Here is a 57,671-nt window from a genome sequence, read left to right as displayed (position 1 = left end):
CTGCGTGGCCAGGCTGCGCAGGGAACGCGGCGCCACCTGGCTGTCGTCGGCGGCCAGGTGGCCGGCATCCTGGCTGTGCCAGGCCTTCCAGCCCAGCCAGAAGAGGTAGGCTGCGCCCAGCCACTTGAGCACGCTGAAGGCGGTTTCGGAGGCCAGCAGCATGGCGCCCAGGCCCACCGCGGAGATGGTCAGGAAGATGGCGAAGGCCAGCACCCGGCCGATGGTGCCGAACAGCGCGGCGCCCACGCCCTGCCGGATCCCGTTGTTGAGCGCGCAGAAGTTGTTCGGCCCCGGGGTCAGGGCGATCATCACGGCCAGCGGGAAGAAGAGCAGGGCGTCCATGGGACCTCAGGTGGTGGCTTGCTTGTCGGCTTCGGAGGTGAAGCTGTCGGCGTAGAACTCTTCGGCCGGCAGCCCACATTGGGCCACGAAATCGCGCTGGGCGCTTTCGATGACGATGGGCGCGCCGCAGGCGTAGACCTGGTGGCCGGACAGGTCCGGCAGGTCGGCCATCACCGCCTGGTGGACGAAGCCGGTGCGGCCGGTCCAGCCGTCCTCGGGCAGGGCGTCGGAGAGCACCGGCACGAAGCGCAGCCAGGGCAGGCGGGCGGTGGCCTCGGCCAACCAGTCGGCCAGGTACAGGTCGGCCTTGCGGCGGCCGCCCCAGTACAGCACGGTGGGGCGGCTGAGGCCCTGGGCCTCCATGCGCTCGATCAGGGCCTTGATCGGTGCGAAGCCGGTGCCCGAGGCCAGCAGCACGATGGGCTTGTCGCTGTCCTCGCGCAGGTAGAAGCTGCCGAACGGCCCTTCCATGCGCACGATGTCCTTTTCCTTGAGCGTGCTGAACACCTGGTCGGTGAACTTGCCGCCGGGCATGTGGCGGATGTGCAGCTCGATGGCCGGCGGGGTGCCCAGATTGTGCGGGGCGCTGGCCATGGAGTAGGCGCGGCGGGCGCCGTCGCGCAGGAGGAACTCGATGTACTGGCCGGCGTGGAACTGGAAGTTCTGGTTGGCGGGCAGTTGCACCTTCACGCGCATCACGTCCTCGGCCAGACGCTCCAGCGACAGCACGCGGCCGGGCATCTTCAGCACGGGGAACTGGCCCTCGGCGGCCACGCCGCGGGCCTCCAGCACCACATCGCTTTGTGCCGTGGCCCGGCAGGTCAGGATCATGCCGGCAGCCTGCTCGGCCTCGCTCAGTGCCTTCTCCTGATGCTCGCCCATGAGCACCTGGCCTTCGATCAGCTTGCACTTGCAGGAGCCGCAGGCGCCGTCCTTGCAGCCGTAGGGCAGGCCGATGCCTTCCCGGATGGCGGCGGTCAGCAGGGTTTCGTCGTCGCCGACGCTGTACTGGCGGCCCGAAGGCTGGAGGGTGACGTGAAAGCTCATGGGGATCTGGGCAAACCGGAAAGGGAAGGGGGCCGTCGCGGTGCCTGCCAGCACGCTGGCTACACTCGGCGCAACCTGTCATTTTGCCCTGTCCACCATGTCCTTGCCCGCCCGCTTCCGCCGCAGCCGCCTGCTCATCGTGGGCTGCGGTGACGTGGGCAGTCGCCTGCTGCCGCGCGTGTGCCACCACCAGACCGTTCGGGTGCTGACCTCGTCGCCCGCGCGCGGCGAGGCCCTGCGGGCGGCCGGGGCGACGCCGCTGGTGGGCAACCTGGACGCGCCCGCCAGCCTGAAGCGCCTGGCCGCGCTGGCCGGCCGGGTGCTGATGCTGGCCCCGCCGCCGGGCCAAGGGGCGGGTGACCCGCGCACTTGGGCGCTGGTGCAGGCCCTGCGCCGCGGTCGGGCGGTGCGCCGCCTGGTCTATGCCAGCACCACCGGGGTGTATGGCGATGCGGGCGGCGCCTGGGTGGACGAGACGCGGGCCTGCGCGCCGCAGACCGACCGGGCGCGGCGCCGCGTGGCGGCCGAGCAGGCCTGGCGAACGGCCGGTCGCGCGGCGGGCTGGGCGGTGAGCATCCTGCGGGTGCCGGGCATCTACGCGGGCGACCGCGAGGGCGGGCCGGCGGCGCGGGTGCGCCGCGGCGCGCCGGTGCTGCGGCCCGAGGACGACGTCTACACCAACCACATCCATGCCGAGGATCTGGCCCGGGCCTGTGGGCTGGCCCTGTTCCGGGGCCGGCCGCAGCGCGTCTACCAGGTCTGCGACGACAGCCAGCGCCGCATGGGCGAGCATTTCGAGGTGGTGGCCGATGCCTGCGGCCTGCCCCGGCCGCCGCGCATCAGCCGTGCCCAGGCCGTGGCCGAGCTCTCGCCGGTGCAGATGAGCTTTCTGAGCGAATCGCGCCGTCTGACGAATGGCCGAATGAAAAAGGAGCTGCGATTGCAGCTCCTCTATCCGGATGTCCTCGACGCCCTGAAGGCGGGCTGCTGATTCACCAGCGCCGACGGCGCGGGAACGGGGGCTGGCCGCGCCAGTAGCGGATCATCAGCCAGCCGCCCAGCATGCCGCCCAGGTGGGCGAAGTGGGCCACGCCCATCATGCCCGCCACGCCCATGCCCAGTTCGATCAGGCCGAACACCAGCACGAAGGTGCGTGCCTTCATCGGGATGGGCGGGAACAGCGGCATGATGGTCCGGTCGGGGAACAGCATGCCGTAGGCCAGCAGCAGGGCGAACAGGCCGCCCGAGATGCCGATGGTGGGGGCGACGGAGCCGAAGATCGGCGAGATGATCAGCTGGCAGGCCGCGGCCGACAGCACGCCCGCGGTCATGAACTGCAGGAAGCGCTTGCCACCCCACAGCCGCTCCAGCTCGCTGCCGAACATCCACAGGCCCAGCATGTTGAAGAAGATGTGGCCGATGTCCGCATGCAGGAAGGCATAGGTGATCAGCTGCCAGGGCATGAAGTTGCCCGAACCCAGCGGCCACAGGGCCAGCCAGGCGGTCAGGGGCAGGTAGCCCCCCAGCAGCGCCTGAGCGCAGAACACCGCTGTGCAGATCAGCAACAGCGCCTTGGTCATCGGGGGCATGGGGGGCATGAGCGCTCGCTACGGAGAAAAGCTGGAGGAACGCCGCGCAATGCGAGGTCTTGGTGCCCGCGGCCAGACTCGAACTGGCACGCCTTGCGGCGGCGGATTTTGAATCCGCTACGTCTACCGATTTCGTCACGCGGGCATCGGGGACAGACTGTCTGGGCAAGCCAGAGACTGTCGGGCGCGCATTATGGCATGGCGAATTGCCGGGTCTTCTGAGCCGCCCATAATGGCAACCTTCAGCCTGATTGCCGGACCCATGCCCCACTACAAGACCCTCGAGGAAGCCGTCGGCCACACGCCGCTGGTGCGTTTGCAACGCCTGCCCGGAGAGGAGATCGCCAGCCGCGGCAACGTGATCCTGGGCAAGCTCGAAGGCAACAACCCGGCGGGCTCGGTGAAAGACCGGCCTGCCATCAACATGATCCGCCAGGCCGAGCTGCGGGGCGACGTGAAGCCGGGCGATACGCTGATCGAGGCCACCTCGGGCAACACCGGCATCGCGCTGGCCATGGCCGCGGCCATCAAGGGCTACCGCATGGTGCTGATCATGCCGGAGGACCTGTCCATCGAGCGGGCCCAGACCATGAAGGCCTTCGGTGCCGAGCTGATCCTGACGCCCAAGTCCGGTGGCATGGAACTGGCCCGCGACCTGGCCGAGCAGATGCAGCGTGACGGCAAGGGCCGGGTGCTGGACCAGTTCGGCAACCCGGACAACCCGGCGGCCCACTACGACAGCACCGGACCGGAGATCTGGACCGACACCGCGGGCCAGGTGACCCACTTCGTCAGCGCCATGGGCACCACCGGCACCATCACCGGGGTCTCGCGCTACCTGAAGGAGAAGAACCCGGCGGTGCGCATCATCGGCGCTCAGCCTTCGGACGGTTCGCGCATCCCCGGCATCCGCAAGTGGCCCGAGGCCTACCTGCCCAAGATCTACGACCCGGCGCGGGTGGATGAGTTGGTCTCGGTCAGCCAGTCCGACGCCGAGGACATGGCCCGGCGCCTGGCGGCCGAGGAAGGCCTGTTCGCCGGCATCTCGGCGGCCGGTGCCTGCTGGGTGGCGCTGCAGATCGCCCGTACGGTCGAGAATGCGACCATCGTGTTCGTCGTTTGCGACCGGGGCGACCGCTACCTGTCGACCGGGGTGTTCCCCGCCTGAGGCGGGGATCGGCCACCTGCGATGAACGAACTCCCGCAGTACCGCTTCTGCCCGCAGTGTGCCCAGCCCCTGGGCTGGATTTCGGCGCTGGAGGATGGCGGTGAGAAGCTGCGCCTGCGCTGCGCCGCCTGCGGCTTCACCCACTGGAACAACCCCACGCCGGTGCTGGCCGCGGTGGTGGAGTGCACCGACCAGGACGGGCGTCTGCTGCTGGCCCGCAACGCCGCCTGGTCGGGAGACATGTTCGCGTTGATCACCGGCTTCATGGAGGCCGGGGAGAGCCCGCAGGAGGGCATCGCCCGCGAGGTGAAGGAGGAGACCAACCTGGATGTCAGCGCGGTGTCGCTGATCGGGGTCTACGACTTCCAGCGCCTGAACCAGGTGATCATCGCCTTCCATGTGCAGGCCCAGGGGACGGTGCAGTTGTCGCCCGAGCTGGTGGAGTACCGTCTGTTTGCGCCAGGCGAGGTGATCTGCTGGCCCGGGGGCACTGGGTTGGCGCTGGCGCAGTGGCTGCGCGAGCGAGGCTACGAGATCACGCTGCGGGACTGGGCGTCCCGTGACTGAGCGCTGCAGGGCGCCAGTTGTTTTTAGAATGTACCAACGGTGACAGAAGGGACAGAAGGATCCGCATGCAAGCCGACAAGGAACTCGACACCAGCGGACTCAACTGTCCGCTGCCCATTCTGAAGGCCAAGAAGGCCCTGGCCGAACTGAACAGTGGCCAACTGCTCAAGGTGATCGCGACCGATCCCAGCTCTTCGCGGGATTTCCAGGCTTTTGCCCGTCAGACCGGACACGAACTGGTGGCGCAGGAGTCGCAAGGCGACAAGCTGATCCACTGGCTGCGCCGCCGCTGAGCCTCCCGGCTCAAGAGCGGTGCCAGGCTGGCGCGCATGCTGCCAGCCTGTGAATCAGTCCCTGGCGACGCTCAGATGTCGAGCGTCTTCAGGTACTCGCGGAAGCCCGCGCCCAGCTGCGGGTGGGCCAGCGCCAGCTCCACATTCGCTTCCAGGAAGCCTTCCTTGCTGCCGCAGTCGTAGCGGCGGCCCTCGTAGCGGTAGGCGAACACCTTTTCCCGGCGCATCAGGTTGGCGATGCCGTCGGTCAGCTGGATCTCGCCGCCCACGCCCCGCGGCAGGTTGGCGATCTCGTGGAACACGCCCGGCGTCAGGATGTAGCGGCCGGCCACGCCCAGATTGGATGGCGCATCTTCCGGGGCCGGCTTTTCCACCATGTGGGTCAGGTCCATCAGGCGGTCATTGACCGGGGTGCCGGCCACGATGCCGTAGCGTTTGGTGTGCTCGGGCGGCACTTCCTGCACCGCCAGGATGGAGGCGCGCCACTCGTCGAACTGCTCCACCATCTGCTTGAGGATCGGCGGCCTGCCGACCATCAGGTCATCGGCCAGCAGCACCGCGAAGGGCTCGTTCACCACCACGCATTGGGCGCACAGCACTGCATGCCCCAGGCCCAGGGCCTTGGGCTGGCGGATGTAGATGCACTCCATGTCGTCGGGCTTGATGGTGTGCACCAGGTCCAGCAACTCCTGCTTGCCGGCTGCTTCCAGCTCGTGTTCGAGCTCGAACGCGGTGTCGAAGTGGTCCGGAATGGCGCGCTTGTTGCGGCCGTTCACGAAGATCATCTGGCGGATGCCGGCAGCGTAGGCTTCTTCCACCGCGTACTGGATCAGCGGCTTGTCGACCACCGGCAGCATCTCTTTGGGCATGGCCTTGGTGGCAGGCAGAAAGCGCGTGCCCAGGCCGGCGACCGGAAAGATGGCCTTGTTGATCTTCTGCATTCGGTTCCCTCTGTGTTGCGGATAGCCTCAAGGATGCCAAATTTGCCGACCGCTGGTGTGACCAGCGGCCGACAAATGTTTCCTCAAGCGGTGGGAAGCTTGGCCAGTTGCTGGCGCAGGCCCTCCAGGGTGCGGCCGAAGTCGGCCAGACGCTGACGCTCCTGGGCCACCACGGCCTCCGGCGCACGGGCCACAAAGCTCTCGTTGCCCAGCTTGCCCTCGGCCTTGACGACCTCGCCTTCCAGCCGCTTGATTTCTTTGGTCAGCCGTTCGCGTTCGGCCGCCACGTCGATTTCCACCTTCAGCGCCAGGCGGGCTTCGCCCTGCACCAGCACCGGCGCCATCGCGCTGGCTTCGGTGAAGGCGGCCTCGTCGCTCATCACCTTCACCTCGCTGAGTTTGGCCAGGGCTTGCAGCACCGGCGCGGCCTGGGTGATGAAGGCGGTGTCACCGATCGTGAGCAGGGGCACGCGTTCGGCGGGGGACAGACCCATCTCGCCACGCAGCGTGCGGCAGGCGCCGACGAAGTCCTTGAGCTTGGCCATCCAGGCATCGGATGTCGCATCCACCTTTTCGAGCTGGGCGACCGGGTAGGTCGCGGTGGCCAGTGTGCCGCTGTCGCCAGCCGGCTTGCGGCCCGCCACCGGGGCGACGGTGTCCCACAGCTCGGCCGTGATGAAGGGCGCCACCGGGTGCAGCAGGCGCAGCACGGTCTCCAGCACACGGATCAGCGTGCGGCGGGTGGCGCGCTGTTGCTCCGGCGTGCCGGTCTGGATCTGCACCTTGGCGATCTCCAGGTACCAGTCGCAGTACTGGTCCCAGACGAACTGGTAGATCGCGTTGGCCACGTTGTCCAGGCGGTACTCGGCAAAGCCCTTGGCCACCTCGGCCTCCACCCGCTGCAGTTCACTGACGATCCAGCGGTCGGCGTGGCTGAACTCCAGATAGCCACCGGCGGCGCAGCTGCCGGCCGCATGGTCGGCCAGCCCGCAGTCCTGGCCTTCACAGTTCATCAGCACGAAGCGGGTGGCGTTCCACAGCTTGTTGCAGAAGTTGCGGTAGCCCTCGCAGCGCTTGCTGTCGAAGTTGACGCTGCGGCCCAGCGTGGCCATGGCCGCGAAGGTGAAGCGCAGCGCGTCGGCGCCGTAGGCCGGGATGCCGTCCGGGAATTCCTTCTCGGTGGCCTTGCGCACCTTGGGCGCGGTCTCGGGCTTGCGCAGACCGGTGGTGCGCTTGTCCAGCAGCGGCCCCAGGGCGATGCCGTCGATCAGGTCCACCGGGTCCAGCACATTGCCTTCGGACTTGGACATCTTCTTGCCCTGGGCGTCCAGCACCAGGCCGTGGATGTACACGTGCTTGAAGGGCACCTTGCCGGTGAAATGCTTGGTCATCATGATCATCCGGGCGACCCAGAAGAAGATGATGTCGTAGCCGGTGACCAGGACCGAGGAGGGCAGGAAGAGGTCCTGCTCCAGCGTCTGCTCGGGCCAGCCCAGGGTGGAGAAGGGCACCAGGGCCGAGGAATACCAGGTGTCCAGCACGTCCTCGTCGCGGGTCAGCGCGCCGGTGTAGCCGGCAGCGGTGGCCTTGGCGCGGGCTTCGTCCTCGGAGCGGGCGACGAACAACTCACCGTCCGTGCCGTACCAGGCCGGGATCTGGTGGCCCCACCAGAGCTGGCGCGAGATGCACCAGTCCTGGATGTTCTTCATCCACTGGTTGTAGGTGTTGACCCAGTTCTCGGGGACGAACTTCACCTCGCCCGAGTCGACGGCCTCGATGGCCTCGTCGGCGATGCTCTTGCCACCGGCGCCGGCCTTGGTCATGGCCACGAACCACTGGTCGGTCAGCATCGGCTCGATGACCTGGCCGGTACGGGCGCAGCGCGGCACCATCAGCTTGTGCTTCTTGACCTCCACCAGCAGACCCTCGGCCTCCAGCTGGGCGACGATCTGCTTGCGGGCCGCGAAGCGGTCCAGGCCGACATAGGCGGCCGGGATCTCGGCCACCTCGGTGTTGCTGACCTTGGCTTCCAGGTCGAAGATGGTCAGCATCGGCAGGCCATGGCGCAGGCCGACCTGGTAGTCGTTCTGGTCGTGCGCGGGGGTGACCTTCACCACACCGGTGCCGAAGGCCTTTTCCACGTAGTCGTCGGCGATCACCGGCACCCGGCGGCCGGTGATGGGCAGGCGCACCTGCTGGCCGATCAGGTGGGTGTAGCGCTCGTCCTCCGGGTGCACCATCACGGCGGTGTCGCCCAGCATGGTTTCCGGCCGGGTGGTGGCCACCACCAGCGATTCGGTGGAACCTTCGATCGGGTAGCGGATGTGCCAGAGGCTGCCGTCTTCTTCCTCGCTCTCGACCTCCAGGTCGGAGACGGCGGACTTGAGGATCGGGTCCCAGCTCACCAGGCGCTTGCCGCGGTAGATCAGACCTTCTTCATAGAGGCGCACGAAGGTCTCGGTCACCACCTTGGACAGCTTGTCGTCCATGGTGAAGTACTCGTGCGACCAGCTCACCGAGTCGCCCATGCGGCGCATCTGCTGGGTGATGGTGGAGCCGGACTTCTCCTTCCACTCCCAGACCTTGGCGACAAAGTTCTTGCGGCCCAGGTCGTGGCGGCTGACCTTCTGTTCCTGCAGCTGGCGCTCCACCACGATCTGGGTGGCGATGCCGGCGTGGTCGGTGCCCGGCACCCACAGGGTGTTGAAGCCGCGCATGCGGTGGTAGCGCGTCAACGAGTCCATGATGGTCTGGTTGAACGCGTGGCCCATGTGCAGCGTGCCGGTCACGTTGGGCGGGGGCAGCTGAACGCAGAAGGAAGGCTTGGCCGGGTCGAGCGTCGGTTGGTAGACGCCGGACTGCTCCCACAGCGGGGCCCAGCGGGCTTCGATGTCCTTGGGCTCGAAGGATTTGGCGAGTTCGGTCATGATGACCGATTATCCCGCAGGGTCCCGGGGGAGCGTCGGCTCAATCGCAGTTGGGCGCTGAGCTCGGTGAGAAGGTCAGCCCGTTGGCGTACTGCAGCGGCTTGGTACCGGCCTTCTCGGGGGGCGGCAGGTCGGGATTGAACTCCTGCCATTGCTGCAGCAGCGGAACAGCCGCGTTGGGAGCCGGCAGCGCGGGCATTTCCAGTCGCGCATCGCGGTAGTAGGCGCTGGCATCGCGGACGGTGTGCGTGGCCTGCAGCAGGCAGGTGAAGCCCGGCGTCGCACCGGTCGAGCCCTTCCAGACACGGATGTTGTCCTGGAAGTTGCTCGCCAGCAGCAGTTGATCACCGCCCAACCAGGAAATCTGGGAGTAGGTGGGCTGGATGCCGGGGTACTGGTCTGCCGAGATCAGCATCCGGGGTTTGCTGGGCCACTGGCGGGTTGCGGCATCCCGGCGGGTGAAGTACAGGTTGCCGGCATCGGTGAAGGTGACGAAGACGTTGCCCGTTGCATCGGTGACCGCGCTGAAGTGGCTGGACATGGGGTCGTTGTCTTCGGTTCCGCTCAGGAACATCGTCGACGAGTTCCAGCCCATGGTGGCCCCGCCCTTGAGCTGACGCTCGGCCCAGAAGATGTCCTTGCCCACGGTGTACACCATGCCGATGCCCCCAGGAATGCTCACCAGTCGGGCGCTTCGCTTGGCTCGGTAGATCGTCTCGTAGGGGCCGACATCACTGAAGGGTTGCAGATAGCCCGCGGCCACCCAGTTCGTCTTGCCGGCCGCGCGGCGGTACACCACGATGCGGGCCGTCTCGACGCCGACGCGGGTGTCCTCTTCCACGTAGGCGACCCAGGTGTTGCCGTTGGCATCGACCGTGAAGCTGGGGTTCACCGCACGGATGTCGGCGCTGGCCCGGGGCAGCTTGCTGACCGTGAATGAAGTCCAGCTCTGGGTGTCCGGGTCATAGGTGGCGGTCGCGTAGCGGATGAAGCCCTGGTTGTCCTGGAAGGCGGTGGTCAGGGTGTTGCCGATCAGGCCGCTGTCAGACACGGCGTCATAGCCGGTGTAACCCAGGTGGCGCTGTTGAACCCAGTTCACCCCGTCATGGGAGGACAGGAGATACAGGCTGGCCTGCGCGCCGCCCTGGGTGCCCAGATTGGCCAGCAGGTGGTAGCGGCCGTCGGCCGTGACCACCATGTGCCGCTGGTGGCGGTAGGAGAACAGGTAGGGCGTACTGCTGACCAGGCTGGTGGACTGCTCTTCGACCGCCGCGTGGGCCGGGAAGGCGAGACCGACGGCGAGGACGGCCGCGCTGAGGAGGGGGATGGCGTACTTCATCCGATCAATGTTGCCTGCAGATACATGTGGCCACCACTTCCGATTGGGGATGGACCGGAACACAAGGCCCCGGTCCCCCCTAGGGTGCCGGTCGTGGCCTCACATCAGCAGGTGCTCGCCCGCGTTCTCGCCGCCCAGAATCACGTAGTTGACCCGGCGCAGATCGGCCAGTTGCTTGCCGCCGGCATAGCTGATCGAGCTTTGCAGGTCCTCCTGCATCTCGCGCAGCGTGTCGGCCAGCCTGCCCTTGACCGGCTCCAGGATGCGCTTGCCTTCGACGTGCTTGTACTCACCCTTGTTGAAGTCCGAGGCCGAGCCGTAGTACTCCTTGTACAGCTTGCCGTCGACTTCCACCGTCTGGCCGGGCGACTCTTCATGGCCGGCGAACAGCGAGCCCACCATCACCATTGCCGCGCCGAAACGCACGCTCTTGGCGATGTCGCCATGGTGGCGGATGCCCCCGTCGGCGATGATGGGCTTGGTGGCCACGCGGGCGCACCACTTCAGCGCGGAGAGCTGCCAGCCGCCGGTGCCGAAGCCGGTCTTCAGCCGGGTGATGCAGACCTTGCCCGGGCCGATGCCCACCTTGGTGGCGTCGGCGCCCCAGTTCTCCAGATCGATCACCGCCTCGGGCGTGCCCACATTGCCGGCGATCACGAAGGCCTGCGGCAGCTTGCCCTTGATGTACTCGATCATCTGCCGCACGCTTTCGGCATGGCCGTGGGCGATGTCGATGGTGATGTAGTCGGCGCCGACGCCGTCGGCCGCCAGGCGGTCGATGATGGCCCGGTCGGCCGGCTTCACGCCCGAGCTGATCGACACGTAGTGGCCGGCCTCGCGCATCTGGCGGGCGAAGGCCACGTTGTCCAGGTCGAAGCGGTGCATCACGTAGAAGTAGCCGTTGGCGGCCAGCCAGGCGGCAATGCGCTCGTCGAGCACCGTCTTCATGTTGGCCGGCACGGCGGGCAGCTTGAAGCGGCGGCCGCCGAACTCCACACTGGTGTCGCACTCTGCACGGCTTTCCACGCGGCACTTGCGTGGCAACAGCAGCACGTTGTCGTAGTCGAAGATGTCCATCTCGAAGCTCCAGGTTGATGGCCAGCGCGTTGAACGCAGTGCGCTGGCATGGGCTGCGAGCGCTTGACCTGGAACCCCGGTGGTGCCGCGAGGGCCGTTCAGCGGGGAACGGTGCGGACACAAGAAACCGGACGCCAGAGTTTGGGCCCGGTGACCGATTCTACGTCAAGGCGGTGACGCGCACGATCCTGAAAAAGCCTGTCGCTTTGAACGGGTGGGGGGCCATCCGGCCGGGGAGGGCGATCCCTACAATGCCGCGATGCAATTCCCGGATGATCCGGAGGCCGAGCGCGCCCCGTCCCTGGTGGACACGGGTGCGCTGCTGCGTGGCCTCAACCCCGAACAGCTGGCGGCGGTGACCCTGCCAGCCGAACCTGCCCTGATCCTGGCCGGGGCCGGCTCGGGCAAGACCCGCGTGCTGACCACCCGCATCGCCTGGCTGCTGCAGACCGGGCAGATCTCGCCCGGTGGCGTCATGGCCGTGACCTTCACCAACAAGGCGGCCAAGGAGATGATGACCCGCCTGGGGGCGATGCTGCCGGTCCATGTGCGCGGCATGTGGATTGGCACCTTCCACGGCCTGTGCAACCGCTTCCTGCGGGCGCACTGGAAGCAGGCGGGCTTGTCGCAAACCTTCCAGATCCTGGACAGCGGCGACAGCCTGTCGGCCGTCAAGCGCGTCATCAAGGCCATGAACCTGGACGAGGAGCGCTTCGTGCCCAAGCAGGTGGCCTGGTTCATCGCCGCTTCCAAGGAAGATGGCCTGCGCCCCGGCGACGTGCCGGTGCACGATGGCCAGACCCAGAAAATGGCCGAGATCTACCAGGCCTACCAGGACCAGTGCGAGCGCGAGGGCGTGGTCGACTTCGCCGAGCTGCTGCTGCGCACCTACGAGCTGATGCGCGACGACGCGCATCTGCGTGAGCATTACCAGCGCCGTTTCCGCCACATCCTGGTCGACGAGTTCCAGGACACCAACCGCCTGCAGTACCTGTGGCTGAAGATGTTCGCCGGCCCGCACACCGCGGTGCTGGCGGTGGGCGACGACGACCAGAGCATCTACGCCTTCCGCGGCGCCCAGGTCGGCAACATGAGCGACTTCGAGCGCGAGTTCCGCGTCAAGAAGGTCATCAAGCTCGAGCGCAACTACCGCAGTTACGGCAACATCCTGGACGCGGCCAACGCGTTGATCGCCCACAACAGCCGGCGCCTGGGCAAGAACCTGCGCACCGAAGCGGGGCCCGGCGAGCCCGTGCGGGTGCAGGAAAACGCCAGCGACTTCAACGAGGCCCAGTGGGTGCTGGAAGAAGCCCAGCAGTTGCACCGCGGCGGCATGGCGCGCCACGAGATCGCCATCCTCTACCGCAGCAACGCCCAGTCGCGGGTGATCGAATCGGCGCTGTTCAACGCCGGCATTCCCTACCGCGTCTACGGCGGCATGCGCTTCTTCGAGCGGGCCGAAGTCAAGCATGCGCTGGCCTACCTGCGCCTGATCGAGAACTGCCACGACGACACCAGCTACCTGCGGGTGGTCAATTTCCCGACCCGCGGCATCGGCGCCCGCACGCTGGAACAGCTGCAAGACGCCGCCCGGCAGAGCGGCCGCAGCCTGTGGCAGAGCGTGGGCGCGGTGGGTGGCAAGGGGGGCGCCAACCTGGCGGGCTTCAACGCGCTGATCGACGGCATGCGCAACGAGACCCTGGGCCTGACGCTGCGCGAGATCATCGAGCACATGCTGCACCGCTCCGGGTTGGTGGACTTTTACCGCACCGAGAAGGAAGGCGCCGACCGCATTGAGAACCTGGAAGAACTGGTCACTGCGGCCGAGGCCTTTGTCACCCAGGAGGGCTTCGGCAAGGACGCCGTGGCGCTGCCGGTGGACGAACTCGGCCCGGGCAGCATCGCCGCACCGCGCTCGCCCGACGTGCCCGAGGCGCCCGCGCCGGTGGATCTGACGCCTGACGCCGAGACTGGCGAGATCATGAGCCCGCTGGCGGCCTTTCTGACCCATGCGGCCCTGGAGGCCGGTGATAACCAGGCACAGGCCGGCCAGGACGCCATCCAGCTGATGACCGTTCACTCGGCCAAGGGGCTGGAATTTGACGCGGTGTTCATCACCGGGCTGGAGGAAGGGCTGTTCCCGCACGAGAACGCACTGTCCGACGGCGATGGGCTGGAGGAGGAGCGGCGGCTGATGTACGTGGCCATCACCCGGGCCCGCCAGCGCCTGTACCTGAGCTTCAGCCAGACGCGGATGCTGCACGGTCAGACCCGCTACAACGTCAAGAGCCGCTTCCTGGACGAACTGCCCGAGAGCGCCCTGAAATGGCTCACGCCCCGCACCCAGGGCTTTGGCTCGGGTTTTGCAAGGGACTATCAGGCGGCCTGGCAGCGCGGCAGCGGGCTGGGCTCCATGGTGGGGGCCGGGCGGCGCAACGCCGGCTGGCAGCCTGCGGCCGAGCCGCCGGTGCCCGCCACCATGAAGGCGGCGGCCGCCGAGGCCGCCGGGCATGGGCTCAAGGTGGGGCGGTCGGTGTTCCACGCGAAATTTGGCGAAGGAGTGGTGGTGACCTTGGAAGGATCAGGCCCCGATGCGCGGGCCCAGGTGAACTTCGGACGGCATGGCGCCAAATGGCTGGCACTGTCGATCGCCAAGCTCACGCCCATCGACTGAAGGTCCGTTCGCCACCGCCGTGAGCCCCGCCGCCTTTTCGCGCGCGTCCCGCGCGCCCCTGGTCCGATTCCTGAGCCTGCTGTGTCTCATGCTGGGCGGAGGGGCTGCGGCCTGGGCGGTTGAACCGGTGGTGCGCCCGGGCGACGACCTGGCCCTGCTGGAGTACGAGGCGCGGGCCCATCCGGCCGATGCTGTTCGCAAACTCGAAGCGCTGCTGAGCCAGGAGGCGGCGCACTCGCCCCGGCGGTTGGAGATCCTGCGGCTGATGACCGGCCTGCGCATCTCGCTGGCGCAGCCCGAGGCGGCGGAGTCTCTGCTGCAACAGGTGCGTGAGCTCGCCCGCCAGGGGCCGGTGGCCCTGCGGCGCGATGCCGAAGTGGCCAGCAGCTGTCTGCAGGGTGACCTGGCGCGCCTGCAGGGCTCACTGACCCGGGCCGATGAGCCGCTGGAAGAAGCCATGCGTCTGCTGGACGCTGGCACGGCAGTGCCCATCCACATGTCCTGCCTGGTGATCCACTCCTCGGTGGAGGAGAACCTGGGCCACTTCGACGAGGCCGCGCGTCTGACCCAACAGGCCCTGCGTCTGGTGGACCGGGGGCAACCCTGGCGCCGCAGCGAACTGCTCAGCGGCCTGGCTTACATCTACCTGCGGGCCGGACAGCGCGAGCGGGCCCGCCACCTGAACGACGAGGCCAAGGTGCTGGCGCAGGCGAACGAGGACTGGGTCTCGCTGTCGGAGGCCACGACGGTGGAGTCCATCCTGCTGACCGACGAGGGCAAGGAGATGCAGGCCCTGCAGTCGCTGAGCCAGTCGATCCAGTACGCGCGGCAGGCCGGGGATCAGTTGAGCGTGGCGATGGGCCTGGCCAACCTGAGCGACCACTACCTGCGCCAGGGCGACTACCGGCAGGCCTACGCCCAGGCCCAGCAGGCGCTGCCCCTGGCCCGGCAGTTGCGATCCAGCGAGGTCGAGCAGCTGGCCGACTTCAACACCGGGCTGGCGCTGATCGCCATGCGCCGCAAGGACGAGGGCCTGCCGCTGGTGCGTGAGGTCTTGGACCAACAGCGGCGTGCCGACGAGGTGGTGCCGCAGGCCGAGGCCCTGGCCGACCTGGCGCACTACCTGGAGAAGGCAGGCTATCTCTCCGAAGCCCTGCAGGTCTACCGCGAGCACCGTGCCATGTCGGAGCAGGCCTTCCAGCGCAGCCAGCAGAAGGCGCTGGTGGAGCTGCAGGAGAGCTTCGACGCCGAGCGTCGCAAGCACGAGCGCAGCCTGCTGACCGACGACAACCAGCTCAAGGAAGAGGCCCTGCGCCAGACCGAGCTGCGTTTCAAGCTCTGGGCCCTGGTGATGGCGGGGGTGGGCATGGCGGTGCTGCTGCTGGCCCTGCTGCACCGCCGGATGAAGGCCGCGCAAAAGGCGCTGCACAGCGTCAACGAGCGCCTGAAGGTGCAGAGCGAGCAGGACCCGCTGACCGGTCTGGCCAACCGCCGGCATTTCCAGCGCCTGATGGCCCAGGGTGAGGACGCCGGTGGCACGCTCTACCTGCTCGACCTGGACCACTTCAAGCGCATCAACGACAACTTCGGCCATGCCGGCGGAGATGCCGTGCTGATCGAGGTTGCGCGCCGCCTGCAGGCGGTGCTGCGCGAGGAAGATGTCGTCGTCCGCTGGGGGGGCGAGGAGTTCATGATCCTGGTGCCCGGCGAGGGGGGGGAGCCGGCGGAGTTGCTGGCCCAGCGCCTGCTGACCGCACTGGCGTCCTTGCCGGTGGTGGTCGGCCCGGACCGCGTGGCGGTCACGGCCTCGATCGGCTTTGGCAGCTTCCCGTTGCAACCCCAGCAGTTGGACGTGCCCTGGTCCATGGCCATCGATCTGGTGGACGCGGCCATGTACATCGCCAAGACCCAGGGCCGCAACCGCGCGGTGGGCATCCGGCGGATGACCGCCTGCGATCTGGACATGGTGGCCCGCCAGATGCAGGACCTGGAGGCCGTGTGGCGCCGGGACGAGGCGCAGCTGGTCGAGATCCACGGGCCGGATGTGGTGGGGCAGACCGAATGAGTGGCCTGGCTTTCCACCGACGGCTGGGTGGGCGGCTGCTTCTGCAGGCGGTCCTGTGGCTGGTGGGCGTTAGCGCCGCAGGGGCGGTGCCGGTGTTCCAGCTCGGGGAAGGCGGACTGGGCCGCGCCCTGAGCGATGTCTCGGACGAGTGGCTCAACCGCGGCGAAGACCAGCCCGAGGCGGTGCTGGCCGAGCTGGAGCAGGCGCCACCCCCCGCTGGCGGCGTGTCCGTGATCGAATGGCAGCGGATGCGGGCCCGCACCCGTGGTCTGGTGGCCGCACGGTCGGGCATGGAGGACGACGTGCGTCGCGCCCTCGACACGCTCGAGTCCCTGGCGGCCGACGGCTTGGCCGATGCCCGTTTTCGGGCGGAGCTGCGCGGGGACCAGGCCCTGATCCAGGCCGTGCTGCAGGACCTGCTCGGCCATCCGGGCGAGGCCACCCGCCAGGGCCGGCTGGGCGACCAGTCCTACGACCAGGCCTGTGGCTCACGTCAACCAGCGACCGATTGCGACTACCGGGCCTGGTGGCGCACGCTGCACCTGCAGGCCCAGCGTGCCGAGGTCCGTGGCGATCTGGTGGACGCACTGAACCTGGCAGAACGGGCCCACGCCGTGGCCGAGCGCGGGGGCGATCCGGGGCTGGAAGCCTGGAGCCTGGCGATGCAGGCGGTCTTCCAGCAGGCGCTCAGCCATGTGGACCAGGCCCGTGCGCTGATCGCCCTGGCCGACCGGGTGGCCCGGCGTCATGGGGACACCCGCTCGCTCATCTGGGTGCGTTTTGCCGAGGCCCGCCTGGCGCTGGAGGGTGGGGATCCCACCACCGCGCTTCGGCTGATGCAGCAGTGCCTGCGGCTGGCCGAGACCTTGCATTCACCCCGGCTGGAGGCGCGCATTCTGCCCAGCCTGAGCGACCTGCTGCGGCGCGCAGGGCAGCCCCGCGAAGCCCTGCAGGCGGTGGAGCGTGCCTATCCGGTGTTGCGGCGGCACCATGAACTGCGCGGCCAGCCCACCCTGCTGCACAACGGGGGCCTGGCGAAGATGCAGCTCGGCCAGGTGGCCCAGGGGCGTGCCGACATGGAGGCCGCCCTGAAGCTGTGGGAAGCCACCGGTGCCCGCGCCGCCATGCGGGTGGCCCTGCAGGAAGGCTCCGATGCACTGGCCGCGCAAGGGGACGTGCGCGGCGCCCTGGAGCTGCTGCACCGCGAACAGGCCCTGCGCGCCGAGATCAATGCCGACAACCAGGCGGCCATCCTGGCGCAGATGCGGGCCACCTACCGCACCGAGGCCGAGCGCCGCGAGCTGGACCTGCTGGAGCGGGAAAACGCCCTGCGCTCGTCCCACCTGCAGACGCAGACCTTGATCGAGCGGATCTGGGTGGCGGCCATCGTGCTGCTGGGGCTGGCGGCCGGCGTGGTGGGCATGCTGGCGCTGCGCGCGCGCGACGCCACCCGCCGCCTGCGCCACAGCGAGGCCCTGCTGAGGGTGCAGAGCGAGCGGGACCCCCTGACCGGCCTGGCCAACCGCCGGCATTTCCGCGAGGTGCTGGCCACCCGCGGCGGTGCGGCCTTCCGCGGCGCGCTGCTGCTGGTGGATGTGGACCACTTCAAGCGCATCAACGACGAGTTCGGGCACCCCGCGGGCGATGCCGTGCTGATCGAGGTGGCCCGCCGACTGGACGGATCGGTGCGTGCCGGAGACATCGTCTGCCGCTGGGGCGGGGAGGAGTTCCTGATCTTCGCCCCGGACCTGCAGGGCGAGGCCCTGGACGCGCTGGCGCTGCGGGTGCTGCGTGCGCTGGGGGACGAGTCCATCGCCCTGGACGCCGGTCGTTTCCTGCCGGTGTCGGCCTCGCTGGGCTATGCCGCCTTCCCCTTGCCGGTGCACCAGGTGGCGCTGGGCTGGGAGCGTGCGGTCAACCTGGTGGACATGGCGCTCTACACGGCCAAGTCCATGGGGCGCGACCGCGCGGTGGGGATCCAGTCGGTGTCGGTGACCGACCCCCTGGCGTTGCAGTCCCTGGAGGCCGACTTTGAAGCGGCCCGGCTGGCGGGCGAGGTGGAACTGCAGGTGTCGCTGCGCCGCGACTACTGACTACTGAGCGAACCGGCGCGGCATCCGCAGCGCTCGGGCTGGGCTCAGGGGGCCGGCTTGTCGCCGCCGCTGACCGCGTCGATCCCGGCGCCCACCGCCTTGCCGGTGACCGTGATGCCGGTGCTCACCACGCTGGCGCCCACCGAGATGACCGCACCTGTGGCCGCCCCCGCCACTTCGACGACCGCGCAGCCCCCCAGGGCGCACAGGCAGCCTGTCGCCAGGATCGGGACCAAAAGAGCAGAGAAACGTCGGGACATGGCGAGAACCTCGTGGCAGTCGGGGTCACTCCGCCTGGCCGAAGCTGTCGCGGAAGGTGAAGAACAGGGACACATAGTAGGCGGAGGTCAGCGCCAGGGCCAGCGGCATCGACAGCAGGCCCATCAGCGAGGTGCCGCCCAGCAACACCATCAGCAGGCTCAGGACCACGCCGGTGAGCATCATCAGCCCCATCCAGCCCAGGCCGTAGACCAGCAAGGCGCTGCGGCAGCGCCACAGGGCCAGCACGCTGGAGAACATGGCCTGTGCCGGCGATTGGCCCACCCAGCAGACCAGCGCCGGGGCATGCCAGAAAGGCATGCTCAGCAGCAAGGTCACGGTGACCCGGGCCAGCATCCCGGCCATCACGCCGGGGGCGTCGGCCAGGCGCTGCAACTCGTCCGGGTCGGCGTTTCGGCTCACGCCCTGCATGAGCTCGTCCACCCCGCCGCGGTCGAACAGGTTGCAGGCCATCAGCAGCACCAGCGTCAGGAAGGCGTAGCCCAGGGCCAGGGTGAGCAGACCGCGGCGACGCTCCACCGGCAGATGCCGCCAGGGTGCCACGAAGACCGACAGCGAGGGCCGCACGCCGCGCAGGCTGGCGGCAGTGGCCATCATGTAGGCCAGCGTCAGCAGCGGGATGCCGGCCAGCACCAACACCTCGCCAAAGCCCGGCAGCAGCGACACGATGGCGCCCACCAGCATGAAGGCCATGAACAGGGCGGTGTAGCTCAGCGGGTGGCGCACGAACTCCTGCAGGCCTTGCCGCACCCACACCAGCCCCTGCGAGGCTGGCACCGTCTTGAGAATCAGTGCCATGCGGTCAGACGTCGGCGTGCCAGGGGCGCTCGGCGGCGTCGCGCAGCACGCGTTCAAAGTGGGCCGGGTCCTTGGGCTGGAGCAGGCTGGCCTCGCGCGGCAAGTGCCAGTCGGACAGGCGCGAAAGCCAGAAACGCAGCGCCGCGGTGCGACGCAGGGCCGGCAGCAGGCGCAGCTCGGTGCCCGAGAGCGGACGCTCGGCCTGGTAGGCGCGCACCAGCGCCTCGGCGCGCGGCAGGTCCAGCCGGCCACTGTCCAGGTCGACGCACCAGTCGTTGAGCACCACCGCCAGGTCGAAGACGAAAGTGTCGGTGCCAGCGAAGTAGAAGTCGAACACACCGCTCAGGCGCTCGCGGCCGGGCAGGCCGGCGAACATCGCGTTGTCGCGGAACAGATCGGCGTGGACGGCCCCGCTGGGCAGGCCCTGGTAGGCCGCGCTGGCGTGCAGCTCGCGCTGGTGGGCCATCTCCTGGTCCAGCAGGGTTGCATCGGCCGGCGCCAGATGCGGGCGCACCACCGGGGCGGTGGCCTCGCGCCAGGGCAGGCCGCGCAGGTTGGGCTGCTGCAGCGGGAAGTCGGCCACCGCCCGGTGCATGCGGGCCAGCACGCCGCCCAGTTCGCGGCAGTGGTGCAGGTCCGGCGCGTCCAGGCTCTCGCCCTGCAGACGGTTGACCAGTGCGGCGGGCTTGCCCGCCACCGTCTGCACCAGCCCGCCCTGGGCATTGGCCCGGGGCTCGGGCACCGGCAGGCCGCGCTGGGCCAGGTGCTGCATCAGGCGCAGGTAGAAGGGCAGCTGATCGTGCGACAGGCGCTCGAACAGCGTCATCACCCAGTCGCCCTCGGGCGTGGTGACGAAGTAGTTGGTGTTCTCGATGCCGCTGCCGATGGGCTGCATCTCGACCAGCGGGCCCAGACCCAGCTGCGCAAGCAGCGAGCCGGCCTGTTCGGCGCTGACCTCGGTGTAAACCGCCATGAATGCTTGGAATGAAAGGAGTGGGGAACCGGGCGCGCAGCCGCGGCTCAGAAATCCAGCTTCAGCCAGACGCGCTGGCCGGCGGACTTGTCGTCCTGCGGCAGCTTGCCACCCTGGGGCGGCACGATGTCATAGGCCGGCAGGCCGGGGATCTTGGGGTGCACGGTGATGCGCTGGGTCTGGCCGCGCACGCGCAACTCCTCGATGCGGACGTTGTCGTCCTCGGTCACCACATGCAGCACCTGGGGTTCAGGCACCTTGCTGCCCGGTGCCGGGGTGTCCGTCACGGGCAGCGCGGGCAGTTCGGCAGCAGCCGGCGCCGAGGCCGCCGCGGGGGCGGTCTGGGCCAGGCCGGCACTGCCGATGAGCAGGCCCGCGAGCAGGGTGGGCAGGGAGAGGGCGTTCATGGGGTGTTGATTCTACGGAAGCAAGCACAATCCGCTTCCATGAGCGAGAAGATCCTGCTGCTGGTCGATGGTTCCAGCTACCTGTACCGTGCTTTTCATGCCATGCCCGACCTGCGTGGCCCGGATGGTTTTCCGACCGGTGCCATCCATGGCATGGTCAACATGATGAACTGGCTGCGCGAGCAGGTGCCGGCCGAGCATGCCGTGTGCGTGTTCGACGCCAAGGGCCCTACCTTCCGCGACGCGTGGTATCCCGAGTACAAGGCCCAGCGTGCGCCCATGCCCGAGGACCTGCGGGCCCAGATCGAGCCCATCCACGAGGCGGTGCGCCTGCTGGGCTGGCCGGTGCTGGAGGTGCCCGGCATCGAGGCCGACGACGCCATCGGCACGCTGGCCCGGGTGGGCGCTGAGAGCGGCCACACCGTGGTGATCTCCACCGGCGACAAGGACCTGGCCCAGCTGGTGACGCCGCAGGTGACCCTGATCAACACGATGGCCAAGCCGCCCGAGCGCCTGGACGTGGCGGGGGTGACCGAGAAGTTCGGCGTGCCGCCCGACCGGATCATCGACTACCTGACCCTGGTCGGCGACACGGTGGACAACGTGCCCGGCGTGCCCAAGGTCGGCCCCAAGACCGCGGTCAAGTGGATCCAGGAACACGGCTCGCTGGACGGCGTGATCGCCGCGGCCGAGCAGATCAAGGGCGTGGCGGGCGAGAACCTGCGGGCCACCCTGGGCTGGCTGCCGATGGGCCGCCAGCTCATCACCGTCAAGACCGACTGCGAGCTGGGGGCCCAGGTGCCGGCCTGGCCGGCGCTGGGCGCCCTGGCCCTGCGCGCGCCCGACCAGGACGGGCTGGTGGACTTCTACACCCGCTACGGCTTTCGCAGCAGCCTGCGCGCCCTGGGCCAGCCGGTGCCAGCCGCCGCCTCGGCGAGCCCTGTCGCCGCGGGCGAGGCCTCTGCGGGTGAGGTCGCCGCACCCCCGGCGCCCGTGCTGGCACGCGAGTACCAGACCCTTACCAGCTGGGAACAGCTGGACGACTGGATCGCCCGCCTGAAGGCCGCGCCGCTGACCGGGCTGGACACCGAGACCGATTCGCTGGACCCGATGCGTGCGCGCATCGTCGGCATCAGCTTCGCGGTGGAGCCCGGCCGGGCTGCCTATGTGCCGACCGGCCATGACTACCCGGGCGCGCCGGACCAGCTGCCGCTGGCCGAGGTGCTGACGCGCCTGCGCCCCTGGCTGGAAGACGCCAGCGCGGCCAAGCTGGGCCAGAACATCAAGTACGACCTGCATGTGTTCGAGAACCACGGCATCCGGGTGCAGGGCTATGTGCACGACACGCTGCTGGAAAGCTATGTGCTGGAGGCCCACAAGCCGCACAGCCTGGAGAGCCTGGCCGATCGCCACCTGGGTCGCCACGGCCTGAGCTACGAGGACCTGTGCGGCAAGGGCGCCAACCAGATCTCCTTCTCGCAGGTGGACGTGGAGCGCGCCAGCACCTACAGCGGCGAGGACAGCGAGATGTGCGTGCAGGTGCATGACACGCTGTGGCCGCAGCTGCAGGCCGAGCCGGGCCTGCGGCGCGTCTACGCCGAGATCGAGATGCCCACGGTGGCGGTGCTGCAGCGCATCGAACGCCATGGCGTGCTGATCGACCCGGCCCGGCTGGCGGCCCAGAGCCAGCAGTTGGCCGAGCGCATGATCGCGCTGGAGCAGGAGGCCTACGCCATCGCCGGCCAGCCCTTCAACATGGCCAGCCCCAAGCAGATCGGCGAAATCCTGTTCAACCGCCTGGGCCTGCCGGTCAAGAAGAAGACCGCCACCGGCGCCCCGTCGACCGACGAGGAGGTGCTGCAGGAGCTGGCAGCCGACTACCCGCTGCCGGCCAAGCTGCTGGAGCACCGCAGCCTGGCCAAGCTCAAGGGCACCTACACCGACAAGCTGCCCGGCATGATCAACCCGGCCACCGGCCGGGTGCACACCAACTACGCGCAGGCGGTGGCCGTCACCGGGCGGCTGTCGAGCAACGAGCCGAACCTGCAGAACATCCCCATCCGCACGCCCGAGGGCCGGCGGGTGCGCGAGGCCTTCATCGCTCCGCCGGGCCATGTGATCGCCAGCGCCGACTACTCGCAGATCGAGCTGCGCATCATGGCCCACATCAGCGGCGACCCGGGCCTGAACAAGGCCTTTGCCGAGGGCATGGACGTGCACCGGGCCACCGCCAGCGAGGTTTTCGGCATCCCGCCCGAGGCGGTCACGCCCGAGCAGCGGCGCTATGCCAAGACCATCAACTTCGGCCTGATCTACGGCATGGGTGCCTTCGGTCTGGCGCAGAGCCTGGGCATCGACCAGAAGGCGGCCAAGAACTACATCGACCGCTACTTCGAGCGCTTTGCCGGCGTGAAGCGCTACATGGAGGCCACCAAGGAGCGGGCCCGCGAGCGCGGCTATGTCGAGACCGAGTTCGGACGGCGCATCGTGCTGCCGGAGATCAAGGGCGGCAGCGGCCCGCGCCGCGCCGGCGCCGAGCGCCAGGCCATCAACGCGCCGATGCAGGGCACCGCGGCCGACCTGATCAAGCTGGCGATGATCGCGGTGCAGCAGGCGCTGGATGCCGAGGGCCGCGCCACCCGCATGGTGATGCAGGTGCACGACGAACTGGTCTTCGAGGTGCCCGAGGCCGAGGTGGACTGGGTGCGCGAGGCCGTGCCGCGTCTGATGGCCGGCGTGGCGTCCTTCAGCGTGCCCCTGGTGGCCGAGGTGGGCTTCGGGCCGAGCTGGGAAGCGGCGCACTGAGCCCCCCGACCACGCCCGGCCATTGACTGGGCGCGACGTTCGATTCCGCGCCGTCCGGCCGGAAATCGAACGCCCGCGGTGGCGCCCCTCGGCGCTGCCGCAGTGCAGCATCCCTCGGGGTCTTCACCAGGGGCGCTGAACAAAATCAAGCACTTGCCGCGGGGCCGCCGGAAGGCCGTCCGCCGTGGCATGGGCACTGCAATGAGCTTGGCGAGGCCGCAGCCGCGGACCTCCGGCGACCGGAACACCGGCGTCGCATCCGACAGATGGAGACAAGCTCATGCAACTGCAGCAATCCAAGGTGCAGGTGATGGGCATCGATGCCGGGGGCACGATGACCGACACCTTCTTCGTCCGCGAGGACGGCCGCTTCGTGGTGGGCAAGGCCCAGAGCAACCCGGCCGACGAATCGCTGGCCATCTTCAACTCCTCGCGCGACGCGCTGGCCCACTGGCAGCGTGACGTGGACGACGTCTACCCCGAGCTGGTGACCTGCGTCTACTCCGGCACCGCCATGCTCAACCGGGTGGTGCAGCGCAAGGGCCTGGACGTCGGCCTGATGGTCAACAAGGGCTTCGAGCATGTGCACTCGATGGGCCGGGCCATCCAGAGCTACCTGGGCTATGCGCTGGAGGAGCGCATCCACCTGAACACCCACCGCTACGACCAGCCGCTGGTGCCGCTCAAGCGCACCCGTGGCGTGACCGAGCGCACCGATGTGCAGGGTCAGGTGGTGATCCCGCTGCGCGAGCCCGAGGTTCGCCAGGCCACCCGCGAGCTGGTGGCCGCCGGCGCCAAGGCCATCGTGATCTGCCTGCTGCAGTCGCACAAGAACGGCACCAGCGAGCGCCGGGCGCGCGACGTCTGCCGCGAGGAGCTGCAGGCCATGGGGGTGGACCTGCCGGTGTTCGCCTCGGTGGACTACTACCCGCAGCGCAAGGAAAGCCACCGGATGAACACCACCATCCTGGAGGCCTACGCGGCCGAACCTTCGCGCCAGACGCTCAAAAAGGTCAGCGACCGCTTCAAGAAGCACGGCGCCAAGTTCGACCTGCGGGTGATGGCCACGCACGGCGGCACCATCAGCTGGAAGGCCAAGGAGCTGGCGCGCACGATCGTGTCCGGTCCGATCGGCGGGGTGATCGGCTCCAAGCTGCTGGGCGAGGCCCTGGGCGACGAGAACATCGCCTGCTCCGACATCGGGGGCACCAGCTTCGACATGGCGCTGATCACCAAGGGCAGCTTCGCCATCGCCTCCGACCCGGACATGGCCCGCCTGGTGCTCTCGCTGCCCCTGGTGACCATGGACTCGGTGGGCGCGGGCGCCGGCAGCTTCGTGCGGCTGGACCCGTACAGCGGCGCCATCAAGCTGGGGCCGGACAGCGCGGGTTACCGCGTGGGCACCTGCTGGCCCGAAAGCGGGCTGGACACGGTGTCGGTCTCCGACTGCCACGTGGTGCTGGGCTACCTCAACCCCGACAACTTCCTGGGCGGCGCCATCCAGCTGGACGTGAATCGCGCCCGCCAGCACATCAAGGCCCAGATCGCCGATCCGCTGGGCCTGTCGGTGGAGGACGCCGCGGCCGGGGTGATCGAGCTGCTGGACCTGCAGCTGCGGGAGTACCTGCGCTCCAACGTCAGCGCCAAGGGCTACAGCCCGACCGACTTCGTCTGCTTCAGCTACGGCGGCGCCGGCCCGGTGCACACCTACGGCTACACCGAGGGCCTGGGCTTCAAGGACGTGGTGGTGCCGGCCTGGGCCGCGGGCTTCTCGGCCTTCGGCTGCGCCTGCGCGGACTTCGAGTACCGCTACGACAAGAGCGTGGACCTGGCCGTGCCGCAGGACGCCAGCGACGGCGAGAAGGCCCAGGCCTCGGCCACCATCCAGCAGGCCTGGAGCGAGCTGGCCGGCAAGGTCATCGAGGAGTTCCGCATCAACGGCTTCGAGGCCAAGGACGTGATCCTGCGGCCGGGCTACCGCATGCAGTACATGGGCCAGCTCAACGACCTGGAGATCGATTCGCCGGTGTCCTCGGCCGCCACCGCGGAGGACTGGGAGAAGATCGTCACCGCCTTCGAAACCACCTACGGCCGGGTCTATGCCAGCTCGGCGCGCTCGCCGGAGCTGGGCTTCTCGGTCACCAGCGCCATCATGCGCGGCATGGTGGTCACCCAGAAGCCGGTGCTGCCGGAAGACCCCATCGGCGAGGCCACGCCGCCCGCCGCCGCCCGCCTGGGCACCCGCAAGCTCTACCGCCACAAGGAATGGTACGAGGCGGTGATCTGGAAGATGGAAGCGCTCAAGGCCGGCAACGAGATCTTCGGCCCGGCCATCATCGAATCGGATGCCACCACCTTCGTCGTGCCCAAGGGCTTTGCGACGACGCTGGACAAGCACCGCCTGTTCCACCTGCGCGAAGTCGGCCACGACGGCCAGACCCTGTGACGCCCAAGGAGACACACCATGAACATGATGACGCAACGTGAACTGGGCCGTGCCGACCTGCTGGGCACCGGCCAGACCCTCAAGGAATTCCGCGACGGCATCCTGGCCCGCACCGCGGCCACCGGCCACTACAACGGGCTGGAACACCTGGAACTGCGCGAGCGCGACCCCATCGGCTACGAGAAGCTGTTCTCCAAGCTGCGCGGCGGCCTGGTCCATGCGCGCGAGACGGCCAAGAAAATCGCCGCCAGCCCGATCGTCGAGCAGGAGGGCGAGCTCTGCTTCACCCTCTACAACGCCGCGGGCGACTGCATCCTGACCTCCACCGGGATCATCATTCACGTCGGCACGATGGGCGCGGCGATCAAGTACATGATCGAGAACAACTGGGAGGCCAACCCCGGCATCCACCCGGGCGACATGTTCACCAACAACGACTGCGCGATCGGCAACGTCCATCCCTGTGACATCGCCACCATCGTGCCCATCTTCCACGACGGCAAGCTGATCGGCTGGGTCGGCGGCGTGACCCACGTGATCGACACCGGTGCGGTGACGCCTGGCTCCATGTCCACCGGTCAGACCCAGCGCTTCGGCGACGGCTACATGATCACCTGCCGCAAGACCGGGGTGAACGACACGCCGCTGCGCGACTGGCTGCACGAGAGCCAGCGTTCGGTGCGCACACCCAAGTACTGGATCCTCGACGAGAAGACCCGCATCGCCGGTTGCCACATGGTGCGCCAGCTGGTGGAGGACACCATCGCCGAGGAAGGGCTGGAGACCTACGAGAAGTTCGCCTACGAGGTGATCGAGGAGGGCCGCCGCGGCCTGGCCACCCGCATCAAGGCGATGACGCTGCCGGGCATCTACCGCAAGGTGGCCTTCGTCGACGTGCCCTACGCCCACCCGGACGTGCAGACCTCGAACGCCTTCGCCAAGCTCGACTCCATCATGCATGCGCCGGTGGAGATGGAGATCCGCCGCGACGGCAGCTGGCGGCTGGATTTTGAAGGCGCGAGCCGCTGGGGCTGGCACAGCTACAACGCCCACCAGGTGGCCTTCACCAGCGGCATCTGGGTGATGATGACCCAGACCCTGGTGCCCACCCAGCGCATCAACGACGGCGCCTACTACGGCACCGAGTTCCACATGCCCAAGGGCGGCTGGAACAACCCGGACGACCGGCGCACCGGCCACGCCTACGCCTGGCACTTCCTGGTCAGCGCCTGGACGACGATGTGGCGCGGTCTGTCGCAGGCCTACTTCAGCCGCGGCTACCTGGAAGAGGTCAACGCGGGCAATGCCAACACCAGCAACTGGCTGCAGGGCGGCGGCATCAACCAGGACGGTGAGGTGCACGCGGTCAACAGCTTCGAGGCCAGTTCCTGCGGCACCGGCGCAGGCGCCATCAAGGACGGCCTGAACCACGCGGCCGCCATCTGGAACCCCGAAGGCGACATGGGGGACATCGAGATCTGGGAGATGGCCGAGCCGCTGCTCTACATGGGGCGCAACGTCAAGGCCAACTCGGGCGGCTACGGCCAGTACCGTGGCGGCAACGGCTTCGAGACCCTGCGCATGGTCTGGAAGGCCCAGGACTGGACGATGTTCTTCATGGGCAACGGCTACATGAACAGCGACTGGGGCCTGATGGGCGGCTATCCCTCGGCCACTGGCTACCGCTTCGAGGCCCACCACACCGGGCTGATGGAGCGCATCGCCCGTGGCGAAAGCCTGCCGCTGGGCGGCGACGCCAACCCGGACCTGCCCGACTACGAGAACCACCTGGGTCCGCAGGCCACCGTCAAGCGCGACCACCAGTGCATGACCACCGAAGACTGCTATGCCAACGGTGACCTGTACCTGAACTACCTGCGCGGTGGTCCGGGCTTCGGCGACCCGCTGGACCGCGAGGTGGCGGCCATCGTGGACGACCTGGACAACGGCTTCCTGCTGCCCGAATACGCCCGCCGTGTCCACGGCGTGGTCGCCACCCGCCATCCGGATGGCTCCTGGCAGGCCGACGAGAAGGCCACGGCGCTGGAGCGGCTGAACATCCGTCAGCAGCGCAAGGCCCGTTCGGTGCCCACGCAGGAATGGATGAAGCGCGAGCGCGAACACATCCTGGCCAAGGAGGCGTCGCTGCAGGTGCAGCACATGTTCGCCACCAGCTTCGGCCTGTCCAAGAAGTTCGAGCAGCAGTTCCGCGACTTCTGGGACCTGCCGGTCAGCTGGACCCTGAAGGAAGACGAGCTGAGCGTGCCGTCCTATGGCGCCAACTGCCGCATGGACCTCTCGGCCATGCCCGACGTGCGCGTCGTCACCCTGGTGCAGGAGTGAGCCCGGCTCACCCCCCCCCAACGATTCACAGGAGATTCCACCCATGTCCACCTACACCCCGGAACAGGTCCGCAAGCTGGTCGACGGCAAGCTCGACTGGGACACCGTGCTGCGCATGCTGTCCATGCCCAAGGACGGCGAGCGCTTCGCGCTCTACCTGCAGGCCCTGCAGGACAAGCTCGGCTGGAGCGACCGCATCGTGCTGCCGCTGGGCCCGCATCTGCACATCGTGCAGCGGGCGCAGGACCAGCGCTGGCTCATCCAGTGCGACTGCGGCCATGCCTTCTGCGACTGGAACCAGAACTGGAAGCTGCATGCCAACCTCTATGTGCGTGACACCGAGGACGCCATGACCGAGGTCTACCCCAAGCTGATGGCGCCCGACACCGCCTGGCAGGTCTACCGCGAGTACACCTGCCCGCAGTGCGGTACGCTGCACGACGTGGAGGCACCGACGCCGTGGTACCCGGTGGTCCACGACTTCGAGCCCGACATCGACGCGTTCTACCAGGAGTGGGTCAAGCTGCCCCTGCCGGCACGCTCCAACTGAGTGGGGGTGTCCGCCGCGGCCCAGCCAGAACCGGCCGGCCCGCGGCGGTGCCTCACACGGTGCCACCCGATCACAGAGGTCCCCATGTGCCAGGTGTGCGAATCAGGGTTTTGGACGGGCTTCTTCCCACGCAGTGAAGGGGACATGGAGAACACGATGAAAGCATTGGTCTATGGCGGTCCCGGCCAGAAGGCGCTCACCGAAGTGCCCAAGCCGACGCTGCAACAACCGGGCGATGCGTTGGTGCGCATCACCCACACCACGATCTGCGGCACCGACCTGCACATCCTCAAGGGTGACGTGCCCACCTGCCTGCCTGGCACCACGCTGGGCCACGAGGGCGTGGGCGTGATCGAGGCGGTGGGCAGCGCGGTGAGCAACTTCCACGTGGGCGACCACGTGCTCATCTCCTGCATCAGCAGCTGTGGCAAGTGCGCCTTCTGCCGCAAGGGCATGTACTCGCACTGCACCACCGGTGGCTGGATCCTGGGCAATACCATCGACGGCACCCAGGCCGAGTACGTGCGCATTCCGCACGCCGACACCAGCCTGTACGCCATTCCGCCGGAAACCAGTGAGGAAGCGCTGGTGATGCTCAGCGACATCCTGCCCACCGGCTTCGAGTGCGGCGTGCTCAATGGCAAGGTGGCGCCGGGTGGCACCGTGGCCATCGTGGGTGCCGGGCCGATCGGCCTGGCGGCCCTGCTGACCGCGCAGTTCTACTCGCCCTCGCGCATCATCATGATCGACCTGGACGACAACCGGCTGCAGGTGGCGCTGGGCTTTGGCGCGACCGATGCCGTCAATAGCGGCAAGGGTTCCGCGGTGGACGCGGTGATGGCGCTGACGGATGGTCTGGGCGTGGACACGGCCATCGAGGCGGTGGGCATCGCCCCGACCTTTGAACTGTGCCAGGGCATCGTGGCCGCGGGCGGGACCATCGCCAACGTCGGCGTGCACGGCCACAAGGTGGATCTGCACCTGGAAACACTGTGGGCGCGCAACATCGCCATCACCACCCGGCTGGTGGACACCGCCAGCACCGACATGCTGCTCAAGACCGTGGTGGCGAGGAAGCTCGACCCGGCCCGGCTGATCACCCACCGCTTCACGCTCGACGACGTGATGGCGGCCTACGAGACCTTCGGGCAGGCGGCGCAGTCCAAGGCGCTGAAGGTCATCATTTCGCCCTGAGATGAACCTCGCTCTGCTCCTGCAACGCGCCGCGGCGCAAACCCCCGACGCGCCTGCGGTGCTGCAGGGATCCGCCGTGCGCTGGCGCTATGGCGAATGGGCCCAGCGCTGCGCCCGTCTGGCCGGCGGCCTGCGGGCGCAGGGCCTGCAGCCCGGGGACCGGCTGGCCGTCTGGATGCACAACCACCCGGACGGCCTGAGCCTGATGTGGGCCGCCTGGTGGGCCGGTCTGGTGCTGGTGCCCCTCAATGCCAAGCTGCACCCGCGCGAGGCCGAGTGGATCCTGCAGCACAGCGGGGCCCGCCTGGTGGTGACGGATGCTGAGAACGGCGCGGACCTGCAGGCCCCCTGCGCGCACTGGACGCTGGAGGAGTCGGCCTGGCAGCAGGCCCTGCAGGCGCCGGCGCTGCCGCTGACAGCGCGCGAGGGCGACGACCTGGCCTGGCTGTTCTACACCAGCGGCACCACCGGCCGGCCCAAGGGGGCGATGCTGGGCCACCGGCAGTTGCGCAGCATGGCGCTGGGTTACACCGCGGACGTGGACGGCATCGACCCGCAGGACGCCTGCGTCTATGCCGCGCCCTTGTCGCACGGGGCCGGGCTGTATGCGGTGCCGCAGGTGATGGCCGGAGCGCGCCATGTGCTGCCCGCCAGCGGCGGTTTCGACGAGGCCGAGTTGTTCGCGCTGGCCGGCAGCGTGGGCCGGCTCAGCCTCTTCGCCGCCCCGACCATGGTGCGGCGCCTGGTGGAGCATGCGCGGGCGAACGGCCTGGACGGCACGGGCTTCAAGACCATCGTCTACGGCGGCGCGCCCATGTACGCGGCTGACATTGAGCGCGCGCTGGCGCAGCTCGGGCCGCGCTTCGTGCAGATCTACGGCCAGGGCGAGAGCCCGATGACCATCACCGTGCTGGGGCGGGGGCCGCTGGGCGACACCGCGCACCCGCGGCGGGCCGAGCGACTGGCCTCGGTGGGCGTGGCCAATGTGGCGGTGCAGGTGCGGGTGATCGATGGGCACGGCCAGGCTTGCCCGGTGGGGCAGGCCGGCGAGGTGCAGGTGCGCGGCGACACGGTGATGCAGGGCTACTGGCAGGACCCCGAAGCCACGGCGCGGGCCCTGCGGGAGGGCTGGCTGAGCACCGGCGACATCGGGGCCTTCGACGCCGACGGCTTCCTGACCCTGCTCGACCGCAGCAAGGACGTGATCATCAGTGGCGGCTCCAACATCTATCCCCGCGAGGTGGAGGAGGTGCTGCTGCGGGACCCGGGCGTGGCCGAGGTTTCCGTCATCGGCGTGCCCGACGAAGAATGGGGCGAGGCCGTGGCCGCCTTCGTGGCGCCTCGGCCGGGAGCCTGTCTCGACCCGCAGACCCTGGATGCGCTGTGCCTGTCCCAGCTGGCGCGCTTCAAGCGGCCGCGGCATTACCGCATGCTGGAGAGCCTGCCCAAGAACGCTTACGGCAAGGTGTTGAAGACCGCACTGCGGGCAGCATGGCTTGGCAGGGCCTGAATCCGCAGGGGCGGCACCCGGTTTGCCGGCCCGGGGGCTGCGGGTACTCCTGGGGACCCTTCGCCCTCACGCAGACCTACGATCACGTGCGCGCGGTGGTCTGAGTCCGAGTCCTTCTGCTTTGACCCGCCATTCCCGTCGTTGCTCCGAACCCGGTGCCCATGTTCTCCAACCCTCGCAACGAACTCGTGGTGTCCCAGGCCTGGCAGACCCTGCTCGAGGGAGGGGCACTGCCGCAAGGGGCCGTGCGGGCCCTGGTCGACCAGTCCTGGCAGCGCTGCGCCCAGGCCCGTGTCGATCCGCTGCGGCAGCGCGGGGCCCAGCCGGTCTCCGAGCAGGATCTCTACCTGCTGCAGGAGCGTCAGAAGGACCTGCTGGAGGCAGCCTCCACGGTGATGGCGTGCGCGCGGGACTACCTGGTCGAAACCGGCACGCTGATGGCCCTGAGCGATGCCCACGGCACCATCCTCGTCACCGAGGGAGACCACCCGGCGCTGAATGCGGCCGAAGCCATTGCGTTGGTCCCCGGCGTGGGGTGGAGCGAACTGGATTGCGGCACCAATGCGATCGGCACCGCGCTGGCGGCCCAGCGGCCGGCCCAGATCCACGCGACGGAGCACTTCTGCGCCGGCATCCAGGGCTGGACCTGCTCGGCCGCGGTGATCCGCCACCCGCTGGATGGTGAACTGCTGGGCACGCTCGATGTGTCCGGGCTGGCGGGCACCTACCAGCGGCAGAGCCTGGCGTTCGTGATCAACACCGCCAGCCGCATCGAGGCCCGGTTGGCCATGGTCGAGATGGAGCGTCGCTACCGCCTGCTGGACCATGCGCTGGGCCGCTGGTCGGCCGACGGCCAGGATGCGATGGTGCTGTTCGACCGGCGCGGCTGTCCGATCAAGGCCAGCGCCCAAGCCCAGCGGGCCATCGAGGCCCTGGGGGGCGGGCTGGACCTGACCGGCCAACTGCGGGTGCCGGCCTTGCTGGCCGGCCGTTGGCGGCGTGGCATGCTGCCCGCGGGGCTGCCGGCCTGGCTGCGCGGCGAATGGCTTGAACCGCTGGTGGTGCGCGGCGAGCAACTTGGCACGCTGCTGGTGCTGCCCGGCCGGAGCTCTGGTGGTGCCCACGGCGCCCGCGGCGCGGCGAGGGCGGCCCAGGTGGCCGAGGTCACCACCCTGGTGCCGCGCGCGGCCGCCGGCTTCGAATCCGTGCTGACCCGCGATCCGGCCATGCGGGCCCTGCTGGACAAGGCCCGCGTGCTGGCGGCCTCGCAGGCGCCGGTGCTGCTGCAGGGCGAGACCGGCGCCGGCAAGGAGGCCTTCGCCCGCGGCCTGCACGGCGGGCGCGGCGGCGCCTTCGTGGCGCTGAACTGCGGTGGCCTCTCGCGCGAGTTGCTGGCCAGCGAGCTTTTCGGCTATGCCGAAGGCGCCTTCACCGGGGCGCGCAAGGGCGGCATGGTCGGGAAGATCGAGGCGGCCGAAGGCGGCACGCTCTTCCTGGATGAACTGGGCGAGCTGCCGCTGGACATGCAGCCCCAGCTGCTGCGGGTGCTGGAGCAGGGCACCCTGTACCGCCTGGGCGAAACCGAGCCCCGCCAGGTGCGCTTTCGCTTGGTGGCCGCCACCCACCGCGACCTGCGCCAGGAGGTCGCCGCCGGCCGCTTCCGCATGGACCTGTACTACCGCATCGCGGTCACGCGCTTGCAGCTGCCGCCGCTGCGCGAGCGCCGGCAGGACATCCCTCTGCTGGCCGCGGCCTTTCTTCAGCGCTTCCGGGCCGAGCAGGGGCAGGCCGTCGAGACCCTGTCCGATGAGGTGCTGGCGGCCCTGGCCGGCCATGCCTGGCCTGGCAATGTGCGCGAGCTGCGCAATGTGATCGAGGCGGCGGTGCTGATGCGCCCGGACGGGCCCCTGCGGGCCATCGACCTGGGGCTGGACGAGCTGGGGCCGGACGACCCGGGCGAGTCGATCGGTGGGGGCGACGGGGCGGGGCCCATGGCCTGGGGCGACAGCCTGGCCGAAGGCGAGGAGGCCCAGATCAGCCGTGCCATCGCGGGCTGCGGTGGCAACCTCACGCTGGCGGCCCGGCGTTTGGGCATCGCCAAGAGCACGCTCTACGCCAAAATGCGCCGCTATGGCTTGCGCCGGGCCAGCGGGGCCCCGTCCCACTGACGGCTTCGGGGGATCGCCGCCTGGGCGGGCCGGGCGTCATGCGGGCGTCACCGGGTCGTCACCGGCGGGTCATTGCAGGGCCCCAGCATGAGGGCTCATGCAGACCCCCACGCCCCTCCCGCCCGCCGGATCGGCGCATGACGCGCCGGACGCCCAACGCTTCCGCGCGATCTGGATCTCCGACATCCACCTGGGCACGCCAGGCTGCCAGGCCGAGGCGCTGCTGGACTTCCTCAAGCACACCGAGAGCGACCTGCTCTACCTGGTGGGCGACATCATCGATGGCTGGCAGCTGCGCCGCAGCTGGTACTGGCCGCAGGCGCACAACGACGTGGTGCAGAAGATCCTGCGCAAGGCCCGCAAGGGCACCCGGGTGATCTATGTGCCCGGCAACCATGACGAGTTTGCCCGCAAATACCTGGAGCACAGCTTCGGCGGGGTCGAGGTGGCGCACGAATGGGTGCATCAGCGGGCGGATGGCAAGCGTTTCTGGATCACCCACGGCGATCTCTTCGACGGCGTGATCCAGCACGCCAAGTGGCTGGCCTACGTGGGCGACTGGGCCTACGAGTTCACGCTCAAGCTCAACGCCTGGCTCAACCGGCTGCGCGGCCGCCTGGGCCTGCCGTACTGGAGCCTGTCCAAGTACCTCAAGCTCAAGGTCAAGCGGGCGGTCAGCTTCATCGGCGACTACGAGCGCGCGGTGGCCCGCGAGGCCCGCAAGCGCGAGGTGGACGGCGTGGTCTGCGGCCACATCCACCACGCCGAGCTGCGCGAGATCGACGGGCTGATCTACGCCAACGACGGTGACTGGGTGGAGAGCCTGACGGCCCTGGTGGAGCATCCCAACGGCAGGATGGAGCTGCTGGACTGGTCGGCGCTGGCGCGGCCCTATGGCGCGGCGGCTGCCGTGCGTGGCGAGCCGGCCGAGGCCGACGAGCCGGTGGCGCCACTGCCGGTGCCTATCGCCGCCCGGCGCGTTTGATCCGACCGGAATCCCCCTGCGAAAGGATGTGGACCGGGCCGCAGCAGGCGGCCGTGCCGTTAGGGTCACGGTCTTGTCACGAAACTTTCATAGACTGCGCGCATGACCGAAGTCCCCGAGCCCCAGACGGCCGCTGTCGCGATGCCGCCGCTGCTCAACCGCGAACTGGCCATCCTCGCCTTCAACCGACGGGTGCTGGCCCAGGCCCAGCGCCCTGACGTGCCGCTGCTGGAGCGGCTGCGCTACATCACCATCGTCTCGTCGAACCTGGATGAGTTCTTCGAGGTGCGCTTTGCCGACGTGCTGGACGCTGCCCGCGCGGCCAACAGCCAGGCGGCCTGGCGGGATGTGTCGGCCACCGCGGCGCGCGCCCACGCCCTGGCCGACGAGCAGTACCGTGTCTTCAACAATGAGGTGACGCCTGCCCTGCGTCGCCATGGCATCGAGGTCATCAACCACGCCGAGCGCACGCCGGCCCAGAAGGCCTGGGTGGCGCGCTTTTTCGAGCGCGAGGTGCGGCCGCTGCTGATCCCGGTCGGGCTGGACCCGGCCCACCCGTTTCCGCAGGTCGCCAACAAGACGCTGAACTTCATCGCCCGCCTGGGGGGGCGCGATGCCTTCGGCCGCGAGAGCACCATCGCCATCGTCAAGGTGCCCCGCGTGCTGCGCCGGGTCATCCGCATGCCCGACGAGGTTTGCGCACCGGGCCAGCAGGGCTTCGTGCTGCTGTCCAGCGTCATTCGCGCCCACCTGCAGGAGCTGTTTCCCGGTCGCACGGTGGAGTCCTTCTCCCAGTTCCGCGTCACGCGCGACTCGGACCTGGACGTGGACGAGGAGGACGTGACCAACCTGCGCCAGGCCCTGCGCCGCGGCCTGACCACGCGCCAGTTCGGCAAGGCCATCCGCATGGAGGTGGTGGCCAGTTGTCCGCCGGAGCTGTCCTCGCTGCTGCTGGAGCAGTTCGATCTGCCCGAGGCGGCGCTGCACCGGGTGGACGGCCCGGTCAACCTGGTGCGTCTGAACCAGCTGATCGACCAGGTCACGCCGGTGCCGGGCGTGGATCTGTCCTTTCCGGCCTTCGAGCCGGGTTGGCCCGAGCGCCGCCTGCCGCGCGGCAAGGACTTCTTCGCCTTGCTGCGCGAGCGCGATGTGATGCTGCACCACCCGTTCGAGAGCTTCGATCCGGTGGTGGAGTTTCTGCGTCAGGCGGTCAACGACCCGGACGTGCTGGCCATTCGCCAGACCATCTACCGCACCGGCGCCAAGTCCGAGCTGATGGACCTGCTGATCGAGGGCGCGCGCCGCGGCAAGGAGGTGATGGCCGTGGTGGAGCTCAAGGCCCGCTTCGACGAAGAGGCCAACATCAACTGGGCCGAACGCCTGGAGGCGGTGGGGGCCCAGGTGGTCTACGGCATTGTCGGTCTGAAGACCCACGCCAAGCTGCTGCTGGTGACCCGGCGCGAAGGCGGCGGCAGGGCCGGCCCCCGGCTGCGCCGCTACGTGCACCTGTCCACCGGCAACTACAACCCGCGCACCGCGCGCCTGTACACCGACGTGGGCTACCTGACGGCCGACCCGGGCATCACCGCCGACGCCGATGCCGTGTTCCAGCAGATCGCCAGCCTCACGCGGGTCAAACCCCCGCGCCGCCTGCTGACCGCGCCCTTCGTGCTGCACCGCCGCCTGGTGCGCCAGATGGCCGAGGTGGCGCAGGCTGCACGGGCGGGCAAGCCGGCCCGCATCGTGGCCAAGTTCAATGCCCTGACCGACCCGGGCCTGATCCAGGCCCTGATCGCCGCCGGGCAGGCCGGCGTCAAGATCGACCTGATCGTGCGCGGTGCCTGCATGCTGCCGCCGGGCTTGCCCGGGCTGACCGAGAACATCCGGGTGCGCTCCATCGTGGGCCGCTTCCTGGAGCACACCCGGGTCATCTACTTCCGGTGGGGCGAAGGCGAGGACGACGAGGTGCTCTACCTGTCCAGCGCCGACTGGATGAGTCGCAACATGTTCCGCCGCATCGAGGTGGCCTGGCCGGTGAACGACGCGAAGCTTCGGCAGCGGATCATCGATGAATGCCTGGTGCCTTATCTGTACGACGCCCAGGACGCCTGGGAACAGTTGCCGGATGGCCAGTACCGCCGTGTGGGCGAGGCGGGGCCCAGCGCCCAGCAGGCGCTGATGCGCCGTCACGCAGCCCGGATCGGAAGAGGGGGATGAGCATGGACCTGATCCTCTGGCGTCACGCCGAGGCCGAGGAACTGGGCGATGGGCTTGAAGATCCGGCCCGCGGCCTGACCCCCAAGGGCGAGCGCCACGCGCGGCGGGTGGCCGACTGGCTCAACCGCTTCCTGCCGGCCACCACCAAGGTGCTGGTCAGCCCGGCCCTGCGCACCCAGCAGACGGCCGAGGCCCTCGGCCGGCGCTTCAAGGTGGTGGAGGCTCTGGGCCCGGAGGGCACGGTGGAGGGCTTGCTGGCCGCGGCGCGCTGGCCCGATGCCCGCGAGCCGGTGCTGGTGGTGGGCCACCAGCCCACGCTGGGGTTGACGGCGGCGTATCTGATGACCGGGCCGCGGCTGAGCCACGCACAGGACGGTGGCCTGACGCCCTGGACGATCAAGAAGGGTGGCGTCTGGTGGCTGCGGCACCGGCCGCGCCAGGACCGGGGCGAGGTGGTGCTGGTGGCGGTGAGAACCCCCGAGCAGATCTGACGCCTCGCCGTCCTGTATCCTTCAAGACCGGCCGCACCGAGAGGGAGCGGCCGGTTCTTTTTCAGCAGTACCGACATGACGATGAATTTCAAGCCGCCGCGCACCGATCGCCGGCGTGCGTTGGGGCTGGCCCTGGGGGGCAGCCTCGGGGCCTTGTTCGGCCTGGATGCCGCCCGGGGCGCCTCGGCCCGTGTGCAGGGCGCGGGCGCCACCTTCCCTTCCAAGGTCTACACCCGCTGGACGGCGGACTACGCCAGGCAGACCGGCGTGGAGGTGCGCTACCAGCCCACCGGCTCGGGCAACGGCATCGAGCAGGCCACGCGGCGCAGCGTCGACTTCGCCGGCAGCGATGTGCCGCTGAGCGCCGAGGCCCTGGGCCAGAAGCGCCTGGTCCAGATCCCCACCTGCGTGGGCGGCGTGGTGCCGGTGGTCAACGGCTTCGAGCCGGACCGGTTGCGGCTGACCGGCGAGGTGCTGGCCGCGATCTTCGCCGGCGAGATCCAGCGCTGGGACGACCCCCGCATCGCTGCGCTGAACCCCGGCCTGAGCCTGCCTGCCCGGCGCATCGTGCGGGTGGTGCGGGGCGACAAGTCCGGCAGCACCGAAGGCCTGACCCGCTACCTGGCCGGGCAATCGCCGGCCTTCGCCAAGCAGGTGGGGGAGGGCGTCCTGCCCGCCTGGCCGGGTGAGCCGCTGCGGGCCGAAGGTAACGACGGCATGTCCGCCCTGGTGCGGGCCACGCCGGGCGCCATCGGCTACGTGAGTTATGACCGTGTGGTGGCCGACGGACTGGCCGGGGTGCGTCTGCGCAACCGGGACGGGCAGTGGGTGGTCGCGTCCGAGGCGGGCTTCCGGGCCGCCATCCTGCGCAGCCCGCTGTACCGCGATGGCAGCGACACCGCCAGCCTGATCGACATGCCGGGGCCCGACAGCTGGCCGCTGACCATGACCACCTTCGTGCTGCTGGATGCCGCGCCGACGACGGCTGCCACTGTGGAGCCGGCCATGCGCTTCCTGTACTGGTGCTTCCTGCACGGCGACGCGCTGACCCAGGGCACCGGCTTCGCGCCGCTGCCCACGGCGGTCCAGGCCCGGCTCACGGCCCGCTTCGCGCAGGTCAAGCCGCGGGACGGCCAGTTCCCGCATTACCTCAGCTTCTGATCCTGCCTGCCGCGCCCGGGGCCCCGCTGCGGGGCTCTGGCATCATGCCGCCCACCATGTCCGACCCCATTGTTTCGCGGCCTGCTCCGCACCTGCCCGCGGACGACGGCGTGCCCCGCTGGCAGGGCCTGGCCTGGGCGCTGGCGCTGCTGCTGCTGGGGGCGGGCGGCTGGTTGCACCTGCAGCCGGCCTTGAATCAGTCCCTGTTGCTGACCCTCAACCGCCTGGCGGGAGGCGCGCACCCGGCCGCCGCGGGCCTGTGGGGCGGCCTGAGCGTGGCTGGTCTGGGCGTGTCGGCGGTGCTGCTGGTGCTGGCCCTGGACCGCACGCGGCGTCGGGCCCTGAATGCCCTGCTGTGGGGTGTGCCGCTGGGGCTGCTGTTCAGCCGCCTGCCCAAGAGCCTGATCGACAGCGCACGGCCGGCCCGCGCGCTGGGCACCCAGGCCCTCGAGGTCATCGGCACGCCGCTGCTCAACCACGCCTCCATGCCCTCCGGCCATGCGCTCACCGCTGGCGCCGTGGCCACCGTGTTGGCCGCGACCCTGGGGCTGCGGGGCTGGCGTGTGCTGCTGCCTTTCGCCTTCGCGGCGGCGGTGGCCTTCTCCCGCATCGCGGTCGGGGCGCACTGGCCGGCCGATGTGCTGGCCGGCGCCGGCCTGGGCCTGGGGGTGGGGCTGCTGTCCCTGCGGCTGTCGGCCCGCTGGCCGGCGGCCTGGCTGGGGACGGCGAATGGCCAGCGCGGCCTGGCGCTGCTGGAATGGGGCCTGGCGGTGGCCGTGGCGCTGCTGCCGACCGGCCTGCCGGTGGCCGCGCCGGTGCAATGGACACTGGCCTTCCTGGGGGTGTGCAGCGGCCTTTCGCGCTGGCGCCACGCCGGGGCGCCGGCCGGCACCGACCAGGCCGTGGCCCGGCTGGTGTTGCCTTCGCTGGCGGCCGGTCTGCTGCTGGCCATGCTGCTGCGCGAAGGCATGGGAGCGCAGCTGCTGACGGCGCTGGCCCAGGTGCCGCTGTGGGCCTGGCCGCTGGCGGTGGCCGGCCTGTGGGGCAGCTATGGCCTGCGGGCCGAACGCCTGCGGCGGGAGTGGGGCACCTGGGGGTGCACCCACCGGCCCGACGCCCGGATGCCCAGCCTGTCGGACAGCGTGGACCTCTTCCTGACCCACAACGCCGCCCTGCTGCTGCTGCCCATGCGCGCCGGGGAGGCCGGCTATCCTTGGCTGCTCCATCGCCGCTTCGGCATTCCGGTGGCCGAGTCGGTGCGCAGCCTGGTCTGGCTGCGCCTGCAGGACGCGCTGGTGCTGGCTCTGCTGGGCCTGCTGGGGCTGGCGCCCGGGCCAGCCTGGCTGCGGCTGGCCGGCGTGGCGGCGCTGGTGCTGCTGCTGTGGGGCCTGCTGCCCCGCCTGTCGCGCCAGCTGGGACAATGGTGGCCACGCTGGCAGGCGCTGCAACGCACGCTGGTGGCCCACCGCGGTGACCTGACCGGCTGGGGCCTGTGTGTGGGCAACTGGCTGCTCAAGCTGGCGGTGCTGGGCGGCGTGCTGGCCTTGTTGGCCGGCCTGCCGGTCTGGCAGGGCTGGAGCGGGGCGGTGGCCGGTGAGCTGGCCGCAGCTCTGCCCATCCAGGCACCGGCCGGCCTGGGCAGCTACGAGGCCGCCATCTGGGCTGCGGGACAATGGGTGGGGGCTGCGGTGCCGCCGGCGGTGTTGGCCGGCGCCGCGCTGGCGGTGCACACCCTGAGTCTTGTGACCGCCTTGCTGACCCCTTTGATCTACCGTGCCCTGTTGTGGGCGCAGTCCCGCCGCTCGCCGGCCGCGGGACCTTCTTCTGCTGGACCATGAACGCTACCGAACACACCGCCTCCGTCGCTCCCGTGCAGGCCCCGCCGCACCGTCTGTCGGTGGTGGTGCCCATGTACAACGAGATCGACAACGTCAAGCCGATGGTCGATGCGGTGCAGGATGCGCTGAAGGACTATCCGCACCCCTGGGAGCTGGTGGTGGTGGACGACGGCAGCCGCGACGGCACCGGCCTGGCCCTGCAGCGCCACGCCAAGACGGTGGGGCCGCACATCCGCGTGGTGCGCCTGCTGCGCAACTTCCGCCAGACGGCGGCCATGCAGGCCGGCATCGACGCGGCCCGGGGCGATGTGATCGTGACCCTGGACGGCGACCTGCAGAACGACCCGCGCGACATCCCGCGTCTGGTGGCGCGCCTGCTCAACGACGACCTGGACCTGGTGGCCGGCTGGCGCAAGAACCGCCAGGATGGCTTTGCGCTGCGCCGCCTGCCTTCGATGATCGCCAACCGGCTGATCCGCAAGACCACCGGCATGCAGTTCAAGGACCTGGGCTGCAGCCTCAAGGCCTTCCGGGCCTCTGTGCTCAAGGAAGTGCGGCTGTACGGCGAGATGCACCGCTTCATCCCGGCCTGGCTGTCCACCGTCACCTCGCCGGACCGCATGGCCGAGGAGCCGGTGAACCACATGGCGCGCCAGTTCGGTGAATCCAAGTACGGCATCTCCCGTACCTTCCGGGTGATCATCGACCTGCTGTCGGTCTACTTCTTCATGAACTTTGGCTCCCGCCCGGGCCACTTCTTTGGCGCGGTGGGCCTGGCGGTGGGCGGGCTGGGCACGGCCATCCTGGGCTACCTGGCGGTGCTCAAGCTGCTGGGTGAGTCGATCGGTGGGCGGCCGCTGCTGTCGCTGGGCTTCTTCTGCGTGATGGGCGGGCTGCAGTTCCTGGTGACCGGGGTGTTGGCCGAGCTGCTGATCCGCATCTACTACGACGGCAGCCATGCCCGCCAGTACCACGCGCTGAATTCCTCCGCCCTGGCGGACAACGAGGGCTGGCACGCATGACGCTGGGGTCGCCGACGTCCGGCGGGCGTCTGACGCGCCTGGAATGGGTGGGGCTGGCCGGCCTGCTGCTGGTGCTGGCGCTGTGGGCGTTGGGCGCCACGCCGCTGTTCGATGTGGACGAGGGCGCCTTCAGCGAGGCCACGCGCGAGATGATCGTGCACCACGACTGGATGCACACCACGCTCAACGGTGAGCCGCGCTTCGACAAGCCCATCGGTGTCTATTGGCTGCAGGCGATCAGCGTCAGCCTGTTCGGCGTGCGCGAGTTCGCCTTCCGCCTGCCCTCGGCCCTGTCGGCCTGGGGCTGGTCGCTGGCGCTGGTGGCCTTTGCGCTGCCGCGCCTGGGCCGGCAGGTGGCGGTGGCGGCCGGCGTGATTCTGGCGACCTCGCTGGGCGTACTGGCCATCGGCCGGGCGGCCACGGCCGACGCATTGCTCAACCTGCTGCTCACGCTGACCGCACTGGATGCCTGGCGCTGGCTGGAAGCGCAGAACCGCGGTGAGGCGGGCAGGCCAGCACTGCGCCGGGCCTATGCCTGGATGGGCATGGGCCTGCTGGTCAAGGGCCCGGTGGCCGTGGTGGTGCCTGGTGCCGCCCTGGTGCTGTGGCTGGCCTTGTCGCTGCCCTGGCGCGAGGCGCTGCGCCGGCTGGGCCGTGCGGCGGGCGATGGCTGGGGCTGGGCCCTGCTGCTGGGCATTGCCGTGCCCTGGTACGCCTATGAACTGCACCGCGACGGCCAGGCCTTCATCGATGGCTTCCTGATCCGCCACAACCTGGCGCGCTACAGCAGCCCGCTGGAGAAACATGGCGGCAGCATCGGCTACTACTTCGTCGTGTTGCCGCTGCTGCTGTTGCCCTGGGCCCCGCTGCTGGCTGGCGTGGTGGCCGGCGTGCGCCGCCACTGGGCCGACCCGATGCAGCGTTTCCTGCTGCTGTGGGGCTTCTTCGTGCTGGGCTTCTTCTCGCTGTCGGGCACCAAGCTGCCGCACTACGTGCTCTACGGTGCCTCGCCCTTCGTGCTGCTGATGGCCATGGCGCTGGCACAGGCTGGCGGGGCCATGCGCGCCGCGCTGACGGTGTGCCTGCTCCTGTTGCTGGCCCTGCTGTGCGGCAGTGCCGCCACCCTGCACCTGTGGGCGCCCGGCGTGGTGAAGCCGCCTCTCTACCGGGCTCTGTTGCTGGGGCAGCAGGCCTCGCCCTGGTTGGTGTGGATCAGCGGCATGGCGGCGCTGGCGGTCCTGTTCCTGATGACCCAGCTCAGCCGGCCGGGCTTCACCCTGCTGTGGCGCAGCGGCGTGGCCGCCGTGCTGCTGTCGCTCGTCAGCCTGGGCGTGGCTCTGCCCTGGTGGGGCGATCTGCTGCAAGGGCCGATCAAGCGGGCGGCCGAGGTGGCCCGGCAGCGGGCGGAGCCTGCGGTGCAATGGGGCTTGCACCAACCCAGCTTTGCGGTCTACCGCGAACAGGAGGCGCCTCGTCGGGCGCCCCGGGATGGAGAACTGGCACTGGTGCGCTTGGACCAGTTGCCGGCCCAGATGGCCCAGGTGGGTGGGCGCTACAGCACGCTGTATGCCGAGCGCGGCTACGGCCTGATCCTGTGGCGAGCTTCGACCGTGCCGGTTGAACCTTCGGTGGCTCAGGGGCCGGTGACGGCGCCCTGAGCCAGCACGGTGTCACAGCGTCCAGGCGAAGACCAGGCCGGTGAAGTTGACGCCGTTGTTGGGCTTCTTGATGTCGGCGTTGCTGATGTGGCGCCACTGCAGGCCCACGCGCCATTGACCGCCGCCATCCACCAGGTTCAGGCCCAGGTGGTCGGAGAACTGGAAGTTGCTGCCCTTCTGGCGGTCACCGATGTTGACCTCGCTGAGCCAGGCCGGGCCGATGCCGAACTCCACTTCCCACTTGTGGGAGGCGAAGGCCGGATGCTGCCAGTGCACCAGGGGCACCACGGCCACGTCCCAGGCCGAGGAAGCGCCGGCCACGTCGCCGCGGGTGGTCCAGCGGCCCACCGAGAAGTTGGTCTGATTGCTCAAGGACCAGCTGCCGGCGTCCAGCATGTGGCAATCGCCATAGGCCGCACCGACCGAGGCCAGGTTCAGCTCGTGGTCGTGAGCCACATTGCCGCGCAGCTGCCATTGGGCGCCGCGGCAATCGGTGAAGGGAGCACCTTCCCAGAGGCCGTAGGCCCAGGAGGCGAGGGTGCCGCCCACGGCCAGCGCGCGCAGCGCGTTCTGATCCTGGGCTTCGGCGTGGGCGCTGCCCAGGCTGCCGATCAGGGCGAGCGTGGCCAGGGCGGTGCGGGTGACGGGGTGTTTCATGCCCTGCATTCTGCCAGTCCACCCCGGCGGGCACCGCGGCAGGGGATGACCCGGGGCGTCCGCCATCCCCTGTTTGGCTGGGCAGCACCGAGCTTACGGATGGTAGCGTCCGGACGAGTGTGGCCTGTCGTCCAGAAGGAGGGCTGCCGCGTTGAGATTCGATCTGGTGTCCATGGCCTGTTGTCCTGCAGGGTTGTGGGTGCTGTCCGACAAGGGGTGTCGCCACCTGCCGACAGGTCATGGCAAGCGTGCGCTCCTACCATTCACACACTTCGCAACTCTTCTCTCTACAGGGAGTGAAACCATGAACCAGCGCCTGATGCGCCTGTTGATCGGCAGTGCCCTCGTCGCGTCACTGGCCGCCTGCGGCGGGGGCAGCAGCAGCAACAGCCTTGCTGCCGGCGACAGCCTTGTCTCCACCTCGGTGGCCGGCTATCCCCATGCAGTGAACATTTATGTGCCGGCCGGTGGTGCCACTCGGGCGATCGTGGCGCTGCACGGCGGTGGTGGCAACAACACGGCCATTGCCTACCAACTGGGCCTGAACAGTTCCAACGCGGAAACCACCACCAACACCGTCAACTGGGATTGGCTGCACGCCAACAAGGTCATCATGGTGTTCCCGCAGGGGCAGCACATCAGTGGCGCCGACGGGGCGACCACCTGGTCCAATTACGCCATGACCTCGGGGCAGGACGACGTGGCCTTCCTGCAGGCCTTGGCGACCAAGCTCAAGACCGAATACGGCGTGACCGAGATCGATCTGATGGGCCATTCGATGGGCGGCGCGATGACCAATCGCATGCGCTGTGAGTCCCCCGCCACCTTTGACGGTTACATCGCCCTGGCGGGGCCGGCGGCCGCGCACTTCGATCCGGCGGGTGCCACGCCCTGTGTCCCCAGTACGGCCAAGCCCTACATGAGCATCAGCGGCGACGACGACCAGGTCATGCAGACCTACAGCAACCGCTGGCCCAACTACAACTGGATCATCAACCCCCTTGTCGAGTGGGCGGGCAACGCGGCCTTCCTGGATGGGACGATGATGGGCGAGTGGCCTGAGCAGCAGGTGCGCGTGACCCAGAAGTGTGGTGAGTCGGTGGCGCCGCTGGGCTCGCCCAACGCCACCTCGGGCAATGTCCAGACCTGGACCAACTGCGGTGGCTCGATGGTGATCAAGAAGATCGCCGGGGCCGATCACGGTGTGGCCTCCATGGCGGGCCAGATGGATTCCTCCAATCCCACGGTGGTGATGGACGCGGTGATGAGTTTCCTGAACGCCCAGTGATGCCCTGCCGCGCTGGGCGCGGCAAGACCCACCACCGGAAGATGGCCGGCCGGGCTGCTAAGCTCGGCCGGCTTTCTTGTTTCAAGGGTTCCATCATGTTCACCGGCATCGTCCAGGGCGTGGCTGAGGTCGCGTCGATCACCGACCGTCCTGGTCTGCGCAGTTTTCGCCTGCGTTTTCCTCCTGGTTTCGCCCAGGATCTGGCCATCGGAGCCAGCGTGGCCAGCGATGGCGTCTGCCTCACCGTCACTGCCTTGCATGGCGCGGATCAGGCCGATTTCGACGTGATGCAGCAGAGCCTGGGGTTGACCACCCTGGGCACCTTGAAAGAGGGCGATCGGATCAATGTGGAGCGCGCGGCCAAGGACGGTGCCGAGATCGGTGGCCATCCGCTGTCCGGGCACGTGGATTTCACGGCCACGCTGGCCGAGGTACGCCAGCCCGAGAACAACCACGTGATGCGCATCGAGGTGCCGGCCCGCTGGATGCGTTACGTCTTCGCCAAGGGCTACATCGCCATCAACGGTGCCAGTCTGACCGTGGCCGAGGCCGATCGCCAGGCGGGCTGGTTCGAGGTCTGGCTGATTCCCGAGACCCTGCGCATGACCACCTTTGGCCAGAAGCGACCCGGCGACCGGCTCAACATCGAGATCGAGCGTTCCACGCAGGTGTTTGTGGACACGGTGCGCGACGCGCTGGAAGAGCGTCTGGGGCCGCTGATGCCGGCCCTGGAGGCGCTGATGCGTCAGCAGGGCCTGAGCGCCGACGAACTCACCCGCCCCTTGCCGGCCCCTGGCCGCTGAGACTGTGGCTTCCTGGCGCAGAGGGTTGTCCCGAAGGCGCCGAGCCAGTCCGGGTGTTCCACCTCGGCACGGCGATTTCGAGGTGTTCCGTTTCGCCACAGGGAGATCCCGGGGGTGAGCCGCGTCGAGAGGCGGCATGGCGAGGATTTCCCCTCGGAAAACGGGGCGTTCAGGGCCTGCAGAGAAGCTGGCACAGCGTGTGCAGTAGAGAGCGCGTGGTGAGCAGCCGGACCGACCGGCGCCGCCTGTTCCACAAGCACCTACTCTGGAGACACCTCATGCTGTATGCACTGCCCGGTACCGCTGGCGCCCCGGTCCAACACAAGGCCCGCTACGACAACTTCATCGGCGGCAAGTTCGTGGCCCCGGTGAAGGGCCAGTACTTTGACGTCGTCACCCCCATCAACGGCAAGGTCTACACCCAGGTCGCCCGCTCCGACGAGTCGGATGTCAACCTGGCCCTGGACGCTGCCCATGCCGCCGCTGCCAAGTGGGCCGCCACGCCGCCGGCCGAGCGCGCCAACGTCCTGCTGAAGATCGCCGACCGCATCGACCAGAACCTGGAGAAGCTGGCCTACGCCGAGACGGTGGACAACGGCAAGCCGATGCGCGAGACGCTGAATGCGGACATCCCGCTGTCGGCCGACCACTTCCGCTACTTCGCTGGCTGCCTGCGTGCCCAGGAAGGCTCGCTCAGCGAGATCGACGAGAACACCATCGCCTACCACTTCCACGAGCCCCTGGGCGTGGTCGGCCAGATCATTCCCTGGAACTTCCCGCTGCTGATGGCCGCCTGGAAGCTGGCCCCCGCCCTGGGCGCTGGCAACTGCGTGGTGCTCAAGCCGGCCGAATCCACCCCGGTCAGCATCCTGGTGCTGGCTGAGCTGATCGCCGACCTGCTGCCCCCGGGCGTGCTGAACATCGTCAACGGCTATGGCCGCGAAGCCGGCATGCCGCTGGCCACCAGCAAGCGCATCGCCAAGATCGCGTTCACCGGTTCCACCGCCACCGGCCGTGTGATCGCCCAGGCCGCTGCCACCAACCTGATTCCCGCCACGCTGGAACTGGGCGGCAAGAGCCCCAACATCTTCTTCGACGACGTGATGGCCCAGGACGACGCCTTCCTGGACAAGGCGATCGAAGGTCTGGTGCTGTTCGCGTTCAACCAGGGCGAGGTCTGCACCTGCCCGTCGCGCGCCCTGATCCAGGAATCCATCTACGACAAGTTCATGGAACGCGCCCTCAAGCGCGTGGCCGCCATCAAGCAGGGCAGCCCGCTGGACACCGACACCATGATGGGCGCCCAGGCCTCCACCATGCAGATGGACAAGATCATCTCCTACCTGGAGCTGGGCAAGCAGGAAGGCGCGCAAGTGCTGATCGGCGGTGCCAAGGCTGAGCTGGGTGGCGATCTGGCCGGCGGCTACTACATCCAGCCGACCCTGTTCAAGGGCCACAACAAGATGCGCATCTTCCAGGAGGAGATCTTCGGCCCGGTGCTGGCCGTGACCACCTTCAAGGACGAGGCCGAGGCGATGCAGATCGCCAACGACACCCCGTACGGCCTGGGCGCCGGCGTGTGGACCCGTGACGGCAGCCGTGCCTACCGCTTCGGCCGTGGCATCCAGGCTGGCCGCGTGTGGACCAACTGCTACCACGCCTACCCGGCCCACGCGGCCTTCGGTGGCTACAAGGAATCCGGCATCGGTCGCGAAACCCACAAGCAGATGCTGGACCACTACCAGCAGACCAAGAACCTGCTGGTCAGCTACAACCCGAACAAGCTGGGCTTCTTCTGATCCCTCGCGAGTTCAGGACAGGGGCGGCTTCGGCCGCCCTTTTTTGTGGGTGGCAAGCAAGGAGAGACCCGATGGAGACGCTGGAAACACCGGTGGAACGTGTGGTCGCCTCGCCCGAGGCGCTGGCGCTGCTGGAACGCCTGAAAGCGCGGCACGGCGAGGTGATGTTCTACCAGTCGCACGGCTGCTGCGATGGCAGCACGCCCATGTGTCTGCGGGTGGGGGAGATGACGCTGGGGCAGGCCGATGTCCGCCTGGGCACGGTGGGGGGCGTGCCATTCTGGGTCGGGCGCACCCAGTTCGAGTACCTCGAGGGAGGCCAGGTGCTGCTGCATGCCAATTCCGGCGCGCTGGGGACCTTCTCGCTGGAAGATGCCGAGGACATGCACTTCGTGGCCACGCAGCGCCTGTGGACCGATGTGGAATGGGCCTGGCTGCAGGCGCACCCGCTGGAGGGCGCGTGAGCGGGAGGCTCAGGCCAGCTTGAAGGTGTCGACCAGGTTCACCAGCTGGTGGGCCTGGCCGCGCAGGCTCTCGGCGGCGGCACTGGTCTGTTCCACCAGGGCCGCGTTCTGCTGCGTGCCCTGGTCGATGCGGCTGACCGCCTCGCCCAGTTGCCCCACGCCGGCGCTCTGCTCCTGGCTGGCACGGCTGATCTCGTGGATGATGTCCGACACCTTGGCGATGGACTGGACCACTTCGTCCATGGTCTGACCCGCCTGGTGGACCTGGACCGAACCCTGCTCGACGCGTTCCACACTGGCCTGGATCAACTGCTTGATTTCCCGGGCCGCCTCGGCGGAACGTCCCGCCAGGCTGCGCACTTCGCTGGCCACCACGGCAAAGCCGCGGCCCTGCTCACCGGCCCGGGCCGCCTCCACAGCTGCGTTCAGGGCCAGGATGTTGGTCTGGAAGGCGATGCCGTCGATCACGCCGATGATGTCGACGATGCGGTGCGACGCGGTCTGGATGCCCTTCATGGTGTCCACCACACCGGCCACGACCGTGCCGCCCTGCTGGGCGACGGCGCTGGCGCGGGCCGCCAGCGCACTGGCTTCCTGGGCGCTCTGGGCGTTGTGACGCACCGCGCCGTCCAGTTCCTCCATTGAGGAGGCGGTCTCCTGCAGGGAGGAGGCCTGCTGCTCGGTGCGGGTGGCCAGGTCACTGTTGCCCAGGGCGATCTGCGCGCTGGCGCTGGCCACCTGTTCCGCGTTGCCGCGCACGTCCTGCACCAGGCGGCGCAGTTGGGTCTGCATGGCGGCCAGCGCACCCAGCAGGCGTCCGGTTTCGTCCTGGCCGCGCACCTGTACCGTGTGGCTCAGGTCACCACGGGCCACCGCGTCGGCGGCGGCCACCGCGGTCTGCAGCGGGCGGACCACGTCGCGGCTGATGCGGGTGCCAATGCCCACCCCCAGGAGCGCGGCCAGCAGCATCATGCCCAGGCTCCATGCCACGGCCTGGCGACCTTGGATGTAGGCCTGTTGCGCGGCGTCCGCGCTGCGCTGGGCGATGGCGGCCTTCAGTTCGCGCAGGAGCTTCGCTGCTTCGCGGTCGATGCCGCGCACCGCCATGTCACCCACCGAAGACTCCAGCCCAGCGGACTTGAACTTCTCCAGGCCGTCGCGGTAGCCGGCGGCCATCTTCTGGTGCTGAACAACGAAGGCAGCGGTCAGCTGAGCCAGCTCAGGGTCCTGCAGCTCGGCCTGCAGGCTCTTGGCCAGGGCATCGACCTCCTGCTCTTCCTTCACAAAGGCGGCCCAGTGCTTGTCCAGCAACTGGCTGTCCGATCCACGCAGCAGGGTGTCCTTCCATTCCTGCACCTGGGTCTTGAAATGGCTTTCCATGGCCGCGGTGCGGCGCTCCTGGTCCACCTGCGCCTGCACGTCCGTGTGGAAGACGTCAATGGCCCGATGGGCGGTCCACAGGCCGGCAAAGCCCGCCAGCAAGGTCAACAGCAGGGTGAGACCAAAGGCCAGGGGCAGCTTTCGACTCAGATTCACGGTGAACTCCTCGGTCTGAAATGAGACGCCGAATGAGCACATCGCCGGCGTACGAGTGGCCATATGCTGCCAGGGGTGGGGTGGCCGGCATGGCCGGAAAAGCGTTGCGATGGCGGGCTGATTCGGTGCTTGTCTGTGCCTGCCGGCAGCAGCAGCGGCCCTTCCAGATTCCTCCTACGAGCGGGGGAGGGCCAGTCCCTCCTTGGCGGGATGTGGCTGGCTCTGCGTCGCCCTAGGCTGGGGGCTTCATCGGATCAGGAGGGCCTGGATGGACCTGTCCCAACACCCTGCGCTGGGTGCATCGCTGTTGCCATTGGCCGTGTGTACCGCGCTGACCGCGCTCACCCCACCACCCGCGCAGGCCGAGACCGCGCCGCTCTTGCTGCTGGCCCGGGACTGGACAGCCGGCCAGTCGCCCCAGGGCTTCCTCGTCAGCGAGAAGTTCGATGGGGTGCGGGCGCTGTGGGATGGGCGCCAGCTGCGCTTCCGGGGCGGCGGGGCGGTGGCCGCGCCGGCCTGGTTTCTGGCCCGGCTGCCACGCCAGTCGCTTGATGGCGAGTTGTGGCTGGGACATGGTCGCTTCGACGAGGTGTCCGCCTTGTTGCGACGCGGCGATCCGGACGACCCCGGCTGGCATGCTGTGCAGTACCGGGTGTTCGAGTTGCCTGATGCCCCTGGTGGGTTCGCGCAGCGGGCCGGGCAGATCGAAGCGCTGGTGGCCGCCGCGGCGTGGCCACAGCTGGTGGCGGTGTCGCAGGAGCCCGTGGTGGATGCGACGGCATTGCAGCGGTTGCTGGCCGCGGTGGTGGCCGCTGGCGGCGAGGGTCTGGTGTTGCACCGAGCCGATGCCCCCTACCAGACGGGGCGCACCGAGGCGCTGTTCAAGTTCAAGCCGGTGCAGGACGCCGAGGCTGTGGTGATTGGCCACGAGGAGGGGCATGGCAAGTACGTTGGCATGGTGGGCGCCTTGCGGGTGCGCAACGAGGCCGGGCAGGTCTTTCTGCTGGGCAGCGGGCTGAAGGATGCCCAGCGACGTCAGCCGCCCCCTTTGGGCACCCGCGTGACCTACAGCTGGCGGGGCCTGACCGCCAGTGGCCTGCCCCGGTTTGCCACGCTGTTGCGCGTGCGCGATCCCGGCTTCTGAACGCGCCGCCGCAGACCCTGGGTTATCGTGCGCCCATGAGCGATTTCAGCTTCTTCTGGCACGACTACGAAACCTTCGGCCGCGTCCCCCGGCGGGACCGGCCCTCGCAGTTCGCCGGTGTGCGCACCGATGCCGACCTGAACGAGGTGGGCGAGCCGGTGATGGTCTACTGCCAGCCCGCGCCTGACACCTTGCCTGACCCGGAGTCCTGCCTGCTCACGGGCATCCTGCCCCAGCAGTGCCTGGCCCAGGGGCTGCCCGAGCACCGCTTTGCCGCCACCATCGAGGCCGAATTGGCCCGGCCAGGCACGGTGGGGGTGGGCTACAACTCCATTCGCTTCGACGACGAGGTGACCCGCCACCTGTTCTGGCGCAACCTGATGGACCCATACGCCCGGGAATACAAGAACGACTGCGGCCGCTGGGACCTGCTGGACACGGTGCGCTGCATGTACGCGCTGCGGCCCGAGGGCATCGAATGGCCCCGCCACGAGGACGGCCGGCCCTCGTTCAAGCTGGAGCACCTGAGCGCGGCCAACGGTCTGCTGCATGAAGCGGCGCACGATGCGCTGTCCGACGTGCGCGCCACCATCGCCCTGGCCCGCAAGATCCGCCAGGCGCAGCCGAGGCTGTGGGAGTTCTGCCTGAAGCTGCGCAAGAAGGAGGCCGTCTGGGCCGAGATCGGCGTGGGACGTCCCTTTCTGCACATCTCCGGCATGTACGGGCCGGAGCGGGGTTGCCTGGCCGTGGTCTGGCCGCTGGCCCCGCACCCCACCAACCGCAACGAGCTGATCGTCTGGGACCTGGCCGAGGATCCCTCCGAACTGTTCACCCTGAATGCCGAGCAGATTCGCCAGCGCCTCTATACCCGCACCGAAGACCTGCCCGAGGGCATGACGCGGCTGCCGGTCAAGACCATTCACGTCAACAAGTCGCCGGTGGTCATTGGCAACCTGAAGACCCTGCCCCCGGCCATGGCCGAGCGCTGGGGCGTGGACATGACCCGTGCGCTCGAACATGCCGAGGTTTGCGCGCACCGCGGCGCCAGCATGGCGGGCATCTGGCCCGACGTGTTTACCCGGCCGGTCGGTGCGCAGCCCGCGGATGTGGACGAGGACCTGTATGGCGGCTTCCTGGGGCCGCAGGATCGCACCCGCCTGGATCGCTTGCGCAAGACGGCCCCTGACGATCCCGTCTGGCAGACCGCCAGCTTCGACGACCCGCGGCTGGAAGAGCTGGTGTTCCGCTACCGCGCCCGCAATTTCCCGGACAGCCTGGACGGTGGCGCGCGTGAGCGTTGGGCGCAGTTGCGGGTGGCGCGTCTGCACGAGGGCGCAGGAGGCGGCCTCACGGTGGCCCACTTCCTGGAGCGGGTGGACGAACTGGCCGAGGCGGCCGCCGAGCTGGACGACGAGCGCGCCCAGCTGCTGCTGGAGGCGCTGGTGGACTACGCGGAGCAGATCGCGCCGGCTCGCGGCTGAGCGCGGCCTGATCGGGAGTTGCCCGAGGGCAAGGGCACTGCAGCGGTGGCCCGGCTACACTGCCGGCCTTTCGTGCCCCACCCAGATTGCCCATGCCCCGTGCCGTCATCACCGGAACCGGTCTTTACGTTCCGCCCCATGTGATCACCAACGCCGAACTGGTGGCGTCCTTCAACGCCTACGTCGAGCGATTCAACGTCGAGCATGCAGCGGCCATCGAGGCCGGCACGGTCACGGCCCTGGCCCCGTCCAGCGAGGCCTTCATCGAGAAGGCCTCCGGCATCCAGCGCCGTTATGTGATGGAGAAGAGCGGTGTGCTGGACCCGGCGCGCATGCGCCCGAAGCTGACGGAACGGCCCGATGACCAGCTCTCGCTGATGGCCGAGATCGCCGTGGATGCCGCGCGCCAGGCTCTGGCCGCCGCCGGCAGACAGGCGGCCGAAGTGGATGCGGTGATCTGCGCAGCGTCCAACATGCAGCGCGCCTACCCGGCCATGGCCATCGAGATCCAGCAGGCCCTGGGCGCGGGCGGCTACGGCTTCGACATGAACGTGGCCTGCTCCTCGGCCACCTTCGCGATTGAGCAGGCGGTCAATGCGGTGCGCAGCGGCGCTTCGCGCTGCGTGCTGGTCGTCAACCCCGAGATCACCTCGGGCCACCTGGAGTGGAAGGACCGCGACTGCCACTTCATCTTCGGCGACGTCTGTACGGCCGTGCTCGTCGAGGCCGACGAGACGGCGGTGGCCGCCGAACGCTGGGAGGTGCTGGGCACCCGTCTGGCCACCCAGTTCTCGAACAACATCCGCAACAACGCCGGTTTCCTCAACCGCAGCGAGGACAGCGACCCCACCGCCCGCGACAAGACCTTCCGCCAGGAGGGTCGCAAGGTCTTCAAGGAGGTGGTGCCCATCGCCTCCGCCCACATCGAGGCCCATCTGCAGAGCCATGGCGTGGCGCCCGCCCAGGTGCGCCGCTACTGGCTGCACCAGGCCAACCTGGGCATGAACCAGCTGATCATCCGGAAGCTGGTGGGCCAGGACGTGGGGCCGGATCTGGCGCCGCTGATCCTGGACGAGTTCGCCAACACCGCTTCGGCCGGCTCCATCATTGCCTTCCACCGGCATCGCGATGGTGTGCAGCCTGGCGAGCTCGGGGTGATCTGCTCGTTCGGGGCGGGTTACTCGGTGGGCAGCGTCATCGTGCGCAAGCAGTGAATTCCCGCCGGCCGTCCTCCTCAGGGCCGGCTGGCGGTGGTGGCATCATCGCCACCTTGGCGGCGCCGACCCGGCGCCAGGCGGCCGGTCATCGCCGGCCACGATCCTCGAGGACAACCATGCAACGTTCATCCACCATTGCGCTGCTGCCGGGCCTGCTGCTGGCTCTGTGCGCCGGCTCGGCTCTGGCCGCCGACAACGGCAAGATCAACACCCTGGGCAACGCCAGCACCAAGGCGCCCATCATGAGCCGCGAGGAGTTGCGCGCCTGCCTGAAGCAGCAGGACGCCCTCAAGGCCCGGGCGGAGGACGGCAAGACCAAGCGCACCCAGCTGGATGTGGAACGCAAGCAATTGGAAGCCGACAAGGACGCCATCGCGGCCGAGCATGCCGCGCTGGCCGCCCGGATCGAGAAGGTCGCTAGCGACTTCAATGCGAAGGTGGCCGAGCAGTCCAAGACGGTGGAAGAGTTCAACGCCAAAATGGACGCCATGAACAAGGCCGCGGCCAAGGGCGACAACGTGGACCGCCAGCGCCAGAAGCTCGAACGCGAGGGCAAGGCCATCCAGCAGGCCTCGGACGATCTGAACGCCCAGAACAAGACGCTCAACGACCAGATCGCCGCTGACAAGGCGGCATTCGACACCAAGAACACTGCCTTCCAGGCCCGTGCCGATGACTGGAACGCCCGCAACCGCACGATGGACACCACGGCTGCGGAGTACGACATGGACCTGGACGCCTGGAAGAAGCAGTGCGGCGGCCGCAACTACCGCGAGATTGACGAGAAGGTGATCCGTTCGGGCGGCTGAGCCTCGGAAGGCCCCGCCGCTCACCCGCTCAAACCCCCGTCGGTTTGGCGGGGCAAGGCCGGCAGGGGACAATCGTGGGGTGAAGAACATCACCCCCGAACTCCTGCTGCCGGCCGGCTCGCTGGCCAAGATGCGCGCCGCCTATGACTTTGGCGCCGATGCCGTTTATGCCGGCCAGCCGCGCTACTCCCTGCGCGCCCGCAACAATGAATTCCGCCTGGAGCAGATCGCCCAGGGCATTGCCGAGGCCCACGCGCGCGGCAAGAAATTCTTCGTCACCAGCAACCTGATTGCGCACAACGACAAGGTGCGCACCTACCTGCGCGACATTGAACCGGTGATCGCGCTCAGGCCCGATGCGCTGATCATGGCCGATCCGGGCCTGATCATGCAGGTGCACGAGAAGTGGCCCGAGGTGCCTATCCACCTCTCGGTGCAGGCCAACACCACCAACTGGGCCACGGTGAAGTTCTGGCAGAAGATGGGCGTGAGCCGCATCATCCTGTCGCGCGAGCTGAGCCTGGACGAGGTGGAGGGCATCCGCAACGAATGCCCGGACATGGAGCTGGAGGTTTTCGTGCACGGCGCGCTGTGCATCGCCTACTCCGGTCGCTGCCTGCTTTCGGGCTACTTTAATCGGCGCGACCCCAACCAGGGCACCTGCACCAACGCCTGCCGCTGGGAATATGGCACTCAGGCGGCCAGCGAGCATTCGCCCAGCGGCGAGGCGGTGCCGGTCGGCACGCTGGAGTGCGATTTTGACTTCGCCGAGGCCCAGGCCGAGGAGGAGGCAGGCTTTTCGACCTGCGGAAGCGGGGCCCGCCACCCGGCCGCGGACCGGGTCTACTTCCTTGAGGAGAAGGGCCGTCCGGGCGAGCTGATGCCCATCATGGAAGACGAGCACGGCACCTACATCCTGAACAGCAAGGACCTGCGGGCGGTGGAGCATGTCGCCCGCCTGTGCCAGATCGGCGTGGATTCGCTGAAGATCGAGGGCCGCACCAAGAGCCTGTACTACGTGGCCCGCACGGCCCAGGTGTACCGCCGCGCCATCGACGATGCGATGGCTGGTCGACCCTTCAACCCGGAACTGCTGCTGGAGCTGGAGGGCCTGGCCAACCGCGGCTACACCGGTGGCCTGCTGGAGCGCCGTCCGGCGCAGGACTACCAGAACTACATCAGCGGCCACAGTGAGCTGCACCGCAGCCATTTCGTCGGCGAGGTGCTGGGCGTGCGCGCCGATGGCTGGGCCGAGGTGGAAACCAAGAATCGCTTCGCGGTGGGCGACCGCATCGAGGTGATCCACCCGGCAGGCAATCGCGTTCTTGCCTTGGAAGCGATGCAGAACGCCGAAGGCGAGGCGATCCAGGTGGCGCAGGGCAACCCGCTGCGGGTCTTCGTGCCGCTGGGCGGGCCGGTGGAGGGCGCGCTGCTCGCACGGCTGCTCTGAGGCGCGGACCACGGCACAGCGGCCGTGGTCTGGGATCCGCGTCCCTTGCTTTCGGGGGGGGCTCTCCGGGTTTGCCCTGGCCATCGATGGGCGTCTGGCGGGCATTGTGAGGGCCGTTGACCGGACCGTCTGTGGCGCGGTCAACGGCACACCACTCAGGAGGATCCACCATGCCCATTCCCGCCTGTCCTGTCGTCCATTTCGAGTTGCCCTACCGGGACGCGACCCGTGTCTCGACCTTCTATCAAACGGTGTTCGGTTGGCAGTTGCAGCCCATGGGCCCCGAGATGGGGAATTACATCCTCGCCACGACGTCCACCTGCGACAGCAACGCGCCGGATGCCCTGCGTGGATCGATCAACGGCGGCTTGTACCCCGTGGTGCCGGAGTCGCCGCTGCAGCAACCCTCGGTGGTGCTGGGTGTGCCTGACGTGCGAGAGGCCATGGCCCGCGTCACCTCGGCCGGCGGGGAGGTGCTGGGCGAGCCCATGGCCATTCCGGGTGTGGGTGACTATGTCGTGTTCGTCGATCCCGAAGGGAATCGACTGAGCATGCTGCAGCCACTGGCGGGTTGAAGCCCGTGCCGTGAGGGGCGCGCGTGTGCTGGCACGCGCTTCGCATGCGGGTGCGAACCCCGACAGGAGATGCCCCGATGCAGCCGGCCGCCAGCCCCCACGACTTCCTGCGCTTTCTGGAGAGTCCGGAAGGCATGGCGCTGCGTGCTGGTTTCATGTCCCGACGGTGCCGCCGTGGAGAGGCCTTGTGCGGCCCTGGCACGACCCGCGACGAGGTGCTGGTCCTGCGTCGGGGGAGGGTGCGGGTGCACACCAGCGACGGACGGCGTGAACTGACCCTGATGTTCCTGGAGCCCGGTGACGTCTTCTCCACCCACACCGGTGCCACGTTGACCGCGGCAGGGGCGGTGGAGCTGCTGGCCATGCCCACGCGGCATTTCGCCCAGGCCCTGGAGGCCGGTGGCACGCCGGCGGTGATCTCCATCATGCGGGTGCTGGGACGTCTGCTGGCCCACACGGTGGAACGCCTGGAGGATCTGGTGTTCCGGGACGTCCATGCGCGGCTGGCCCGTCTGCTGCTGGCGCTGGTGCGGCGCCAGGGGCTGCACCAGGCCTCGGGGGCATGGCGCTGCCCTTTGCCCTTCACCCTGACCGACCTCGCCGGGGCGCTGGGAACCAGTCGGCAGAGCGTGTCGGCCGCCTTCTCTGCCCTGGAGCGCCAGGGCTTGGTCCGGCGGGAGGGGCGGCAGTGGCTGAACATTCCCGATCTGGCCCTGCTGGAATGTCACACCGCGGCCAAAGCGTCGTCCAGTTGACGGACACCGACCGCTCCGGCCGCCTACGCTGCCAGCCTTCTGTCCTGACCCTCAAGAAGGAGGCTTGCTCCCATGTCCACCGCCCACCCTGCGGTCGCCGACCGCTACATCAGCTTCAAGGGCATCGATTACGACGGCAACGTGGCCCGGGTGCTGGCCCACCTGGACCGTCGCCGGACCGGCAGCGATGCGCAGGCCGCTCGGCTGATCGATTACATCGATCGCCAGCGGGCCAGCACGCAGGGCGCCCAGCGCGACGACCTGCTGCTGCTTCACAGCCTGGTCAATCCGATCCGGGAGCTGTTCGAACGTCACGCCGATACCCCGGCCCTGGACGACCTGGATCGGCTCGAGCGTGAGTGCTTCTAGGGCCCACCAACGCGCCAGCCCATGAAAAAAGCCCGCACAGGGCGGGCTTCTCGGGGACGACGCACGAGGCGCCGACGTCAGACGCTCTTGGCGACTTCGGCGTATTCCTCGATCTGGTCGAAGTTCATGTACTTGTAGATCTGGTCGGCCTTGGCGGTGATGACACCGGTGGCGGCCAAGTACTCTTCCTTGGTCGGCAGCTTGCCCAGCTTGGAGGCCACGGCCGCCAGCTCGGCCGAGCCCAGGAACACGTTGGTGTTCTTGCCCAGGCGGTTGGGGAAGTTGCGGGTCGAGGTGGAGATCACCGTGGCGCCTTCGCGCACCTGGGCCTGGTTGCCCATGCACAGCGAGCAGCCG

47 protein-coding genes and 1 tRNA gene (2 of these 48 only partly in view) are annotated in these 57,671 nt (G+C 68.9%); 33 read left to right on the top strand and 15 right to left on the bottom strand.

What is annotated here, in order from left to right; genetic code table 11:
* Positions 1-342, bottom strand: partial view of a LysE family translocator gene (locus tag M0L44_RS06020; protein ID WP_252768749.1) — the 5' portion only. The gene continues 276 nt to the left of window position 1, outside the view; only the first 342 of its 618 coding nucleotides appear in the window; its start codon is at positions 340-342; its stop codon lies off the left edge, out of view.
* A gap of 6 nt (positions 343-348) precedes the next feature.
* On the bottom strand, positions 349-1,389 hold the full coding sequence (locus M0L44_RS06015) for a CDP-6-deoxy-delta-3,4-glucoseen reductase (protein WP_252768748.1): 1,041 nt from the start codon (positions 1,387-1,389) through the stop codon (positions 349-351).
* Between the two features lie 97 nt (positions 1,390-1,486).
* Between M0L44_RS06015 and M0L44_RS06010 the strand changes: the two genes are divergently transcribed.
* Positions 1,487-2,380 (top strand): SDR family oxidoreductase, encoded by an 894-nt coding sequence (locus tag M0L44_RS06010; RefSeq protein WP_252768747.1) that lies wholly within the window; start codon positions 1,487-1,489, stop codon positions 2,378-2,380.
* Between the two features lies 1 nt (position 2,381).
* Here M0L44_RS06010 and M0L44_RS06005 read toward each other — a convergent pair whose 3' ends face one another.
* Both M0L44_RS06005 and M0L44_RS06000 read right to left on the bottom strand, forming a co-directional pair.
* Positions 2,382-2,987 carry a rhomboid family intramembrane serine protease gene (locus M0L44_RS06005; protein ID WP_252768746.1) on the bottom strand — a complete coding sequence of 202 codons (606 nt, stop codon included), beginning with the start codon at positions 2,985-2,987 and terminating at the stop codon, positions 2,382-2,384.
* A 51-nt stretch (positions 2,988-3,038) separates the two neighbouring features.
* A tRNA-Leu gene (locus M0L44_RS06000) sits at positions 3,039-3,123 on the bottom strand.
* 117 nt (positions 3,124-3,240) lie between these two features.
* On the opposite strand from M0L44_RS06000, the gene cysM reads away from it, so the two are divergent.
* The 3 genes from cysM to M0L44_RS05985 all read left to right on the top strand — a co-directional run bounded on the left by cysM (position 3,241) and on the right by M0L44_RS05985 (position 5,006).
* Positions 3,241-4,146 (top strand): cysteine synthase CysM, encoded by a 906-nt coding sequence (gene cysM, locus M0L44_RS05995; RefSeq protein WP_252768910.1) that lies wholly within the window; start codon positions 3,241-3,243, stop codon positions 4,144-4,146.
* Between the two features lie 21 nt (positions 4,147-4,167).
* Positions 4,168-4,713: an NUDIX hydrolase gene (locus M0L44_RS05990; RefSeq protein ID WP_252768745.1), complete on the top strand. Its 546-nt coding sequence runs from the start codon at positions 4,168-4,170 to the stop codon at positions 4,711-4,713.
* 65 nt (positions 4,714-4,778) lie between these two features.
* Positions 4,779-5,006 (top strand): sulfurtransferase TusA family protein, encoded by a 228-nt coding sequence (locus M0L44_RS05985; protein ID WP_252768744.1) that lies wholly within the window; start codon positions 4,779-4,781, stop codon positions 5,004-5,006.
* 71 nt (positions 5,007-5,077) lie between these two features.
* Here the strand turns inward: M0L44_RS05985 and galU are convergent, their stop codons facing one another.
* The 4 genes from galU to M0L44_RS05965 form a co-directional block, all read right to left on the bottom strand.
* Positions 5,078-5,947 carry a UTP--glucose-1-phosphate uridylyltransferase GalU gene (gene galU / locus M0L44_RS05980; RefSeq protein ID WP_252768743.1) on the bottom strand — a complete coding sequence of 290 codons (870 nt, stop codon included), beginning with the start codon at positions 5,945-5,947 and terminating at the stop codon, positions 5,078-5,080.
* An 83-nt stretch (positions 5,948-6,030) separates the two neighbouring features.
* Positions 6,031-8,874: a valine--tRNA ligase gene (locus M0L44_RS05975; RefSeq protein WP_252768742.1), complete on the bottom strand. Its 2,844-nt coding sequence runs from the start codon at positions 8,872-8,874 to the stop codon at positions 6,031-6,033.
* A 40-nt stretch (positions 8,875-8,914) separates the two neighbouring features.
* The gene (locus M0L44_RS05970) at positions 8,915-10,213 is read right to left on the bottom strand and encodes a hypothetical protein (RefSeq protein WP_252768741.1); all 1,299 of its coding nucleotides are present in this window, start codon (positions 10,211-10,213) and stop codon (positions 8,915-8,917) included.
* Between the two features lie 99 nt (positions 10,214-10,312).
* Complete coding sequence (locus M0L44_RS05965) at positions 10,313-11,290, bottom strand: GMP reductase (protein WP_252768740.1); 978 nt, start codon at positions 11,288-11,290, stop codon at positions 10,313-10,315.
* A gap of 259 nt (positions 11,291-11,549) precedes the next feature.
* Between M0L44_RS05965 and M0L44_RS05960 the strand changes: the two genes are divergently transcribed.
* The 3 genes from M0L44_RS05960 to M0L44_RS05950 are packed head-to-tail and all read left to right on the top strand — an operon-like array spanning position 11,550 to position 18,122.
* Positions 11,550-13,964: a UvrD-helicase domain-containing protein gene (locus tag M0L44_RS05960; protein ID WP_252768739.1), complete on the top strand. Its 2,415-nt coding sequence runs from the start codon at positions 11,550-11,552 to the stop codon at positions 13,962-13,964.
* 19 nt (positions 13,965-13,983) lie between these two features.
* Entirely contained in the window at positions 13,984-16,029 is a 2,046-nt protein-coding gene (locus M0L44_RS05955) for a diguanylate cyclase domain-containing protein (protein ID WP_252768738.1), read from the top strand.
* Positions 16,026-18,122, top strand: coding sequence for a diguanylate cyclase domain-containing protein (locus M0L44_RS05950; RefSeq protein WP_252768737.1), 2,097 nt, complete (start codon positions 16,026-16,028; stop codon positions 18,120-18,122). Before M0L44_RS05955 ends, M0L44_RS05950 begins: the two co-directional genes overlap by 4 nt.
* 44 nt (positions 18,123-18,166) lie before the next feature.
* Here the strand turns inward: M0L44_RS05950 and M0L44_RS05945 are convergent, their stop codons facing one another.
* Genes M0L44_RS05945 through M0L44_RS05930 form a run of 4 tightly spaced genes read right to left on the bottom strand, consistent with a single transcriptional unit; the run spans position 18,167 to position 20,579 of the window.
* Positions 18,167-18,382, bottom strand: coding sequence for a hypothetical protein (locus tag M0L44_RS05945; protein WP_252768736.1), 216 nt, complete (start codon positions 18,380-18,382; stop codon positions 18,167-18,169).
* A gap of 25 nt (positions 18,383-18,407) precedes the next feature.
* Positions 18,408-19,199, bottom strand: a complete 792-nt coding sequence (locus tag M0L44_RS05940) for a BPSS1780 family membrane protein (RefSeq protein WP_252768735.1) — start codon at positions 19,197-19,199, stop codon at positions 18,408-18,410.
* Positions 19,200-19,203: 4 nt separating this feature from the next.
* Positions 19,204-20,172, bottom strand: a complete 969-nt coding sequence (locus tag M0L44_RS05935) for a homoserine kinase (protein ID WP_252768734.1) — start codon at positions 20,170-20,172, stop codon at positions 19,204-19,206.
* A 47-nt stretch (positions 20,173-20,219) separates the two neighbouring features.
* A complete protein-coding gene (locus M0L44_RS05930; RefSeq protein WP_252768733.1) occupies positions 20,220-20,579 on the bottom strand; it encodes a hypothetical protein in 360 nt (119 codons plus the stop codon).
* A gap of 39 nt (positions 20,580-20,618) precedes the next feature.
* Here M0L44_RS05930 and polA point away from each other — a divergent pair, with 39 nt between their 5' ends.
* The 14 genes from polA to M0L44_RS05860 all read left to right on the top strand — a co-directional run bounded on the left by polA (position 20,619) and on the right by M0L44_RS05860 (position 42,967).
* Positions 20,619-23,384, top strand: a complete 2,766-nt coding sequence (gene polA / locus M0L44_RS05925; protein WP_252768732.1) for a DNA polymerase I — start codon at positions 20,619-20,621, stop codon at positions 23,382-23,384.
* A gap of 280 nt (positions 23,385-23,664) precedes the next feature.
* Positions 23,665-25,830 carry a hydantoinase/oxoprolinase family protein gene (locus M0L44_RS05920; protein WP_252768731.1) on the top strand — a complete coding sequence of 722 codons (2,166 nt, stop codon included), beginning with the start codon at positions 23,665-23,667 and terminating at the stop codon, positions 25,828-25,830.
* Between the two features lie 18 nt (positions 25,831-25,848).
* Positions 25,849-28,173 (top strand): hydantoinase B/oxoprolinase family protein, encoded by a 2,325-nt coding sequence (locus tag M0L44_RS05915; RefSeq protein ID WP_252768730.1) that lies wholly within the window; start codon positions 25,849-25,851, stop codon positions 28,171-28,173.
* Positions 28,174-28,216: 43 nt separating this feature from the next.
* On the top strand, positions 28,217-28,723 hold the full coding sequence (locus tag M0L44_RS05910; protein ID WP_252768729.1) for an acetone carboxylase subunit gamma: 507 nt from the start codon (positions 28,217-28,219) through the stop codon (positions 28,721-28,723).
* A gap of 156 nt (positions 28,724-28,879) precedes the next feature.
* A complete protein-coding gene (locus M0L44_RS05905; protein ID WP_252768728.1) occupies positions 28,880-29,917 on the top strand; it encodes a zinc-dependent alcohol dehydrogenase family protein in 1,038 nt (345 codons plus the stop codon).
* A 1-nt stretch (position 29,918) separates the two neighbouring features.
* The gene (locus M0L44_RS05900; protein ID WP_252768727.1) at positions 29,919-31,427 is read left to right on the top strand and encodes an AMP-binding protein; all 1,509 of its coding nucleotides are present in this window, start codon (positions 29,919-29,921) and stop codon (positions 31,425-31,427) included.
* A 161-nt stretch (positions 31,428-31,588) separates the two neighbouring features.
* Complete coding sequence (locus M0L44_RS05895; protein ID WP_252768726.1) at positions 31,589-33,595, top strand: sigma-54-dependent Fis family transcriptional regulator; 2,007 nt, start codon at positions 31,589-31,591, stop codon at positions 33,593-33,595.
* Positions 33,596-33,692: 97 nt separating this feature from the next.
* Positions 33,693-34,580 (top strand): UDP-2,3-diacylglucosamine diphosphatase, encoded by an 888-nt coding sequence (locus tag M0L44_RS05890; RefSeq protein WP_252768725.1) that lies wholly within the window; start codon positions 33,693-33,695, stop codon positions 34,578-34,580.
* A gap of 102 nt (positions 34,581-34,682) precedes the next feature.
* Entirely contained in the window at positions 34,683-36,797 is a 2,115-nt protein-coding gene (gene ppk1 / locus M0L44_RS05885; protein WP_252768724.1) for a polyphosphate kinase 1, read from the top strand.
* A 2-nt stretch (positions 36,798-36,799) separates the two neighbouring features.
* Positions 36,800-37,288, top strand: a complete 489-nt coding sequence (locus M0L44_RS05880; protein WP_252768909.1) for a SixA phosphatase family protein — start codon at positions 36,800-36,802, stop codon at positions 37,286-37,288.
* A 75-nt stretch (positions 37,289-37,363) separates the two neighbouring features.
* Positions 37,364-38,449: a phosphate ABC transporter substrate-binding protein PstS gene (pstS, locus tag M0L44_RS05875; protein WP_252768723.1), complete on the top strand. Its 1,086-nt coding sequence runs from the start codon at positions 37,364-37,366 to the stop codon at positions 38,447-38,449.
* Positions 38,450-38,505: 56 nt separating this feature from the next.
* A complete protein-coding gene (locus M0L44_RS05870) occupies positions 38,506-40,287 on the top strand; it encodes a phosphatase PAP2 family protein (RefSeq protein WP_252768722.1) in 1,782 nt (593 codons plus the stop codon).
* A complete protein-coding gene (locus tag M0L44_RS05865) occupies positions 40,284-41,309 on the top strand; it encodes a glycosyltransferase family 2 protein (protein WP_252768721.1) in 1,026 nt (341 codons plus the stop codon). The genes M0L44_RS05870 and M0L44_RS05865 overlap by 4 nt, the downstream gene beginning before the upstream one ends.
* Positions 41,306-42,967, top strand: a complete 1,662-nt coding sequence (locus M0L44_RS05860; RefSeq protein ID WP_252768720.1) for an ArnT family glycosyltransferase — start codon at positions 41,306-41,308, stop codon at positions 42,965-42,967. The genes M0L44_RS05865 and M0L44_RS05860 overlap by 4 nt, the downstream gene beginning before the upstream one ends.
* A 12-nt stretch (positions 42,968-42,979) precedes the next feature.
* On the opposite strand, the gene M0L44_RS05855 is transcribed toward M0L44_RS05860, so the two are convergent.
* The gene (locus tag M0L44_RS05855; RefSeq protein WP_252768719.1) at positions 42,980-43,624 is read right to left on the bottom strand and encodes an acyloxyacyl hydrolase; all 645 of its coding nucleotides are present in this window, start codon (positions 43,622-43,624) and stop codon (positions 42,980-42,982) included.
* A gap of 304 nt (positions 43,625-43,928) precedes the next feature.
* Here M0L44_RS05855 and M0L44_RS05850 point away from each other — a divergent pair, with 304 nt between their 5' ends.
* The 4 genes from M0L44_RS05850 to M0L44_RS05835 all read left to right on the top strand — a co-directional run bounded on the left by M0L44_RS05850 (position 43,929) and on the right by M0L44_RS05835 (position 47,978).
* Positions 43,929-44,912 carry a CE1 family esterase gene (locus M0L44_RS05850; protein ID WP_252768718.1) on the top strand — a complete coding sequence of 328 codons (984 nt, stop codon included), beginning with the start codon at positions 43,929-43,931 and terminating at the stop codon, positions 44,910-44,912.
* A 95-nt stretch (positions 44,913-45,007) separates the two neighbouring features.
* Entirely contained in the window at positions 45,008-45,715 is a 708-nt protein-coding gene (locus tag M0L44_RS05845) for a riboflavin synthase subunit alpha (protein ID WP_252768717.1), read from the top strand.
* Positions 45,716-45,993: 278 nt separating this feature from the next.
* Complete coding sequence (adh, locus tag M0L44_RS05840; protein WP_252768716.1) at positions 45,994-47,514, top strand: aldehyde dehydrogenase; 1,521 nt, start codon at positions 45,994-45,996, stop codon at positions 47,512-47,514.
* A 71-nt stretch (positions 47,515-47,585) separates the two neighbouring features.
* Positions 47,586-47,978, top strand: a complete 393-nt coding sequence (locus tag M0L44_RS05835) for a DUF779 domain-containing protein (RefSeq protein ID WP_252768715.1) — start codon at positions 47,586-47,588, stop codon at positions 47,976-47,978.
* Between the two features lie 9 nt (positions 47,979-47,987).
* Here the strand turns inward: M0L44_RS05835 and M0L44_RS05830 are convergent, their stop codons facing one another.
* Positions 47,988-49,514, bottom strand: a complete 1,527-nt coding sequence (locus tag M0L44_RS05830) for a methyl-accepting chemotaxis protein (RefSeq protein WP_252768714.1) — start codon at positions 49,512-49,514, stop codon at positions 47,988-47,990.
* Positions 49,515-49,782: 268 nt separating this feature from the next.
* On the opposite strand from M0L44_RS05830, the gene M0L44_RS05825 reads away from it, so the two are divergent.
* The 8 genes from M0L44_RS05825 (at position 49,783) to cowN (ending at position 57,314) form a co-directional block, all read left to right on the top strand.
* A complete protein-coding gene (locus M0L44_RS05825; RefSeq protein WP_252768713.1) occupies positions 49,783-50,658 on the top strand; it encodes a DNA ligase in 876 nt (291 codons plus the stop codon).
* Between the two features lie 35 nt (positions 50,659-50,693).
* Positions 50,694-52,139: an exodeoxyribonuclease I gene (gene sbcB / locus M0L44_RS05820; protein WP_252768712.1), complete on the top strand. Its 1,446-nt coding sequence runs from the start codon at positions 50,694-50,696 to the stop codon at positions 52,137-52,139.
* Positions 52,140-52,231: 92 nt separating this feature from the next.
* Positions 52,232-53,353, top strand: coding sequence for a beta-ketoacyl-ACP synthase III (locus M0L44_RS05815; protein ID WP_252768711.1), 1,122 nt, complete (start codon positions 52,232-52,234; stop codon positions 53,351-53,353).
* 119 nt (positions 53,354-53,472) lie between these two features.
* Positions 53,473-54,165, top strand: coding sequence for a hypothetical protein (locus tag M0L44_RS05810; protein ID WP_252768710.1), 693 nt, complete (start codon positions 53,473-53,475; stop codon positions 54,163-54,165).
* Positions 54,166-54,295: 130 nt separating this feature from the next.
* Entirely contained in the window at positions 54,296-55,615 is a 1,320-nt protein-coding gene (gene trhP, locus M0L44_RS05805; protein ID WP_252768908.1) for a prephenate-dependent tRNA uridine(34) hydroxylase TrhP, read from the top strand.
* Between the two features lie 170 nt (positions 55,616-55,785).
* Positions 55,786-56,190, top strand: coding sequence for a VOC family protein (locus tag M0L44_RS05800; RefSeq protein WP_252768709.1), 405 nt, complete (start codon positions 55,786-55,788; stop codon positions 56,188-56,190).
* A 77-nt stretch (positions 56,191-56,267) separates the two neighbouring features.
* Positions 56,268-56,945 (top strand): Crp/Fnr family transcriptional regulator, encoded by a 678-nt coding sequence (locus tag M0L44_RS05795; RefSeq protein WP_252768708.1) that lies wholly within the window; start codon positions 56,268-56,270, stop codon positions 56,943-56,945.
* Between the two features lie 72 nt (positions 56,946-57,017).
* The gene (cowN, locus tag M0L44_RS05790; RefSeq protein WP_252768707.1) at positions 57,018-57,314 is read left to right on the top strand and encodes a N(2)-fixation sustaining protein CowN; all 297 of its coding nucleotides are present in this window, start codon (positions 57,018-57,020) and stop codon (positions 57,312-57,314) included.
* 77 nt (positions 57,315-57,391) lie between these two features.
* Here the strand turns inward: cowN and acnB are convergent, their stop codons facing one another.
* Positions 57,392-57,671: the 3' end of a bifunctional aconitate hydratase 2/2-methylisocitrate dehydratase gene (acnB, locus tag M0L44_RS05785; protein ID WP_252768706.1), read on the bottom strand. The gene runs 2,306 nt beyond the window's last position; the window shows 280 of its 2,586 coding nt (coding positions 2,307-2,586); its start codon lies beyond the right edge, outside the window — the gene reads right to left on this strand; it ends in the stop codon at positions 57,392-57,394.

The sequence above is a fragment of the Ideonella oryzae genome, assembly GCF_024055665.1.
GTDB classification, from domain to species: Bacteria; Pseudomonadota; Gammaproteobacteria; order Burkholderiales; family Burkholderiaceae_C; genus Ideonella; species Ideonella oryzae.
Note: the sequence above shows the minus strand (reverse complement) of the source record. Positions and strands in the feature narration are given on the sequence as shown.

Coding starts and splice junctions, on each gene's coding strand:
- M0L44_RS05990 (WP_252768745.1), top strand. CDS start 4,168: ATGAACGAACTCCCGCAGTACCGCTTCTGCCCGCAGTGTGCCCAGCCC.
- galU (WP_252768743.1), bottom strand. CDS start 5,947: ATGCAGAAGATCAACAAGGCCATCTTTCCGGTCGCCGGCCTGGGCACG.
- M0L44_RS05850 (WP_252768718.1), top strand. CDS start 43,929: ATGAACCAGCGCCTGATGCGCCTGTTGATCGGCAGTGCCCTCGTCGCG.
- M0L44_RS05965 (WP_252768740.1), bottom strand. CDS start 11,290: ATGGACATCTTCGACTACGACAACGTGCTGCTGTTGCCACGCAAGTGC.
- M0L44_RS05795 (WP_252768708.1), top strand. CDS start 56,268: ATGCAGCCGGCCGCCAGCCCCCACGACTTCCTGCGCTTTCTGGAGAGT.
- M0L44_RS05835 (WP_252768715.1), top strand. CDS start 47,586: ATGGAGACGCTGGAAACACCGGTGGAACGTGTGGTCGCCTCGCCCGAG.
- M0L44_RS05845 (WP_252768717.1), top strand. CDS start 45,008: ATGTTCACCGGCATCGTCCAGGGCGTGGCTGAGGTCGCGTCGATCACC.
- M0L44_RS05870 (WP_252768722.1), top strand. CDS start 38,506: ATGTCCGACCCCATTGTTTCGCGGCCTGCTCCGCACCTGCCCGCGGAC.
- M0L44_RS05865 (WP_252768721.1), top strand. CDS start 40,284: ATGAACGCTACCGAACACACCGCCTCCGTCGCTCCCGTGCAGGCCCCG.
- M0L44_RS06005 (WP_252768746.1), bottom strand. CDS start 2,987: ATGCCCCCCATGCCCCCGATGACCAAGGCGCTGTTGCTGATCTGCACA.
- M0L44_RS05960 (WP_252768739.1), top strand. CDS start 11,550: ATGCAATTCCCGGATGATCCGGAGGCCGAGCGCGCCCCGTCCCTGGTG.
- M0L44_RS06015 (WP_252768748.1), bottom strand. CDS start 1,389: ATGAGCTTTCACGTCACCCTCCAGCCTTCGGGCCGCCAGTACAGCGTC.
- M0L44_RS05950 (WP_252768737.1), top strand. CDS start 16,026: ATGAGTGGCCTGGCTTTCCACCGACGGCTGGGTGGGCGGCTGCTTCTG.
- cowN (WP_252768707.1), top strand. CDS start 57,018: ATGTCCACCGCCCACCCTGCGGTCGCCGACCGCTACATCAGCTTCAAG.
- M0L44_RS05815 (WP_252768711.1), top strand. CDS start 52,232: ATGCCCCGTGCCGTCATCACCGGAACCGGTCTTTACGTTCCGCCCCAT.
- adh (WP_252768716.1), top strand. CDS start 45,994: ATGCTGTATGCACTGCCCGGTACCGCTGGCGCCCCGGTCCAACACAAG.
- M0L44_RS05915 (WP_252768730.1), top strand. CDS start 25,849: ATGAACATGATGACGCAACGTGAACTGGGCCGTGCCGACCTGCTGGGC.
- polA (WP_252768732.1), top strand. CDS start 20,619: ATGAGCGAGAAGATCCTGCTGCTGGTCGATGGTTCCAGCTACCTGTAC.
- M0L44_RS05940 (WP_252768735.1), bottom strand. CDS start 19,199: ATGGCACTGATTCTCAAGACGGTGCCAGCCTCGCAGGGGCTGGTGTGG.
- M0L44_RS05905 (WP_252768728.1), top strand. CDS start 28,880: ATGAAAGCATTGGTCTATGGCGGTCCCGGCCAGAAGGCGCTCACCGAA.
- pstS (WP_252768723.1), top strand. CDS start 37,364: ATGACGATGAATTTCAAGCCGCCGCGCACCGATCGCCGGCGTGCGTTG.
- M0L44_RS05895 (WP_252768726.1), top strand. CDS start 31,589: ATGTTCTCCAACCCTCGCAACGAACTCGTGGTGTCCCAGGCCTGGCAG.
- M0L44_RS05825 (WP_252768713.1), top strand. CDS start 49,783: ATGGACCTGTCCCAACACCCTGCGCTGGGTGCATCGCTGTTGCCATTG.
- M0L44_RS05880 (WP_252768909.1), top strand. CDS start 36,800: ATGGACCTGATCCTCTGGCGTCACGCCGAGGCCGAGGAACTGGGCGAT.
- M0L44_RS05985 (WP_252768744.1), top strand. CDS start 4,779: ATGCAAGCCGACAAGGAACTCGACACCAGCGGACTCAACTGTCCGCTG.
- M0L44_RS05810 (WP_252768710.1), top strand. CDS start 53,473: ATGCAACGTTCATCCACCATTGCGCTGCTGCCGGGCCTGCTGCTGGCT.
- cysM (WP_252768910.1), top strand. CDS start 3,241: ATGCCCCACTACAAGACCCTCGAGGAAGCCGTCGGCCACACGCCGCTG.
- trhP (WP_252768908.1), top strand. CDS start 54,296: ATGCGCGCCGCCTATGACTTTGGCGCCGATGCCGTTTATGCCGGCCAG.
- M0L44_RS05900 (WP_252768727.1), top strand. CDS start 29,919: ATGAACCTCGCTCTGCTCCTGCAACGCGCCGCGGCGCAAACCCCCGAC.
- M0L44_RS05975 (WP_252768742.1), bottom strand. CDS start 8,874: ATGACCGAACTCGCCAAATCCTTCGAGCCCAAGGACATCGAAGCCCGC.
- M0L44_RS05910 (WP_252768729.1), top strand. CDS start 28,217: ATGTCCACCTACACCCCGGAACAGGTCCGCAAGCTGGTCGACGGCAAG.
- M0L44_RS05890 (WP_252768725.1), top strand. CDS start 33,693: ATGCAGACCCCCACGCCCCTCCCGCCCGCCGGATCGGCGCATGACGCG.
- M0L44_RS05970 (WP_252768741.1), bottom strand. CDS start 10,213: ATGAAGTACGCCATCCCCCTCCTCAGCGCGGCCGTCCTCGCCGTCGGT.
- M0L44_RS05935 (WP_252768734.1), bottom strand. CDS start 20,172: ATGGCGGTTTACACCGAGGTCAGCGCCGAACAGGCCGGCTCGCTGCTT.
- M0L44_RS05930 (WP_252768733.1), bottom strand. CDS start 20,579: ATGAACGCCCTCTCCCTGCCCACCCTGCTCGCGGGCCTGCTCATCGGC.
- M0L44_RS05945 (WP_252768736.1), bottom strand. CDS start 18,382: ATGTCCCGACGTTTCTCTGCTCTTTTGGTCCCGATCCTGGCGACAGGC.
- M0L44_RS05860 (WP_252768720.1), top strand. CDS start 41,306: ATGACGCTGGGGTCGCCGACGTCCGGCGGGCGTCTGACGCGCCTGGAA.
- M0L44_RS05920 (WP_252768731.1), top strand. CDS start 23,665: ATGCAACTGCAGCAATCCAAGGTGCAGGTGATGGGCATCGATGCCGGG.
- ppk1 (WP_252768724.1), top strand. CDS start 34,683: ATGACCGAAGTCCCCGAGCCCCAGACGGCCGCTGTCGCGATGCCGCCG.
- M0L44_RS05855 (WP_252768719.1), bottom strand. CDS start 43,624: ATGAAACACCCCGTCACCCGCACCGCCCTGGCCACGCTCGCCCTGATC.
- M0L44_RS06010 (WP_252768747.1), top strand. CDS start 1,487: ATGTCCTTGCCCGCCCGCTTCCGCCGCAGCCGCCTGCTCATCGTGGGC.
- sbcB (WP_252768712.1), top strand. CDS start 50,694: ATGAGCGATTTCAGCTTCTTCTGGCACGACTACGAAACCTTCGGCCGC.
- M0L44_RS05800 (WP_252768709.1), top strand. CDS start 55,786: ATGCCCATTCCCGCCTGTCCTGTCGTCCATTTCGAGTTGCCCTACCGG.